Origin of the sequence: Niastella vici, assembly GCF_002077945.1 — a bacterium.
Classification (GTDB): Bacteria; Bacteroidota; Bacteroidia; order Chitinophagales; family Chitinophagaceae; genus Niastella; species Niastella vici.
Window position 1 is genome coordinate 1 of the sequence record NZ_LVYD01000085.1, and the last position, 43240, is coordinate 43240.

At 46.7% G+C, this 43240-nt stretch carries 38 protein-coding genes; 18 read left to right on the top strand and 20 right to left on the bottom strand.

Annotated elements, in window-relative coordinates:
• Window positions 1–119 precede the first annotated feature (119 nt).
• The 3 genes from A3860_RS33445 to A3860_RS33455 all read right to left on the bottom strand — a co-directional run bounded on the left by A3860_RS33445 (window position 120) and on the right by A3860_RS33455 (window position 3051).
• Window positions 120–758, bottom strand: coding sequence for a hypothetical protein (locus A3860_RS33445; protein ID WP_143774395.1), 639 nt, complete (start codon window positions 756–758; stop codon window positions 120–122).
• Window positions 759–1075: 317 nt separating this feature from the next.
• A complete protein-coding gene (gene groL, locus A3860_RS33450; RefSeq protein WP_081154880.1) occupies window positions 1076–2713 on the bottom strand; it encodes a chaperonin GroEL in 1638 nt (545 codons plus the stop codon).
• 47 nt (window positions 2714–2760) lie between these two features.
• A complete protein-coding gene (locus tag A3860_RS33455; RefSeq protein WP_081154881.1) occupies window positions 2761–3051 on the bottom strand; it encodes a co-chaperone GroES in 291 nt (96 codons plus the stop codon).
• A gap of 40 nt (window positions 3052–3091) precedes the next feature.
• Here A3860_RS33455 and A3860_RS41775 point away from each other — a divergent pair, with 40 nt between their 5' ends.
• From A3860_RS41775 to coaE, 5 genes are all read left to right on the top strand, one after another.
• Window positions 3092–3319, top strand: coding sequence for a hypothetical protein (locus A3860_RS41775; RefSeq protein WP_081154882.1), 228 nt, complete (start codon window positions 3092–3094; stop codon window positions 3317–3319).
• Window positions 3320–3396: 77 nt separating this feature from the next.
• On the top strand, window positions 3397–4377 hold the full coding sequence (gene nusB, locus A3860_RS33465; RefSeq protein ID WP_081154913.1) for a transcription antitermination factor NusB: 981 nt from the start codon (window positions 3397–3399) through the stop codon (window positions 4375–4377).
• A 39-nt stretch (window positions 4378–4416) separates the two neighbouring features.
• Window positions 4417–4860, top strand: coding sequence for a DUF1573 domain-containing protein (locus tag A3860_RS33470; protein WP_081154883.1), 444 nt, complete (start codon window positions 4417–4419; stop codon window positions 4858–4860).
• Window positions 4861–4907: 47 nt separating this feature from the next.
• On the top strand, window positions 4908–5249 hold the full coding sequence (yajC, locus tag A3860_RS33475; RefSeq protein ID WP_081154884.1) for a preprotein translocase subunit YajC: 342 nt from the start codon (window positions 4908–4910) through the stop codon (window positions 5247–5249).
• A gap of 176 nt (window positions 5250–5425) precedes the next feature.
• Window positions 5426–6019 (top strand): dephospho-CoA kinase, encoded by a 594-nt coding sequence (gene coaE / locus A3860_RS33480; protein WP_081154885.1) that lies wholly within the window; start codon window positions 5426–5428, stop codon window positions 6017–6019.
• 2 nt (window positions 6020–6021) lie between these two features.
• Here the strand turns inward: coaE and A3860_RS33485 are convergent, their stop codons facing one another.
• The 3 genes from A3860_RS33485 to A3860_RS33495 form a co-directional block, all read right to left on the bottom strand.
• Window positions 6022–6990, bottom strand: coding sequence for an MBL fold metallo-hydrolase (locus A3860_RS33485; RefSeq protein ID WP_081154886.1), 969 nt, complete (start codon window positions 6988–6990; stop codon window positions 6022–6024).
• Between the two features lie 194 nt (window positions 6991–7184).
• Window positions 7185–9221: a glycoside hydrolase family 127 protein gene (locus A3860_RS33490; protein WP_081154887.1), complete on the bottom strand. Its 2037-nt coding sequence runs from the start codon at window positions 9219–9221 to the stop codon at window positions 7185–7187.
• A gap of 246 nt (window positions 9222–9467) precedes the next feature.
• Window positions 9468–10658 carry a pyridoxal phosphate-dependent aminotransferase gene (locus tag A3860_RS33495; RefSeq protein WP_081154888.1) on the bottom strand — a complete coding sequence of 397 codons (1191 nt, stop codon included), beginning with the start codon at window positions 10656–10658 and terminating at the stop codon, window positions 9468–9470.
• 294 nt (window positions 10659–10952) lie between these two features.
• Between A3860_RS33495 and secDF the strand changes: the two genes are divergently transcribed.
• From secDF to A3860_RS33510, 3 genes are all read left to right on the top strand, one after another.
• Window positions 10953–14000 (top strand): protein translocase subunit SecDF, encoded by a 3048-nt coding sequence (gene secDF / locus A3860_RS33500; RefSeq protein WP_081154889.1) that lies wholly within the window; start codon window positions 10953–10955, stop codon window positions 13998–14000.
• A gap of 361 nt (window positions 14001–14361) precedes the next feature.
• Entirely contained in the window at window positions 14362–17805 is a 3444-nt protein-coding gene (locus A3860_RS33505; RefSeq protein WP_081154890.1) for a glycosyltransferase, read from the top strand.
• Between the two features lie 136 nt (window positions 17806–17941).
• Window positions 17942–18523 (top strand): DUF1003 domain-containing protein, encoded by a 582-nt coding sequence (locus A3860_RS33510; RefSeq protein ID WP_081154891.1) that lies wholly within the window; start codon window positions 17942–17944, stop codon window positions 18521–18523.
• Window positions 18524–18694: 171 nt separating this feature from the next.
• Here the strand turns inward: A3860_RS33510 and A3860_RS41355 are convergent, their stop codons facing one another.
• Window positions 18695–18859, bottom strand: coding sequence for a hypothetical protein (locus A3860_RS41355; protein ID WP_158085442.1), 165 nt, complete (start codon window positions 18857–18859; stop codon window positions 18695–18697).
• Between the two features lie 210 nt (window positions 18860–19069).
• Here A3860_RS41355 and A3860_RS33515 point away from each other — a divergent pair, with 210 nt between their 5' ends.
• The 3 genes from A3860_RS33515 to A3860_RS33525 all read left to right on the top strand — a co-directional run bounded on the left by A3860_RS33515 (window position 19070) and on the right by A3860_RS33525 (window position 22502).
• A complete protein-coding gene (locus A3860_RS33515; RefSeq protein ID WP_158085443.1) occupies window positions 19070–20344 on the top strand; it encodes a sensor histidine kinase in 1275 nt (424 codons plus the stop codon).
• A 2-nt stretch (window positions 20345–20346) separates the two neighbouring features.
• Complete coding sequence (locus A3860_RS33520; RefSeq protein WP_081154893.1) at window positions 20347–21048, top strand: response regulator transcription factor; 702 nt, start codon at window positions 20347–20349, stop codon at window positions 21046–21048.
• A gap of 134 nt (window positions 21049–21182) precedes the next feature.
• Window positions 21183–22502 (top strand): carbohydrate porin, encoded by a 1320-nt coding sequence (locus A3860_RS33525; protein ID WP_245843687.1) that lies wholly within the window; start codon window positions 21183–21185, stop codon window positions 22500–22502.
• Between the two features lie 6 nt (window positions 22503–22508).
• Here A3860_RS33525 and A3860_RS33530 read toward each other — a convergent pair whose 3' ends face one another.
• The 4 genes from A3860_RS33530 to A3860_RS33545 form a co-directional block, all read right to left on the bottom strand.
• Window positions 22509–22826, bottom strand: coding sequence for an MmcQ/YjbR family DNA-binding protein (locus A3860_RS33530; RefSeq protein ID WP_081154894.1), 318 nt, complete (start codon window positions 22824–22826; stop codon window positions 22509–22511).
• Between the two features lie 87 nt (window positions 22827–22913).
• Complete coding sequence (locus A3860_RS33535; protein WP_081154915.1) at window positions 22914–23207, bottom strand: hypothetical protein; 294 nt, start codon at window positions 23205–23207, stop codon at window positions 22914–22916.
• A gap of 157 nt (window positions 23208–23364) precedes the next feature.
• Window positions 23365–23709: a HesB/IscA family protein gene (locus A3860_RS33540; protein ID WP_081154895.1), complete on the bottom strand. Its 345-nt coding sequence runs from the start codon at window positions 23707–23709 to the stop codon at window positions 23365–23367.
• A gap of 24 nt (window positions 23710–23733) precedes the next feature.
• Window positions 23734–24006: a hypothetical protein gene (locus A3860_RS33545; protein ID WP_081154896.1), complete on the bottom strand. Its 273-nt coding sequence runs from the start codon at window positions 24004–24006 to the stop codon at window positions 23734–23736.
• 71 nt (window positions 24007–24077) lie between these two features.
• Here A3860_RS33545 and A3860_RS33550 point away from each other — a divergent pair, with 71 nt between their 5' ends.
• Both A3860_RS33550 and A3860_RS33555 read left to right on the top strand, forming a co-directional pair.
• Complete coding sequence (locus tag A3860_RS33550) at window positions 24078–24608, top strand: DUF7935 family protein (RefSeq protein WP_081154897.1); 531 nt, start codon at window positions 24078–24080, stop codon at window positions 24606–24608.
• A gap of 91 nt (window positions 24609–24699) precedes the next feature.
• Window positions 24700–26262 (top strand): acyl-CoA mutase large subunit family protein, encoded by a 1563-nt coding sequence (locus A3860_RS33555; protein ID WP_081154898.1) that lies wholly within the window; start codon window positions 24700–24702, stop codon window positions 26260–26262.
• 2 nt (window positions 26263–26264) lie between these two features.
• Here the strand turns inward: A3860_RS33555 and A3860_RS33560 are convergent, their stop codons facing one another.
• Complete coding sequence (locus A3860_RS33560) at window positions 26265–27437, bottom strand: hypothetical protein (RefSeq protein ID WP_081154899.1); 1173 nt, start codon at window positions 27435–27437, stop codon at window positions 26265–26267.
• A 176-nt stretch (window positions 27438–27613) separates the two neighbouring features.
• On the opposite strand from A3860_RS33560, the gene A3860_RS33565 reads away from it, so the two are divergent.
• The gene (locus tag A3860_RS33565; protein ID WP_081154900.1) at window positions 27614–28948 is read left to right on the top strand and encodes an amidohydrolase; all 1335 of its coding nucleotides are present in this window, start codon (window positions 27614–27616) and stop codon (window positions 28946–28948) included.
• Between the two features lie 180 nt (window positions 28949–29128).
• Here the strand turns inward: A3860_RS33565 and A3860_RS33570 are convergent, their stop codons facing one another.
• The 7 genes from A3860_RS33570 to ric all read right to left on the bottom strand — a co-directional run bounded on the left by A3860_RS33570 (window position 29129) and on the right by ric (window position 36651).
• Entirely contained in the window at window positions 29129–30811 is a 1683-nt protein-coding gene (locus A3860_RS33570) for a glutamine--tRNA ligase/YqeY domain fusion protein (protein ID WP_081154901.1), read from the bottom strand.
• A 340-nt stretch (window positions 30812–31151) separates the two neighbouring features.
• Complete coding sequence (locus A3860_RS33575) at window positions 31152–31562, bottom strand: hypothetical protein (protein ID WP_081154902.1); 411 nt, start codon at window positions 31560–31562, stop codon at window positions 31152–31154.
• Between the two features lie 274 nt (window positions 31563–31836).
• Complete coding sequence (locus tag A3860_RS33580; RefSeq protein ID WP_081154903.1) at window positions 31837–32553, bottom strand: LytR/AlgR family response regulator transcription factor; 717 nt, start codon at window positions 32551–32553, stop codon at window positions 31837–31839.
• Complete coding sequence (locus tag A3860_RS33585) at window positions 32550–33566, bottom strand: sensor histidine kinase (RefSeq protein WP_081154904.1); 1017 nt, start codon at window positions 33564–33566, stop codon at window positions 32550–32552. Before A3860_RS33585 ends, A3860_RS33580 begins: the two co-directional genes overlap by 4 nt.
• 264 nt (window positions 33567–33830) lie before the next feature.
• Window positions 33831–34511: a YggS family pyridoxal phosphate-dependent enzyme gene (locus tag A3860_RS33590; RefSeq protein ID WP_081154905.1), complete on the bottom strand. Its 681-nt coding sequence runs from the start codon at window positions 34509–34511 to the stop codon at window positions 33831–33833.
• 106 nt (window positions 34512–34617) lie between these two features.
• Window positions 34618–35772, bottom strand: coding sequence for an acyl-CoA dehydrogenase family protein (locus A3860_RS33595; RefSeq protein WP_081154906.1), 1155 nt, complete (start codon window positions 35770–35772; stop codon window positions 34618–34620).
• Window positions 35773–35937: 165 nt separating this feature from the next.
• Window positions 35938–36651, bottom strand: coding sequence for an iron-sulfur cluster repair di-iron protein (gene ric, locus A3860_RS33600; RefSeq protein ID WP_081154907.1), 714 nt, complete (start codon window positions 36649–36651; stop codon window positions 35938–35940).
• A gap of 255 nt (window positions 36652–36906) precedes the next feature.
• Here ric and A3860_RS33605 point away from each other — a divergent pair, with 255 nt between their 5' ends.
• A complete protein-coding gene (locus tag A3860_RS33605) occupies window positions 36907–38358 on the top strand; it encodes an arginine deiminase family protein (protein WP_081154908.1) in 1452 nt (483 codons plus the stop codon).
• Between the two features lie 18 nt (window positions 38359–38376).
• Window positions 38377–39309, top strand: coding sequence for a citrulline utilization hydrolase CtlX (gene ctlX / locus A3860_RS33610; RefSeq protein WP_081154909.1), 933 nt, complete (start codon window positions 38377–38379; stop codon window positions 39307–39309).
• Here the strand turns inward: ctlX and A3860_RS33615 are convergent.
• Window positions 39295–40179, bottom strand: a complete 885-nt coding sequence (locus A3860_RS33615) for an SDR family oxidoreductase (protein WP_081154910.1) — start codon at window positions 40177–40179, stop codon at window positions 39295–39297. The two genes, ctlX and A3860_RS33615, sit on opposite strands and share 15 nt — an antisense overlap.
• Before the next feature lie 472 nt (window positions 40180–40651).
• Between A3860_RS33615 and pfkA the strand changes: the two genes are divergently transcribed.
• The gene (pfkA, locus tag A3860_RS33620; RefSeq protein WP_081154911.1) at window positions 40652–41635 is read left to right on the top strand and encodes a 6-phosphofructokinase; all 984 of its coding nucleotides are present in this window, start codon (window positions 40652–40654) and stop codon (window positions 41633–41635) included.
• 65 nt (window positions 41636–41700) lie between these two features.
• Window positions 41701–43194 (top strand): pyruvate kinase, encoded by a 1494-nt coding sequence (gene pyk / locus A3860_RS33625; protein WP_081154912.1) that lies wholly within the window; start codon window positions 41701–41703, stop codon window positions 43192–43194.
• Window positions 43195–43240 lie beyond the last annotated feature (46 nt).

The following is a 43240-nucleotide window of genomic DNA, read 5'->3' on the forward strand; positions in this document are numbered from 1 at the left end:
TACTTTTTAAGTTGCGCTCAATGTAACCCCGGCAAATCAGGGAATAAGGGGGAACCTGTTCAATAAAGCATTCCTCACCGCGGGAGGAATGCTTTATTATTTCTTATTTTATTCAGCCTTTACTGCCCCGCCAGCAACTCATTATACTTCTTCACCACCTGCACAAAATCATCCGGGCTGTGCATTTTAAGCTGGTGAGCGGCGATGAACTCGGCAACCGGTTGCTTTTTATCGGAAAATTGCTCAGGCAGGGCAACCCGGTCGGCTGGTAACAGCGTGAGGGCGCCATTTTGATAGAGATAATAATATTCAACTTCTTCCATGCGGCGGCTGATGCGGCCATTCACCGTGACGATCTGTTTTTCTTCTATAATATTCCGGGCAGGGAGGCGAAGCAGGGAGGCTTTACCCTGCCACAACAGTTGAAAATACGTGCTTTCTGATGTTTTATCAGTTTGCGGAAAACCGCGGCGAAATAGCAGGGAGTCCTTGTTTTTGGGATACATTACAAATTCCTGCACCTTGCTTTCAGCGGCAAAGGCACTTCCGTTGAACTGCATCAGCAGCATGTTCTTCAAACAATCGAACTTCAGCTTGAACTGGTTCACGGTACGGCCACTGGTGAATCGCACCACCCCTTCGCACCAGTCTTTTAATAAATAAGGATTTCCGGATATGTCATTCAGGTCGTCTTCTTTGGCTATTTGACCAAGGGCGCACTGGCTCAGCAACAGCAAACACCAGGCTATATGTTTCATGATGGCAATTTTAGTTGTGTATAAGGTACGAATTTTTAGCTTCATTGTATGCTTATCAATTTCCTGATGCTGTTTAACTCTACAAAAAGGCGCCAATCTTCAAATCACCCACCATGCCTTGCTTTATATGCCGTTCCTGTTCGTGAACTCGAATGTTTGCCGCCAGCTTCCTTCAGAATTCGTGGTCACCCACGCTCATCCCATCTCTTTCCCCCAAGCGCAAAAAAAAAATCCCGTCCGGCATAACCGAACGGGATACTATTTTGAGGTAAGTGCCGAAAGCATTTTCATACCTCCTGCTTCTTACTTCATATTTCTTAATAATCCATGCCACCCATACCAGGAGCGCCACCGCCATGTACATGGGGTTCTTCTTTCTTCGGTTTGTCGGCAATTACACACTCAGTAGTGAGCACCATACCGGCAATTGAAGAAGCGTTTTCCAATGCAATACGGGTAACTTTTGTAGGATCAATTACACCGGCGCGCAGCAGGTTCTCATATTTCTCAGTGCGGGCATTGAAACCATAATCGTTCTCCCCTTCTTTTACTTTTTGTACCACGATGCTTCCTTCGATACCGCAGTTGGCAACGATCTGACGCAGCGGCTCTTCAACTGCACGTTTTACAATTGCAATACCGGTGTTCTCATCTTCGTTGATACCTTTCAGTTTATTTAAACCGGCAATTGCACGAATGTAAGCTACACCACCGCCAGGTACAATACCTTCTTCAACCGCAGCGCGGGTTGCATGCAGTGCATCATCAACGCGGTCTTTCTTCTCTTTCATTTCAACTTCTGTTGCAGCACCTACGTACAGTACAGCTACACCACCGCTTAATTTAGCCAGGCGTTCCTGTAATTTTTCTTTATCGTAGTCTGAAGTAGTTACTTCAACCTGAGCTTTGATCTGGTTTACGCGGGCTGTGATCTCATCTTTTTTACCTTTACCACCTACGATAGTAGTGTTGTCTTTATCGATAGTGATAGAAGCAGCCTGGCCTAAGTAAGTGAGGTCGGCGCCTTCCAGTTTGTAACCTTGTTCTTCGCTGATAACGATACCTTTGGTAAGGATAGCGATATCCTGCAGCATTTCTTTACGACGGTCGCCAAAGCCTGGTGCTTTTACAGCAGCCACCTTCAGGGTACCACGCAGTTTGTTCACTACGAGGGTAGCCAGTGCTTCGCCTTCCAGTTCTTCTGCAATGATCAGTAAAGGACGGCCGCTTTGTGCTACTTTCTCCAGAATGTGGAGGATATCTTTCATCGCGCTGATCTTTTTGTCATAGATCAGGATGTAAGGATTCTCCAGTTCAGCCTGCATTTTTTCGCTGTTGGTAACGAAATAAGCAGAAGTGTAACCGCGGTCGAACTGCATACCTTCAACCACTTCTACAGTAGTATCGGTACCTTTTGCTTCTTCTACAGTGATAACACCTTCTTTACCTACTTTAGAGAAAGCTTCGGCGATGAGTTTACCAATGTTTTCGTCGTTGTTGGCAGAGATAGAAGCTACCTGTTGGATCTTTTTGCTGTCGATACCTACAGTTTGTGATTGACCTGCCAGGTTTTCGATAACAGCTTCAACAGCTTTATCAATACCACGCTTTAAATCCATGGGGTTAGCACCAGCAGCTACGTTCTTTAAACCTTCGCTGATGATAGCCTGTGCCAGAACGGTAGCAGTTGTGGTTCCATCACCGGCAATATCAGCGGTTTTAGAAGCAACTTCTTTTACCATTTGTGCACCCATATTTTCAATGGGATCTTCCAGTTCAATTTCTTTTGCTACGGTAACACCATCTTTAGTTACTGAAGGAGCACCGAATTTTTTCTCCAGCACCACGTTGCGGCCTTTGGGACCTAAAGTCACTTTAACGGCATTGGCCAGTGTATCAACACCCTTTTTCATCTTGTTACGGGCATCAATATCGAAGAAAAGTTGTTTTGCCATATCTTGGTTAATTTGAATTTTTACGTATTAAATATAAAGTCGGAGGTTTAAACAATTGCCAGGATGTCGCTCTCACGCATGATCAGCAGGTCATCACCTTCAATCTGGATCTCGGTACCGGCATATTTGCCATATAAAACGATATCCCCAACCTTAACAGTAACCGGCTCATCTTTTTTACCAGGACCGGCAGCTACAACCGTACCACGTTGAGGCTTTTCTTTAGCAGTATCAGGAATAATGATACCACCGGCGGTTTTTTCTTCCGCTTTAGCTGGTCTAACAATTACCCTGTCATGCAGCGGGGTAACGTTTATCGCTTCTACTTTCTTAGCCATAGTGTATTAATTTTTGATTTTAGATGATGTAATAGAGGATATGAATTTTCCAACAAGTGTTGGTCATCCCTGCCAAAAAAGCCGGGCGGCAAAAGTAAACGAATTTTATACCAATCCTTCCCCACAGGTCATTTTTTCAGCGTTTTTGGCAAACTATGGCAGAAACTCAAACAACCGGGCAGCCCGATTGTTCACCCATGTGCCATTTTTGCAGCAACCGGCCCCTTTCTCTAAAATGCTATCGTTGAACAAGAAATGGAGAATATGATAAAGTTCATAAACACGATTTTGGGGGTACCCCGTAAATCATATAGCTTTGTGCCCTCAAAAACAAGTTCTTGCAAGATGATCAGTAGAAGAATTATTCGTGTGAAGGTTATGCAAACCATTTATTCTGTAGAAAGTCAGGTTGCAGAATCAGGCGGAGAAATGCCTTCCAAGCCTGTTGACACCGTGAAAATTTTACAGAAGCATTTTGATCAAACCCGGCAGCTTTTTATTTATTTGATCCATTTTCTCACTGAGGTGGCCCGCTATGCGGAAACAGACGCCCGCAACCGCGCCTCCAAACACCTGCCAACCAAAGAAGACCTGAACGTTAACATCAAGCTTGCCGGTAATGAATTGTTGTGGAAGATCCTTGATCATCCTTCCTACAAACAAGCCGTAAAAGACGATAAACCTGAACAATTGATAGATGCAGACCTGCTGCGTAAAATCTACCTTGAACTGGTTGAATCGGAAAAATACCAGCAATATATCTCTATACAGGGCCGTGATAAGAAAGAGGAGAAAGAGATGCTGGAGTTCATATTTGATACCCTGTTGTTACCAAACGAAACATTTACCAGTTATATAGAAGAGTATTTTTCGAATTGGGACGATGATGCCGATATGCTGGTAGTGCTGATGCAGAACTTCCTGAACAAACCTGCAGCTTACAACTTTCAGGAACTGCTGAGCAAGGAAAAATGGCAATTTGCCAAAAACCTGCTGCAAACCACACTTGAGAAAAAAGAACTGGCGCTTCAATATATAAAACCCAAACTCAAGAACTGGGACCCCGACCGTATTGCCGCCCTCGATATGATCCTGATGCGGATGGGCGTGTGTGAATTCCTGTTCTTTGAAACCATTCCGCCCAAGGTTACCATTAATGAATACATTGACCTGGCCAAAGAATACAGTACGCAGCAAAGCGGCCAGTTTGTAAATGGGATCCTGGATAATATTCATAAGGACCTGGTACGGGATAATCAAATGAATAAAGTAGCTTTTACCCCGAACGCGGCGCCGGCATCGCCATCAGCGAATAAACCTTCCTGATTGGCATCCATTAATTAGATTTGCAAAAATTTATCCTTGATGAAATACTTTTTGGCCCTGATCACTGCAGCCATTTTTGTTGGCTGTGATTATGCAGACAAAACGCCGGCTTCGGGTGTTACAGAACTGCCCAAAGAAGCGTTTGACAGCACCAAGTTCACGACGATTGAATGGATCGATTCAACCAAAGACTACGGTAAGATCACCTTAGGACAAAAACTGGATGTATCTTTCCGTTTCAAGAACACAGGCGATAAACCCCTGATCATCCGGAGCGTTCGGCCAGGTTGCGGTTGTACCGCCGCCGAACCGCCCAAAGAACCTATAGCGCCGGGCGCCGAAGGAGTCATAAAGGCTACCTTTAACAGCGAGGGCAAGGAAGGACATAACAGCAAGGATATTTTTATAGATGCCAATACCAAGGGCACCCAGAACCATAAGGTGCATTTTGATGTTGAAGTAGAGAAAGCCGCCAGTAAATAGGTAATTGGCAGTACGTCAAATTAACAAATTTTCAAATTTCAATAACAATGACAGATTTAGTTATTTTTCTGCAGGCCCAGGGTAACGGAGGAGTGTTGCAACTCGTCCTGTTAGTTGGTATGATCCTCGTATTCTGGTTATTCATGATCCGCCCGCAGGCCAAAAAGGCAAAACAGGCAAAATCATTCCAGGAAAATTTACAGGAAGGCGATAAAGTGGTTACCATTGCCGGTATCCATGGCAGAGTGAAAAAGATCAATGTAGATGGCACCTTCGACCTGGAAACCAGCCCCGGCAGCTATATGAAAGTGGAAAAAAGCGCCATCTCTATGGAGATGACAGCAAACGTGAATAAAGCCACTACTGCTGCTGCTACACCAGCAAAATAATTCCCACCCCTGCCCCCTAAAGGGGAGGATGGAAAATACCAGAGGCCCCTATCGGGGCCTCTTTTTTGTCCCGGAAAGAGTCGTCAATCGGCTTGCTTATAGCAAGCGCTAATGTATCATGGAATTTATTAACTCCCCCTTCAGGGGGTTGGGGGGTATTTTCCTAACTTGCTCATATGACTTTAAGAATTGGCCTAACCGGTGGTATTGGCAGTGGCAAAAGCACCGTTGCCAAAGTATTTGAAACCATGGGCATTCCCGTGTATTATGCCGACGATGCCGCCCGCCGCATCATGAATGAAGATGAGCAGGTACGGCAACAGATTGTAGCGTATTTTGGCCCTTCTGCTTACAAAAACAACCAGCTCGACCGTCAGTATATAGGCAGCCAGGTATTCAACAATAAAGAAAAACTGGAATTCATGAATTCCCTGGTGCACCCGGCCACCATCAAGGACGCCGAACAATGGATGCACAAACAAACCACTCCCTACGCCATCAAGGAAGCAGCCATCATCTTTGAAAGCGGCACCCAGGACCAATACGATTACATCATTGGCGTTTCGGCCCCTACTCCATTACGAATATTGCGCGCCATGAAACGCGACGGTTCCTCCCGCGACCAGGTACTGGCCCGCATGAACAAACAGATACAGGAAGTGATCAAAATGCGTTTATGCGATTTTGTTATTTATAATGATGAACAGCAGGCCATTATACCGCAGGTAATTAAAATACATAATGCTTTGGTGCTGGAAACACAGGAATGAAATCAGCTGATTAGCGCATTGCTCTTCCTGCCCCGGTACACCAACCACGCCGTCAACGCCAACACCGCTACCCCCGCGGCCACAGCTACGCCCGGCGTTAACCGGTTGATCTTCTGCGGCACATAGGTTACCCCGCCCTCGTCGGTTACCGCCGCTTCTTTAGTGTACCGGCCATGTACCGGCACCGCCAGCTCCCTGAAATTATCGGCCAGTTTGTGGAGCATTTTCCGCATTTCTTCCCCCTTCATCACCTGTCCATGCCCAGTAGCCACTGTTTCCGGTTCCAACGTAGCCAACTCCTGTACCGAGCGGGCAGCTGCCGGCCAGTCGTAGGTAAAGTACCGGGGTGGCCCGGTCAGGATCTTGCTTTGCGTCATCACCGACCAAACCGATTCCTGGCGGGTAGTTACAAAGGCATCGCCGGCCAGCAATACGCGGTCTCTTTTTCTGAACAAACTGATATGCCCCGGCGAATGACCCGGCGTATGAATGTACTTCCAATCAGGTAAGAATGGCAGACTGCCATCCTGTGGCAGCAATTGGATATGATCACTGATGTTGACCGGCCCCGTAGGAAATACCGGCGAAACCACCGATACCAGTCCACCCCCGGCCCAGGGATCGGCGGGCGGATAGGCCGAAAGCCCGGTGAGATAGGGCAATTCCATCAGGTGGGCAAATACCGGCACGTCCCATTCCCGCGCCAGCTCCATGGCCGATCCTACATGATCAAAATGCCCATGGGTTAAAATAATGGCAGCAGGTTTTGAATCGGGCCAAAAAAGATTATCGGCGAGTTCTTTGATCTTCGAAGCTGAGCGCTTAAGGCCGGCATCGACCAGCACCCATTTTTTTTCAACAGCATTATGAATGAAATACATGTTTACATACCCATCGCGCACGCCCCAGATGCCGGGCGCTACCGTAAACCAGTTTACATTCATCACTGATCGCATCGTTCCGCTTTTCATTGGTGACATTTTTATAATTGGAAGAAATAGTTATGGTACTACTTATTTCAATAAATAAAATCTGTGCCAGCGGAAGGCCGAAGTAAGAATTAAGATATAAGAAGTAAGAAAGGGTGAATCTTTCTGTAAGGAAGACTCACCCTTGTTATAAAGTTGTTACCGGTTCTTTCTCCCCCCTTCAGGGGGGTTGGGGGTTACTTGTTTTCTATCGGTTGTAAGGTTTGTTCGCCTATTATTTCAACATCTTTCACTTTTACCGGGAACCATACCATCATTTCCCCTTTGCCGCGGTTGGCCCAGGCATAATAGGGAATAGCGGTCAGTGTTTTTCGACTGGTTGATACCGTTTGCGCATTTTCATCAACTGTGATCACCGGCACTTCGCTTTGCAGCACTTCCACGCCATTCAGCAGATTGGGTTGGAACCGGGCCTGGAACGTTGCATTGGATGGAATGAGGATATTGGCGGCTTTGCCATTGTTATCGGCCCATTCGGCACAATAGATCAGTGGTCCGCGTTGCAGGGCCACCTTGCCCTGGTCGTCTTTTACCTTTTCATTGGCTACCACCCGGCGCACATCCATGGGCAGGTCAACCTTTAGCACATCACCTTTCTTCCAGGTGCGCTTTATTACAGCATAGCCTTTTTCAATAGTATACTCAACCGGTTGCCCGTTTATAGAGATGGCGACCTGGCTGGTCACATTATCACTAAAAGCATACAGGTTGGAAGGGATGGCTTCATTACGCGCCCAGCCCGGGATACGCACCAGCAGGCTGAAGGCATCTGTTTTCTGAGGCGTTACCGTAAAGCTCAGCGCCCCCTCCCAGGGATAATTATTCTGTTGTACTATTTGCACCGGCTTGCCATGCACCTGCATGGTGGCTTTGCCTGATACAAACAGATTAATATATACCGCATCGGCTTTCTGTGCATACACATAACCCGGAATTGATGGGATCAACCGGGTAAGGTTGGTGGGGCAGCAGGAGCAATCGAACCAGCCCGAACGCTCGGGTTCCATCGCATGGTGCGAAAAATGGTTGGTGATCTGCATGGCATTGGTATAGAAAAAGGATTTGCCATCGAGGCCGAGGCCGCTGATCAAACCGTTGTACAATTGCTTCTCCAGCACATCCATATATTTGGAATCGCCATGCAGCAGGAACATGCGATAATTCCAGTACACGCCCGCAATGGCGGCACAGGTTTCATTATAGGCGGTGCCATTGGGCAGCTCATAATTCTCCCCATAGCGTTCACCGGCCGGAATAGCGCCGAGCCCGCCCTGTACATAGATCTTTTTGCTTACCATATTCTGCCAAATACTATCAACAGCCTGTAACAACTTTTCATCGCCGGTAAGGGCCGCCACATCGGCTACGGCCGAATACAAATAGCCTGCCCGAACGGCATGGCCCACTGCTTCGCGCTGATCAACAACGGGAATCTGGTCCTGCCAGTAAGAACCGTTTTTCCAGGAGTCTTTACTTTTTACATCGTAGCCATTGTAATGGCCACGTTCTTCCACAAAGAATTTGGCTGTATTCAGGTATTCGGGTTTGCCGGTAATGCGGTACAGTTTTACGAGGCCCATTTCAACGATCTCATGACCGGGGGCTACATGCTTTTTACCGGGACCAAAAACTGAACATACCAGGTCGGCATTTTTCAGGGCTATATTCAACAGGTTCTTTTTACCGGTTGCATAATAATGGGCATAAGCCGCTTCGTATAAATGACCGCTGTTGTACAGCTCATGGCTAAGCTCGCGTTCTTTTACCCAACGTTCGGCGCCGGCCCAGGCATGGGGCTGCTGCGGATTGATGGTGCGGGCAGTGTACAGGTAGCCATCGGGCTCCTGTGCTTTGGCCACTATATCAATGAGGGAATCAATATAGGCTTCCAGCTTTTTATCGGGGAACAGGCTCAGCGAAAAGGAAGCGCCCTCAATGGTTTTGTAAATATCAGTATCATCGAAAGGAAAGGTGGTACAGAACTTTCCGGTATGGGCTGCGGCCATTTCAAAGTTCTTTACGCGGCCGGTGCTTTCGCAACGGGCAAAGGAAGCGGGGATGGTCACGGTGTGGTTCACCTTCATCCGGGGCAGCCAGAAATTATCGGTAAACTGAACGGCAGTAAAATTAACTGAATGAACGGGATAATCTTTTGGTTGGGCCAATACGGCATTGGCAGCAAGCATGGTAATAGCAAACAGGGATCTTTTCATTGGAAGCGCTCATTTTGTGCCCTTAAATATACGGTAAAAACTAATACCAACGCCGTATTTGTCGTATTGACACTAAATGTTATGGAAGCATACTATCGCGCATTGCCGAACAGCATTACCAAACGATGAACGTAATGCAGGCGCAACTGCAGTTAAATAGTAGCACCGGCGCCGGGTACCTAAAACAAAAACCCCGGCAACATACCTGTTACCGGGGTCATTATATACTTTTATAAGCTTGTATGCTTATTTCAGTTTCGCCAGTGCAGTTGAAATGCGCTTCCAGGCTTCTTCGATCTTCTCCATGCTGTTGGCAAAAGAGATACGGATGGCCGTGGGCTCACCAAAGGCACGGCCGGTAACGGTACTTACGTGCGCTTTGTTCAGCAGGTACATACACAGGTCATCGGCATCTTTAATAGTTTCCTCGCCATCGCTCTTGCCAAAGAAAGAACTAACGGTTGGGAATACATAGAACGCACCATCGGGCTCGGGGAAGGTAAGTCCGGGAATGGCGTTCATAAGCTCGATAACGCGTTTTTTACGACGCTCGAACTCTTTGGTCATTTCGAAAGAAGGCTTCAGGTCGGTAGTCAATGCTGTAATAGCAGCACGCTGCGTAATACTGTTGGTACCGCTGGTGAACTGTCCCTGTAATTTTTCACAGCCTTTGATCACATCAGGATGAGCGGCCAGGTAACCTAACCGGTAACCGGTCATGGCAAAACCTTTACTTAAACCGTTCAATACAATAACGCGGTCTTTCAGGTCTTCAAACTGTGCAATGCTTTCGTGTTTGCCAACGAAATTGATGTACTCATAAATTTCGTCGCTCAGAATATAGCAGTTCGGGAATTTGCGGAATACATTGGCCAGGCCTTCCAGCTCGGCTTTGCTGTACACGCTGCCGCTGGGGTTACAGGGCGATGAGAAAATGAACAGCCGCGTTTTATCGCTGATGGCAGCTTCGAGCTCGGCAGGCGTAAGCTTGTACTTGTTCTTTATAGAAGTAGGTACCAGTTTCACCACACCTTCGCCCAGTTTCACGATCTCTGAATAAGTTACCCAGTAAGGCGTAGGGATGATCACTTCTTCGCCTTTGCTCACCGTAGCAAAAACAGCATTGGCCAGGCTGTGCTTGGCGCCGGTTGAAACAATAATATTTTCAGGCTTATATGACAGGTTGTTATCACGCTTCAGCTTGGTACAAACCGCTTCACGCAATTCAGGATAACCCGCAACTGGTGTATAGTGGCTGTAGTTATCATCAATCGCCTTCTTGGCAGCTTCTTTAATATGCGTAGGCGTATCAAAATCGGGTTCGCCCAGGCTCAGGTCGATCACATCAATACCTTTGGCGCGCAATTCACGGCCCAACTTAGCCATCTTCAAAGTTTCCGGCTCGTTGAATAACTGTAAACGGGATGAAAGTTGCATACTAATTATTAGTTGATAGTTTTTTGTGCCGCAAAAGTAGTTAATTTGAAAATGCAGAATTTCTAAAATTTGATCCCAAACCGGTCGCCGGAGCGGGAAAACATATAGCCAGAAAAGTCAATTTGCCCTCAAATACGTCATTTTTCAATGTCGCCCGCCTGGTTTCTGACCCCAAAACCCCGTGAAACCCCCATAAAATCGGCATAAGGGGCGTAACTTGTAACGTGTAACCCTATTGTTTCTGACCGAAAACACTATCTTTGCCAACTCTAAAAAAATAAACGATACAATCCAATGAGAGCACTGGTTAGCATTTTTGCAGGTCTCTTGATTTTGATCTCTTTATACCAGCTTTCCTTTACCTGGTTCGTAAACCAGCATGAAAAAGAAATTGGTAAAAAAGCAGATGCTTATGTTAAGCGGACCTATCCTCTTACTCCTGCCCAGAAGTACCCCACCAACACCGAAGCCCGGGCCTATTACAAGGACACCGTGGACAATGCACGCGCCGCTTATAACGATAGCTTGCTGACTGCATCACATGACAAAAAAATTACCTGGTGGGGTCAAACCTATCAGAAAGCTAAAGAAAGCGAGCTGTTGCTGGGTCTTGACCTGCAAGGCGGTATCAACGTAACTATGGACATAGCCCTCGACGGTCTTATTAAAGGCCTGGCTAACAACCAAAAAGATCAGCAGTTACTGAGAGCCATCGCCAATGCGAAAACAAAGAAACTGACCAGTGATCAGAACTTTATCGATCTGTTTGCCGCCGCCTATCGCGAGCAGAACCCGGGCGCTAAACTGGCCCCCCTGTTCGTGAGTGCCAACAACAAACTGAGCGGAACCGCTTCTGACAACACGGTACTGAACTACCTTCGTGACCAGGCCACCGCCGCCATGAAACAAACCTTTCAGGTACTGCGCGAACGTATCGACAAATTCGGCGTTGCCCAACCCAACATCAACCTCGATGAAAACAAAGGTATCATCACGGTTGAACTGGCCGGCGCCAGCGATCCGGAAAGAGTTCGTAAATACCTGCAGGCAACAGCCCACCTGCAATTCTGGGAAGTATATACCCTGGAAGAGCTGTCAAACTCTGTGGTGAATGCTGCCAAAGCGCTCGACGACTATATGGCTGCCACCAAAACAGACTCAAACGGCGTGGCTGTAAAAGATACTTCGGCTTCCAGCAAAAATCTCCTGATCAGCAAGGTAAGGTTCCTGCAACCCTCAAGGGATGAGCAAACCGGTAAAGTAAATTACCCCTCTGCATTGGGTTATACCATGTTAGCCGATACCGCCACTGTAAATAGATACCTGAACATTCCAACTGTACGGAACAATTTCCCGGCCAACATCAAATTCCTTTGGGAAAAACAGGGCCGCGATGCTGAAGGTAAACTGCTTCCCGTGGTGAACCTGTATGCCATGAAAACACTTCCCGGTAAAGAGGGCGCTGAACTCGAAGGCGATGCTATTGAAGATGCCCGCCAGGAGTTTAACCAGGTTACCAATGAAGTGACCGTTGCCATGGAAATGAACCCCATCGGTTCTAAAAAATGGGCCCGTATGACGGAGCGGAATGTAGGCAAACCCATCGCCATTGTACTGGACGATATTGTTTACAGCGCTCCCAACGTAGTGCAAAAGATCGATGGCGGTCACTCACAAATTACCATGGGCCGTGGCTCTAAGAACCAGCAACTGGTTGTGGAAGAAGCCAATGACCTGGCCAACATCCTGAAAGCCGGTAAGCTCGAAGCGCCTGCCGTTATCGTTCAGGAGCAGGTGGTTGGTCCTACCCTCGGTGCACAAGCCGTAAACGGTGGTATTATGGCCTTCGGGATCTCCTTTATCGTAATATTCGGCCTGATGCTGGTTTATTATAATACCGCCGGTATTGTAGCCAACATCGCCCTCATATTAAACCTGTTGTTTACCATTGGGGTATTAAGCGCCCTGAATGCCACCTTAACAGCACCCGGTATTGCCGGTTTGGTGTTAACCATTGGTATGGCGGTAGACACCAACGTAATCATCTTTGAGCGCATCAAGGAAGAACTGTCGAAAGGTAATACCTACGCGCAGGCGGTTAAAGCCGGTTACCTGCGTTCTTTACCCCCGGTGCTCGATGCGCACATTACCACCCTGTTAACAGCGATCATCCTGTTCATTTATGGTTTAGGCCCCGTATTAGGTTTTGCTACCACCCAGATCCTCGGTATTCTGTTATCGTTGTTCTGCGGTATCCTGGTATCACGCCTTATTACTGATTTCTATACTAATAAGAACAGACACTTCATATACTTTACCGGTTTATCAAAACGCATTTTCAAACACGCCGCTTTCAAATTCATCCAGTACCGCAAAGTTGCCTACGGCATTTCGGCAGTAGTATTGTTGCTGGGTGTGGCTTCTTTCTTCCATGGTTTTAAATATGGAGTTGAATTCAGCGGTGGTAGAAGCTACGTAGTGAACTTTGGTAAATCAGTAAATGAACAAGAGATCGGACATGCATTGGAAAAAGTGTTTGGCGAAGCGCCCACCATCAAAACGTATGGCGGCCCCGATAAGCTGAACATTACCACCAACTACCGCGTAGCTGAAACCGGTATCACTGTTGATTCGGCCGTTCAAGGCACCTTATACAATGGTTTGAAAGCTTATTTACCCGCGGGTACCACGCCGCAGGATTTCAATAGCCGTTTGCTGGAAGGTAGTAATAAGGTGAACCCCACCATTTCAGATGACCTTAAGAAAGGCGCCCAATGGGCTACCTTCTGGTCAATGCTGATCATCGCCATCTATATCTTCATCCGTTTCCGCGACTGGAGATATTCAGTGGGAACCATTGTAGCCCTGCTGCACGACGTACTGGTAACCCTGGCAGTGTTCTCGTTCCTGAAAGACATTGTGCCCTTCCCGCTCGAAATTGACCAGCACTTTATTGCGGCCATTTTGACGGTGATCGGTTTCTCGATGAATGATACCGTGATCGTGTACGACCGTATACGTGAGTACAGCCATACCATGCATGGGGCCGATAAAACCACCATTCTTAATAAAGCCATCAACGACACCCTGAGCCGTACTGTTATGACGTCGCTCACCGTGTTCCTTACCATCCTGATCCTGTTCCTGGTAGGTGGCGAGGTAACCAAAGGTTTCGCCTTTGCCATGTTGATCGGTGTTATTACCGGTACTTACTCCTCTATCTTTGTGGCAGCGCCGATCCTGATCGACTTTGCCAAGGATAAACCGCTGGGTGAACCCGCTCCCGCTCAAAAGGCAGGAACCACCCCGGGCCAAAAACCGGCGTTAGCGAAGAAAGCCTAATAACTAAAAGATTGTTTATAAAAAGGCCCCCGTTACACCGGGGGCTTTTTGTTTGTTGGCAACAGAAGTAGGAAGTACGAGGTAAGAAGCTCGCGCATTTTGAGCGCTCCTAATAATTCGCTTGAGACCTGAAATACGGACTCATCCTACTTCTTACTTCCTACTTCATAAACCTAGCACCACAAAAGTTTCAATTATACTCCAGTGCTTCATTAACCACCCATTAACTTACAATCCGCTAAATAACCACCCATTAACCGCCCGCCATGTATCAGCGCACCAACTTTGCATTCATAGACCAGTTCGTCGATTTTGACGACCAATAAACCCTGAGCCAGGTCGAAGGGCTAAACCGACACATATGCAAATTTTCCAAACAAATTCATCCACCCGATGGAACCGTTTTAAATGGATCATCCTTTTTGCCTCGCTGGCAGTGATTGTGTCCATAACGGTAATGATCGTGGCGCTGCAACAGGTGTACACCCCCGCCCTGCCCCGCCTGAACAACCATACCGAGCCGCCCACCACAAAATGGCTGCCCGATAATCACCCACCTACCCCTTCGAGCAAACGGCTGGCGCCCGGTTTTCAAAAATATATTACGGCTAAAGAGAAGAAGATGGCCCGGCTGGCGCCTTTTACCCCAGCCTACCTTACACCCGGCCCATCGTACCTTAATCAGTCGTTCAACCGCTTTCCCTGCGGCATACGATCGGCTTTTTATGTGGCCTGGGACCCGCAATCATTTTTCTCGCTGCAACGGAATATTTCCAATTTAAACCTGGTAATACCCGAGTGGATGTTCATTGACCCCAAAGCCGATACCATTTATACCCAGGTCGATGACCGGGCCCTCGCCATTATGAAAAAAAGCGGCGTGCCCATTATGCCCATTCTCTCGAATAATTATAAAACCGAGTTCCTGGGCGAACCGGTTCGCCGCATTATGGCCGATCCCCGGAAAAAAGAACGGCTCATCACCGACGTCATCAATATTTTGCAAAAGAACCAGTTCATTGGCGTGAACGTCGACTTTGAAGAGGTGAATGAAAAGACCGACGAACCGTTAATTGCCTTTCAAAAAGAACTGTATACCCGGCTGCACGAAAAAGGGCTGCTGGTTACACAGGACATTGCTCCCTTTAACGAGGATTACAATTTTGAACAGCTGGCCAAATACAACGACTACCTTTTTTTAATGGCCTACGACCAGTATGCCGAGAACACCGGCCCCGGCCCCATTGCCCACCAGCAATGGATTGAAGCCGCCGTTGACAAAGTGACCCGCAAAATACCTTCGAACAAACTGGTGCTGTCGCTGGCCGCCTACGGGTACGACTGGCCGCAACATGGCCCTGCTACCACCATTACCTATCAGCAGGCACTTACCACGGCCAAGGAATCGGATGGCAATATTGATTTCGACAACGACTCGTATAACCTGCATTACAGCTATTTCGACGATGACGACCACCCACATGAAGTATACTTTATGGACGCCGCCACCACCTTCAACAGCCTGCGGTTTGCGACGGAGTACGGGCTGGCTGGAACCGCTTTGTGGCGCATGGGCAGTGAAGACAGCCGCATCTGGAAATTCTATAACCACGATATGCAAAAAGCGGCCCTCACCGGGTTCGATTTCAATAATTTCACCGCCGTACAATCGAGCAACGACGTGGATTATATAGGCGAAGGCGAAGTGCTCGATATCCTGAGCACCCCCGTCGATGGCCGCATACGGCCCGAGATCGACAGCACCGATATGCTCATCAGCGAAGAACATTATGACAGCCTGCCCAGTATGTTCGTGGTAAAGAAATACGGACAAACCACCCCTAAAAAACTGGTGCTCACCTTTGATGATGGCCCCGACCCTACCTGGACACCCAAGGTGCTGGATATTCTGCAAAAAGAACACGTACCGGCCGCCTTCTTTGTGGTAGGCATCAATGCCGAAAAGAATATCCCCATCATAAAACGCATTTACAAAGATGGGTATGAGTTGGGCAACCATACGTTCACCCATCCCAACATAGCCGAAATATCGCCCAAACGCGCACTGTTGGAAATAGAAAGCACCCGCCTGTTGCTGGAATGTATAACCGGCCATTCAACCATACTTTTCAGGGCCCCCTATAATGCCGATGCAGAACCCGAAAAAATGGAAGAACTGCTGCCGGTGGCCATTGCCCGCACCAAAAATTACCTCGACGTAGGGGAATCAATTGACCCGCTCGACTGGGAGCCGGGTATTTCGGCCGACAGCATTGTGGTGCGTACCATTAGGCGGAAACAGGAGTTAACTGCCGCCGGCCTGGGCGGTAACGTTATATTATTGCACGACGCCGGTGGCGATACCCGCAGCGCCACCATTGAAGCCCTGCCGCGCATCATTGAGTATTTTAAAAGCCACGGGTACCAGTTCACCACCGTAAGCGACCTGCTGGGAAAACAAAAGGCCGAACTGATGCCGGCTGTTCCCAAAGGAAAAGATTATTACCTGGTACAATTCAATTACCTGCTGGCCGAATCGGGTTACTGGGCCGGCAAGGTGTTGTTTGTTTTGTTCGTGGCCTTTATTGTGTTGTCGATGGCCCGACTGCTTTTTATGGCTTACCTGGCTATACGGCAACGCCGCCGCGAGAAAGCAACCATTTGGCCAACGCTTACTGAATACCCGCTGGTGTCGATCATTGTACCCGCTTATAACGAAGCGGTGAATGCGGTAAATTCGGTACAGAACCTGTTAAGGACCAACTGGCCCAATACTGAGATCATATTTGTAGATGATGGCAGTAAAGACGGTACGTATGAAAAAGTGCATAGCGCCTTTCAGCACCATCCCCAGGTAAAGGTATTTACCAAGCCAAACGGCGGAAAGGCCTCGGCGCTGAACTTCGGGATAAAGGAATCCAACGCAGAATTTGTAGTATGTATTGATGCCGATACCCATTTGCATCCCGATGCCATACCCAAAATGATAAGACATTTTCTGAACCCCGCTGCAGATGGGGGCCGGGGAAAGGCTATTGGCGCCGTTGCCGGCAACGTAAAAGTGGGCAACCTGGTGAACCTGCTTACCCGCTGGCAATCTATTGAATACATTACCAGCCAGAACTTCGACCGCGAGGCCTTTGCCTGGCTCAATGGTATAACCGTTGTACCCGGTGCGGTGGGCGCCTTCCGCAAAAAAGCCATTGAGGATGCCGGCGGCTTTACCACCGATACGCTGGCCGAAGACTGCGACCTGTCGGTTCGGATCCTTCGCCAGGGGTATATCATTGCCAATGAACACGAAGCACTGGCGTTCACCGAAGCGCCCGAATCGGTTACAATGTTCATTAAACAACGTTTTCGCTGGAGCTTTGGGGTAATGCAAACCTTCTGGAAGAACCGCGATGTGCTGTTCAATACACAATACAAAGCCCTGGGCTGGGCGGCATTCCCAAACATCCTGTTGTTCCAGTTCATTATTCCGGCCTTTGCACCGGTGGCCGATTTCTTTATGCTCATCGGCATTTTCACCGGCAATGCCGGTCATATTCTTCTTTATTATGGATTGTTCATGCTGGTTGATGCCGCCGTGTGTGTACTGGCCTTCCATTTTGAAAAGGAAAAGAAAACGCGCCTGTTATGGCTGCTGCCCCAGCGGCTCATTTACCGCTGGTTGATGTTGGCCGTACTGTTCAAAGCATTGCTGAAAGCCATTAAAGGCGAATTACAGGGCTGGGGTGTGCTAAAACGCACCGGAAGCCTGCAAACGGGTGGCAGTCCCTATCCGGTTGCCATGAGCAAATAAAGACACATAAGTGACAAAGCTCATACTATTAATTAACGCACTCCCTTAATTTTATAATATCCCTGAAAACTGGCGGGCCATCGCAGGAATGGCTCGCCTTTTTCATAATACTTAACGCTATCAATATTTTAATACCATGCACAAGTCAAAAGCCAAATACATCAATGAACTGATGGATACAGAAAACGATCACCTGAAGAAATTGAATGAGATCGTTGTACAATCATTGGAGCAGGAAAAATTATTGTTGCAAAGCCTCGCCGAACCAAAGAACGAACAGCTCACATTGGGCCAGCGGCTGGCCGACAGGGTAGCCCGTTTTGGCGGAAGCTGGAAATTCATTACCTGGTTTGTAGCCGTCTTATGTATATGGATTGTCATTAACCTGTTGCTCGTGGGCCGCAGCCGGTTCGACCCCTACCCTTTTATACTGCTCAACCTGTTGCTTTCCTGTTTGGCCGCCATACAGGCCCCGGTGATCATGATGAGCCAGAACCGCCAGGAAGAAAAAGACCGCAAACGCAATGAAAATGATTACGTGGTGAACCTGAAAGCGGAGATCGAGATCAGGACCCTGCACCAGAAAATTGACCTGTTGATACAGGAACAATTCAAAAAGCTGATTGAATCGCAGGCTGAACAAATAAAGCTGTTACAGACCATTATCAGGGAAGAAAAGAAGAAAACGAACGGGAATGGAGATAAACCGGTTATCTAACGGGCTAATAGGCTAATTGGCCAACGTGCCGGGTGAGCAACAGACTGCCCGGACTGCCCGCAATAGTGAACCTGCTCAAAACACTGTAGCTCACTCCATTTAGGGGGCTGGGGCAACAAAAAACGCCGCCCACCCGGAGCGACGTTTAAACCCTAAAGAAACCGACCTATTTTAATGTTTTTTATGGGTAGTGTGAGTAGTGTCAGTAGCCTTCTTTGGCGCTTTTACATGCGCAGGTTTTGGAGCAGTAGAATCCTTCTTTGGATGATGCTGTTGCGCCATTGTAAACAAGCCTAAAGTCATGAATAAACCAGACAGTAATAATACTTTTTTCATTTGGTCAATTTTTTTAAAAGGTTGTTTGGAAATGTTTTGACGGTGTGAAAGTATTCAAATGTGCTACCCGGGAGAAATTTTAAAGCCTGCTTAACTGGTGATTAACAATCATACAGTTGTCGTATCTTTCCTTAACGAGCCCTTAACCAGATTAGACAAAAAGTAACCATAATGGGTAGCAATTTTGCCTACAGGAGTTTATCAGATTTTATGCGATCATCAACGCTCAGATGGCTGGTTCTGGTAGCCAGCCTTTTAATAATGCTGATAATTGCAGTTCAGTTGTTCTGGCTGAACAAAGTGTATTCATTTGAGCAAAGGACCTTCCATACCAACGTTGTTAAAAGCATTCGCGGCCTGTATGAAGACATTGAACTCGTTGACACCCGCGCCATGGATCTGGCGGAACTGATCGAAAACCCCAGTACCGACTATTTCCTGTTCAGAATTGACAATGCCTACTCAGAAGACTCCATCGCTTCTTATGTGCGACATGAGTTAAATGATTTTGATGTACTTACCGATGCATACATTGCCTATTTCGCCCCCGGACATACCAAATATATAAATCCCACATATATCCCCACCGCGGCTTCGCGATATGAACGGGGAGAGATCAACCTGTCGCTTTACAAACGCAACTACAACTACGGATTGCTGTATTTCCCCCACCGGAACAAATATGTGTTGCAACAAATGAATTTCTGGTTCATCAGTAGCGCAGTATTGTTCATTGTGCTTGTTGGACTGGCAGTTATCCTGTTCTTTTTTTACCGCCAACGGTTCCTGGCCGAAGTGCAGAAAGATTTTGTGAACAACTTTACCCACGAATTCAAGACCCCCCTCGCCGTTATGAAAATATCGGCGGAAGTGCTGTTGCAGGACAAGATCACCACGCAACCCGAGCGTTTAAAAAAATACGCCACCATCGTTGAAAACCAAACCCAACACCTGCAGGAACAGGTAGAACGCTTATTGCAGATAGCGCGAAGCGATAGAAAGGACCTGCCCATACAAAAAAACCTGGTGCCGCTTAAAGACCTTATTGAGCAAGCCGTTACCAAAATGCAACCCCTCATCGATGAGAAAAATGCAGAAGTGGATATTCCTATCGATGAAGAACATAATATTGAACTGTATGCCGACCGGGCACACCTGGAACTGGCGATCGTTAACCTGCTGGAAAACGCCCTCAAATTCTCAATTAAGCCGCACATCATTGTTTCGGCTGGCCATGAAGATGGAAATATTTATATTTCAGTAAAAGACAACGGCATTGGCATTGAAAAAAAATACCAGAAGCGCCTGTTCAAGAAATTTTACCGCGTGCCCACTGGCGATGTGCACAATGTAAAAGGATTTGGACTGGGTTTGAATTTCGTAAAAAGGATCATAGATGCCCATCATGGTTCTATTAAAATAAACAGCCTGCCCGGTATCGGAACCGAGTTCAGGCTTATTCTTCCAGCAACAGTAAATAGCTGATCATGTTAACAAAAAAAGTTAAAGTACTATTGGCCGAAGACGATCTATCCTTAGGCTATGTGATCAAAGACAACCTGCAGGATGCAGGCTACGATGTGGTTCTTTGTCCCGATGGACAAACCGCTATTGAAAAGTTCGACAAAACACAATACGACATCTGTTTGCTCGACGTCATGATGCCGAATAAAGACGGGTTTACAGTTGCCCGCAAGATCCGCCAGCAGACAGATATGGTGCCCATTCTTTTTCTCACCGCCAAATCAATGGAGGAAGATAAAGTAAAAGGCTTCCTCACGGGCGCCGATGATTATATCACCAAACCCTTCAGTATGCAGGAGTTATTGCTGCGCATGGATGTATTCATTCGCCGCTCACGAAAACTGCATGCCGAAAGTGTACAGGAATACAGTATTGGGCAAATGAGATTCTCCTATACCGATCTTAAACTACATGCACCTGCTGAAACGTTTACCTTAACACAGAAGGAAGCTGACCTGTTGAAATTCCTGTGCGAACATGCCAACCATATTTTAAAACGCGATGAAGTACTGCTTAACGTGTGGGGCAAAGACGATTATTTCCTGGGCCGCAGTATGGACGTGTTCATGACCAAATTGCGTAAATACTTCAAGGCCGATCCTGAAATTATACTTGAAACCATTCACGGTGTGGGTTTCCGGTTCAATGCCGCGGTGAGCATGTAATGTTTACTCAATGAGCCTGGCCAGTAAATTGAATATAAGGTATTACATGCGTTAACCCCGTTTTAACGTACGTTAAACACTGCTTAACCAAAGCAGTAAGCAGTTTTGGGTTTTCGTACACAATGTAAATACCAATGATTCGATCAATCTTTAGTATTCTCTTACTGACAGTGATCTTTTGCAACACCCATGCACAAATTGCAGCCGATTCCATCGCGAGCCGCAACTGGAGCCTGCATGCACAGGCAACTTCCATATGGCAATACCACCCTTCTTTTAATGCACCCTATACCGGTACGCACAGTTTACTAAAAGACGAATCAGGAAAGGTTTCCTTTACCGCCACTGTATTTGCGGGAAGAAGATTATGGAAATATGCCACGCTTTATTTTAACCCGGAGGTAGCCGGCGGCAGCGGCCTTAGCTCAGCCATGGGCGTTGCCGGTTTTCCCAACGGCGAAACCTTTCGTATAGGAAGTCCCAAATTGAAGTTGTACCTGGCCCGGTTATACCTTGAACAAAAGTTTGCGCTGGGTGCAGGAAAAGAGGTAGAAACAGATGACCTTAACCAGGTGCAACAGCATGTACCGGCCCGGTATATCTCTGTTCGCGCCGGTAAATTCAGCATTGCCGATTTTTTTGATAATAACAGCTACAGCCATGATCCCCGCTCCCAGTTCATGAACTGGAGCCTCATGAGCAATGGCGCCTGGGATTACCCGGCCAATACCCGCGGTTATACCGTTGGCGCGGTGGTTGAATACCATACCCCAAATTGGGCTACCCGTATAGCCATGACGCAAATGCCAACCTATGCCAATGGGCCTGTACTGGATGACCACATCGGCAAAGCGTATGGACTTACCTGGGAAGGCGAGAAAAACATTACCATGAACAAACAACCAGGAACTATCAGGCTGCTGTTGTTCCACAGCCTGGCTGCCATGGGTAATTATAAAGAAGCCATTCAAAAAGATCCCTCAACACCCGACATAACACTGGTACGAAGCGTTCCCCGAACAAAGAACGGCATAGGCATTTCGATAGAACAGGCCATTTCAAAAAACGCCGGTATTTTTATCCGCAGCAGTTGGAACGATGGCCGCAATGAAACCTGGGCATTTACCGAAATAGATCAATCGGTATCGGCCGGAATGGTGTGGAAGGGCGAAGCCTGGTCGCGCAGGAACGATGCCCTGGGCACTGCCATCGTAGTGAACGGCATTTCGGGCCCGCATCGCGATTACCTGAAGGCTGGCGGCAGTGGGTTTATTATTGGGGATGGCGCCCTGAACTATGGGCACGAAGCGATTTTTGAAACCTATTATAAATTCAACATCCCGGCCATCTTTTTATCGATTAGTCCCGATTACCAGTTTGTACTAAACCCCGCCTATAACAAAGACCGCGGCCCGGTACATATTTTTGGAGTGCGGGCACATGTGGAATGGTAAGGAAGTTCATTTCTTTGAACCTACGCAGTTATAGGCAGTGGCAAGAAGATCTTTCAGCATCTCCTTTCTTATTTTTTTGAGGTCGACGAGCGTCCAGCCCTGTTTGCCCCATTTGTTATCAACAGGGTAAATAATGGTTTTATCAAAGGCGCAAAAAACCGACTGATCTATTTCAGACAGCTTTACACACACTATGTGGCTATCGGGAGCATGAGTGGCAAAGATCTTTTTCTTCACCCGGTAAGATGTTTTTTCAAAGTGTGGCTGCGCTTCCACCCCCGGAAAGGAAAGCGCCAGTTGTTTGAAGGTATCGATGTTGACCATTAACCGTAAATTTAAAAAAATAGCCAATAAAAAAGGCCCTGATGCCGGTTGAGCCGGAATCAGGGCCTTTAGCTGCCAATATCTTTTTTACCGTTGCAACGCTTCCAGCCCTTTCTTTAAATCATCTGCATTCATGACCGGACTGAATTCTACTTTAGCATTCAGGTGCAGAAAGAAAGGTTCAGCAATACCTGGGATATCTGAAGGATCTTTTAGATCAAATACCATCAGGCACGAACGGCAACCATCAATGGCAGTAAAATAAGCGCTTTCGGGCTTTATCTTGTCCATAGTGGCCTGCATGAGTTTTGGCAGGGAGCCGTCCATAATGGCTTTATTGGAAGCCGTAACGTCCATAGTGGCTTTTAATAATGTGCGCATGCTTACATCTTTAAATGGTAAATAATAATAATTGACCATTCCAGATGTACATCATAATTATCCCCGGTTGCTTTGGTAAAGCAGGTACTGAAAAAACAGGTATCCTGGTCGGTTGCGAAAAGGTGCTGTTGAAGAAAACAAATATAGATTTTTCTTTTTATACCGCGAACGAAGTTCCGCAGCCACAGGTTTTACTGGCATTGGGATTAATGAAAGTAAAGCCGCGGGCATTGAGGCCATTGGCCCAGTCAATCTGCATCCCCATGAGGTAAATGCCGTGCGATTTATTCATTATGAAGGTTTGTGAGTCAAATTCAAACACCTGGTCATCGGGTTGTTTATCGTCGAAACCCAATATGTATGAAAGGCCCGAACAACCGCCGCCTTTCACGCCCACCCGTAAAAATTTAGAAGCATCAAATTCGGGGGCGCTCATCAAACGCCTGATCTCAGCCAGGGCACCGGCAGTAAAGCTCACAGGAACGGCCATTGTCATTTCCATACTCAAATCATTTAAAGGACAAATTTACGATAAACCCGGGGTACCCGCAACGGATACCGGTGAAACCGCCAGCAATTGACAGGCTGGTGACAGAAAGTTGGTTGCCGGATACCAGTTGCCAGTTACCAGGCAGAACCCCGAAACCGGTACCTGGGAACCGGTTAAACCGCCAGCAATTGACAGGCTGGTGACAGAAAGTTGGTTACCGGGTACCAGTTGCCAGTTACCAGGCAGAACCCGGAAACCGGTACCTGGGAACCGGTAACTGTTTGTTTTTATACCAATTGTACGTCGCAATTCGTTTAAGCAACTTATTACGAAGAACTTAAAATATAGAACTGTATTTTTGCTCACCTAAAACCTATTGAATGATTACTACCACCCAAATGGTAATTTCTCTGGTAATTGCCTTTTCACTCGGCGGCTTTCTGGCTTATGCGCTTTGGAAACAACGCAAAGAAGCAAAACAGCTGCTCGATAAGCACGAAAAGGAAAAGTCCGCCGCACCCGCTACCCAACCCCTTCAATTACAGGCTTATGAACGCCTGATGTTGCTGGTTGACCGTATTGCCCTGCCCAACCTCATCAGCCGCACCAACCAGGCCGGACTGAGCGCCCGGGATATGCAGGCTTTGTTGACAATGCAAATAAGACAGGAATTTGAATATAATGTAACCCAGCAGATCTATGTATCGCACGAATCGTGGGAAGCGGTACGTAACCTGAAAGATCAGAATATATTGATCATTAACCAGATCTCCTCTTTTTTACCAGCCGAAGCCACCGGCCAGGACCTCAGCCGCAGCATTCTCGAAATGTTGATGCAATCGCCCAAAGCTTCCCTGCACAATGTGGTAGCCGATGTGCTGAGCTATGAAGCAAAAAAATTGATGACGTAAGAAGTAAGAGATAAGAAGTAAGAAGAACCCCATCTCTCACATTACTTCTGATTTCGAAACTCAAATCACTTCCTACTTCAAAAAACTTGTCATGCCAGAAAAGAAAGTATATACCGATAGCGCCATTGAAATAAAGGAAGTGTATAATGCTTCTGATCTTCCCCGGATTGATGAACCCGAAATACCCGGACAGTTCCCCTTCACCCGGGGTGTGCAGGAAGATATGTACCGCGGTAAATTATGGACCATGCGCCAGTACGCAGGGTTCAGTACTGCGGAAGAAAGTAATAAACGATACCATTATTTATTGTCGCAGGGCGTAATGGGGCTAAGCGTGGCTTTTGACCTTCCCACCCAAATCGGGTACGACAGCGATCATCCCCTGGCCGAAGGTGAAGTGGGTAAGGTAGGCGTGGCCATCGACAGCATTGAAGACATGCAAACCCTGTTCAAAGGAATAAAGCTCGAAGAGGTGTCAACCTCCATGACCATTAATGCTACCGCATATATACTGCTGTCGTTTTATGTAGCCCTGGCCAAACAACAGGGCGCCGATCTGAAAAAGATCTCCGGCACCATTCAAAACGATATTCTGAAAGAGTACGCGGCAAGGGGCACCTATATTTATCCCCCCAAGCCATCCATGCACATCATTACCGACATTTTTGAATGGTGCAGTAAGGAGCTTCCCAAGTGGAATACCATTTCCATTTCGGGTTACCATATTCGTGAAGCCGGCAGTACCGCCGTTCAGGAGATCGCTTTCACCCTGAGCAATGGTAAAGCTTATGTAAAGGCCGCACTGGAAAAAGGACTTGACATTAATGTATTCGGCCGGCGCCTATCATTCTTTTTTAACGCGCATAACAACCTGTTCGAAGAAATAGCCAAGTTCAGGGCTGCCCGCCGCATGTGGGCCAACATTATGAAGGAACTGGGCGCTACCGATCCCCGGGCCATGATGCTGCGTTTTCATACCCAAACCGGAGGCAGTACCTTAACCGCACAACAGCCGCAGAACAATATTGCCCGCGTTACGGTGCAAACCCTCGCAGCTGTTTTAGGGGGTACCCAATCACTGCATACCAATGGTTTTGATGAAGCCCTGAGCCTGCCTACCGAAGAAGCCGCCCGTATTGCCTTACGCACCCAGCAGATCGTGGCTTTTGAAAGCGGCGCCGCTGACACCGTTGATCCGCTGGCCGGCTCTTATTATGTAGAAGCACTCACCAGCGAAATAGAACAAAAAGCCTATGAGCTTATGGCTACCATCGATGCCATGGGCGGCAGCGTTTCGGCTATTGAAGAAGGTTTTATTCAGGATGCCATTGCCCGCAGTTCATACGAATACCAACGCAAGATCGAAAATGGAGAGAAGATCATTGTAGGCGTAAACAAATTTCAGTCAACAGAAAAAGATACCACACCGGTCTTCAGGATCGATGACTCTATTCGCCAGGTACAAAGTCAGAAACTGGCTCAACTGCGCAATGACCGCGACCCGGCCAAATGCGACCAGGTTTTACAGGGACTATCTGACAAGGCTTCTGCCGGTGAGAACATTATGCCCACCGTTATTGAGGCCGTTGAACAAAAATGCACCCTCGGGGAAATTGCTGATACATTGAGAGAGGTGTTTGGGGAGTATAAATAAACTCACCAAACAAACTTCCTACTACTCATCAGGCTGTTATTGCTCACTCGCAACACATAGGGTCCATGCGCCCGGGCATTTAACGGGAAGGAAATTACCTGCGACCCGGCATCCAGGTCAAGCGAACGCTGTTGCAGCACTACCCCATTCAGCGCAATCACCGAAACGGTGTACCTGCCCTTTTCAGGTATCTGCAACGAGGTTGCCAGCGATTGACCCGAAACAGTGGTATAATCGATCGACAGCTGACTGATGCTTTTGTTATTGACCTTCACCAGCCAGGAGAAGTAAGTCCAGCCGCTTGGCTCATCTATTTTAATGCGATAATATACCTTGTCATTACCAGGCGCCTGTTTGTCTTCATAATTGTATGAACCGGCCGACAGGGTCTCGTTTTCCGGGAAGCGGTTGATGGTTGTAAAATCAGTTCCGTTCACCGAACGCTCTACATGGAACACACTGCCTTCATGCACATTGGTAACCTGCCATTTCACCGAAACATTTTTATCGGTATGCAAAGCCTGTACACCGGTTATGCTAACGGGCAGCACTTCACCTATACCCTGAATATTGATGCTATCGACCACCAACCGGCTAAAGCCCCCGCTATTAATACTTACATTGTAACCATATAACCGGAAGGTAACCGTGGTATATTGATTCAAAAATGCACTACCCAGGGCAACCGAATAATTGCTGTAGTTATGCGATAAACTGTTGTTGGTAATATCTGAAGCATAGCCATCAATACTCGACCGCAGGCTCCAGGAAGTTGGGCCCGAACCTGCCGGCGAACCCGTATTGCTACGCCTGATGCGCAATAATACACTGGTGAGGTCTAACTGGTAACCGGTATTTGGACTAATACTGAACTCAAGATAAGTACCAGTATTGATGCTGCCACCTGGCCAGCCGTTCTCGCCATAATATTCTACGTTGCCATTAAATGATTTTGTTGGAATACCGGAATTATAATCGGCCGTTGAAAGCGTGTTATGTGCAGCAACACCAGCACCCGCTAAAGTATTGTTGAAAGTCCAGTAACCTAATGTTTGTGAAAAACAGGGGAAGGTGATCAACGCCTGCAGTAAAATACTGCAAACAAGTTTACCAATAGGCATATGCCATAACGGCCTGCCATGAGTAATGGCGGTTTTCAATACAGGGACGGGCATTGGGGCAGTTTTCGGGATTAAAACACTTAATAAACGATAAATATATTTGCTTATTACATATTTGGACATCAAGCATTTATAACAAAATAAGTGCTATATACAGTAGATTAAAAATCATATGTTTAGTACCCTTTCCAGCTCATTATTTTTTTCTACATTCAGAAAAATAATCCAGCATGCAGCTAAAACAGTCAACCCGGTGGGTTCTGCTACCAATTTTATTACTTTTCATAACATCAACCCTGCCCGCCCAACAAAACCGGCAAACGCTCATTGATCAAAAAGCCGCCGCCCTGCTACCCCAGGTCATTGAATGGCGTCGCTATTTGCACCAGCATCCCGAACTCTCGAACCGGGAATACAAGACCGCTGAATACGTTGCTGCACATTTGAAAAAACTGGGTCTCGAGGTACAGACCGGCATTGCCAAAACCGGTATTGTAGCCATTTTGAAGGGTGGCCAACCGGGCCCTGTAGTTGCCTTGAGGGCCGATATGGATGCCCTGCCGGTAAAGGAACGGGTAGCTATTCCGTTTAAATCAACAGTACGGGCCGAATATATGGGCGATACTGTACCTGTAATGCATGCCTGTGGCCATGATAGCCATGTGGCCATGCTGATGGGCGCTGCCGAGATCTTATCATCGATGAAAAAAGATCTGCCCGGTACCGTTAAATTCTTTTTTCAACCGGCCGAGGAAGGTCCGCCCGGAAATGAAGAAGGCGGCGCACCCCTGATGGTGAAAGAAGGTTGTATGGATAATCCAAAAGTAGATGCGGTGTTTGGCATGCACATTGAATCGGATATTGAAGCGGGCACCTTTGAATACAAATCAGGCGCCTTCATGGCTTCATCTGACTGGTTCACCATTAATATAAAAGGAAAACAAAGCCACGGTTCACAACCCTGGAAAGGTATTGACCCTATTGTTGTAGGCACCGAGATCGTGAATGCGCTGCAAACCATCGTTAGCCGCCAATCGGAGCTCACCAAAGCGCCGGTGGTTATTACGGTAGGCAAATTCCACAGCGGTGTGCGGCCCAATATCATTCCCGAAGAAGCGGTGCTGCAGGGCACTATTCGTGCGCTGGATACCAAAATGCAACAAGAAACACATGAACGCATTCGTAAAATAGCTACGACTATTGCGGAAGCCATGGGCGCCACGGCCCAGGTTACCATTGACACCAAAACGCTGGTCACCTATAATGACCCGGCTCTGGTAAAAATGATGGTTCCCAGTTTTGAGCGAACAGCCGGTAAGGAAAATGTAAAGGAACGAGAATGGGTAACCGGTTCAGAAGACTTTTCGTATTATGGCGAAAAAGCGCCTTCGTTCTTTATTTACTTTGGCGGTATGCCTAAGGGCGCCGACAAATCGAAAGCACCGCCGCACCATACACCCGATTTTTATATCGATGACAGCCGCCTCGATGTAGGTGTTAAGGCATTCTGCAACCTGGTGTTTGATTATGCGAAGGGGATTGCTGAAATAAGAGGTAAGAAGTAGGAAGTAAGAAATCAATGAATTTCATAAACGCCGCACCAACAAAAAAGACCCGTCAGTTCATTATACCTGACGGGTCTTTTATATTTAGGCTTTATGTGTTTCCTACTTCTTACTTCCTACTTCTGATACTTTCAATTAAACACTTCCACCCAAACTCAAATCCAATCTATTTCTTACCTTCTATCCTTTCTTTACTTCTTTCGCCCAGGTATCTTTCAGCGTCACGGTTCTGTTAAAGATCATTTTATCTTCCGACGTGTCTTTATCGAGACAGAAATAACCTTTGCGCAGGAACTGGCAACGGTCGTTGAAGCGCATGTTCTTCAATGCGGGTTCGGCAAAAGCCGTGCTGATCACCTGCAATGAATTGGGATTGATATAATCTTTGAAGTCGCCTTCTTCACTGGCGGGGTTTTCAACCCTGAACAACCGGTCGTACAGGCGAACTTCAATGCTAATAGCCTGTGCAACGCTTACCCAGTGCAGGGTGCCCTTTACATGAATACCAGAGGTATCGGCGCCGCTTTTACTTTCGGGCAAATAACTACAATGCAGCTCGGTTATTTTACCATTGCTGTCCTTCACTACTTCATCACATTTGATGATGTAAGCGCTTTTCAGGCGCACCATTTGTCCGGGCGCCAGGCGGAAGAATTTCTTGGGCGGGTTCTCCATAAAATCTTCGCGCTCTATGTATAGCTCGCGGCTGAACGGAATTTCGCGGTGCGCGGTATTGGGATCTTCGGGGTTGTCTTCACTCTTCACCATTTCAACCGCACCATCGGCCGGATAGTTGGTGAGCACCACTTTCACCGGGTCAAACACCACCATGCGGCGCAGGGCGATCTTGTTCAGGTGCTCGCGTACGCAGAATTCGAGCAGCGACACATCGATCATGTTCTCGCGTTTGGCAATACCAATTCGATCGCAGAACTCGCGAATACTTTCGGGGGTATAACCAGCGCGGCGCAGGCCCGAGATCGTGGGCATGCGGGGATCGTCCCAGCCGGTTACGAATTTATCATTCACCAGTTGCAGCAATTTTCTTTTGCTGGTAACGGTGTAGTTTATATTGCGGCGGGCAAACTCGTATTGATGCGAGGGATATATTTCCAGCTTTTCTATAAGCCAGTCGTACAACTCACGATGAGGCACAAACTCGAGGGTGCAAATAGAATGCGTAATATGTTCAATTGAATCGCTTTGACCGTGCGCCATATCGTACATGGGGTAAATGCACCATTTATCGCCTGTACGGTGGTGATGGGCATGTTTGATGCGATATAATACCGGGTCGCGCATCAGCATATTTGCATTCGACATATCGATCTTTGCACGCAGGGTACGGGTGCCATCGGCAAACTCCCCATTTTTCATGCGGGCAAACAGGTCCAGATTTTCTTCAATGGAGCGGGTGCGAAAGGGACTGTCCTTCCCAGGTTCGGTAGGCGTGCCTTTCATGGCAGCGATTTGCTCAGAGGTAGAATCATCAACATATGCCAGTCCTTTCTTTATAAGGGTAATGGCGAACTCATACATCTGGTCGAAGTAGTCAGAGGCGTACAGTTCATTCTTCCATTCAAAACCCAGCCAGCGAATATCGTCCTTGATACTCTCCACATATTCCGTTTCTTCTGTTACCGGATTGGTATCATCAAAACGGAGGTTGGTATACCCGGGATATTTTTTGGTAAGCCCGAAATTCAAACAAATACTCGAAGCATGACCAATATGCAGGTAACCATTGGGCTCGGGAGGAAAACGGGTAGCTATTGTTTTGTACCTGCCCGATTTCAGATCCTCTTCAATGATCTCTTCTAAAAAGTTCAGACTTTTCTCTTCCGGTGTGGTGATCTCTGCCATAACTCAATAAATTGATGGCAAATTTACGTAATTCTGGCATCTAAGTCCCGGAACAAGTTGCTGTTATCGCAGGGATTAGGAATTATTTTTTGGGAGCGGGCTGCGGTAGTTCTGCCCGGCGTCCCTTGCGCCACTTGCCGATTTCATCGGCATCCCGACGACTTCAGTCAGGACTTCAGCGTTCCCGGCGCTATTGGGCAAAAGAAAAATCAGGCCCCCCTTCCGGCGAGTTTCATTCCGAAAAAACCGGAATGAAACTGTAAGGGCAGGTATGACAATACAAATTCGTGTTCAACTAAAAGATCTAATGAATAGCCATACTGCGCAAAAGCGTCAGCTACTACATTCTTTTTACCAGGATCTGTTGAACCAGTCTTGATTCGGTCGACAGCTCAAATCTGTGGTCAGTTTTGTCTTTGCTGTCGCGGATGATGATCACCAGTTTACCATTTTCAACCGGAGCTCTGAACACTTTGTTGAAGTGCTGACCGTTAAAAGTGGCGCGGTACAGGTTGTCGCCATTTACATCATTCACCAGAATGTCGAAACGGCCACCATCGGCATTCTCAAAATTTACTTTAAAATAAACCTGGCCTTCTTCCATTTTCAGGCATGAAACAGAAGCGTCTCCATCTTCATACGTTGAATCAGAAACTTTGGCTGTTGCAGAAGTAAGGGTTACAAGAACCACCAGCAACATGATAGCTGTTTTCTTTCCTAAAGAAAAAGCATTGAGCATGATTGTTTTCATATTTGTTTTGTTTTTTTAGATAAAAAAAATAATAATATGAAAGCAAATCGTTTATATAATCGGGGCAAGCTGTTGATTAACAAGAGAAGGCAAGCAGCGTAAATGGGAAGGAGTTAAAAGATCGATTTAATCTTGTTATGCAAATTTATACAAAAAACGGGAAAAGGTAACCCTTAAGTATACATTATACAGAAAATAATATTCACGTAACATGATGTGACCATCGTTGCAAACAGGCGTTAGTAAAGGATTTCAGCCAATTGGGGCTTAATCATCAACGTCTTAGCAACCGGTTTTGTATCAATTGCTGCAAAACCGCTTCGCGTTCGGTGCGGCTTATGGGAATTTTATAGGTGCCAATAGTGATCTCATTGCCTTCAATGCTTTCTACCCTGGCCGCCGCCACTATGTACGACTTATGTGTTCGTATAAACCGCCCCGTTGGTAATTGGGTTTCTATGCTGTGAAATGTGATATAGGTAATATATTTCCTGCCATTAGTGTAAACCGCCACGTAATTTTGCAGGGCTTCTATGAACAGAATATCATCATACAGCACCTTTATGAGCTTATTATCGCTTTTAATAAAGAAGTAACCGGGTGCTGAAGCAGGCGGCGCCGGTTGCGTAATAGCCTCCTGCATGGTACGCGCTTTTGTTACCGCCTTCCAGAAACGCTCAAACGAAAATGGTTTCAGCAGGTAATCGATCGCATTCCATTCAAACCCTTCTACCGCATATTGTGGATAAGCCGTTGTAAAAATGACCATGGGCGGGTGCTGCAGGGTCTTCAGGAATTCCATCCCCGTCATTTTGGGCATTTGAATATCGAGGAACAGCAGGTCGATCTTCTCCTGCATCAGCAGGTCGGCCGCCTTTAACGGGTTATCGAACTCCCCGGCCAGTTGCAGAAAGGAGGCATCCTGTATGTATTCCTTCAAACCCTTCCGGGCTATGGGTTCATCATCTATTATAATGCACCGGAGTGTCATGATAATTGCAGGTTGAGTTCAATTTTAAATGTGTCGCTATTGTTCCAGATCTGTAAAGTATGCCTGCCGGGATACAATAGTTCAAGCCGGCGTTTTACATTCGACAAACCAATGCCGCCTGTTGGTTCGGTGCTTTGCTGCTGCTCCTTCGAGTTCTCAACAGTGAACAACAGCATACCATTATGGCGTTGCAGTGCTACCCTTATAAAATTGCGGGCATTGGTATGATGCGAAATATGTTTGAAGGCATTTTCAACAAAGGGGATCAACAGCAGGGGCGTTATCCGGAAACCTTCTAGCTGCTCCCCTACTTCAATACCCACTTCATATTGATTATCTTTCCGCAGCTCCTGTAACCGGATATAATCCTGCAGGTAATGCACTTCTTTTTCTATTTCAATGGCAGGGCTGTTACAATCATACAACTGGTACCGCAACAAACCGGCCATCTGCAACAGCGTGGTGCGCGCTTCGGCATTCTGTTTATCGATCAAAAAATAAACGGTGTTTAACGAATTGAACAAAAAATGCGGGTTGAGCTGCGACTTTAAAAAATTCAATTCCGTTTCTGCTTTTTCTTTGGCCATTTCGCCGAGGCGCCGTTGCGCCCGCGCATGATCGGTCAACAATTTAATAGCCGCCCCCGTGCTTACCAGTAAAAAATGCGGGATCACATTATCGTATACCCGTACTTTAAACCGGTCCCAGATGTCGAAGGACGTTTGCATCAGCGCCGCTTCTACATACATTTTTGAAATACTGAATGTAAATACCAGGGCAATAAACAACCCGGTAAACAGCCAGTATCTTTTTTTATACAATAAGCGGGGAATAAGCACATAATTTGTGAGGTATACCATCAGGGCCAGGTCGGCCACTTTTATAAAAGTGATATACCATCCTTTGCCGGCGGGATAATCCTGGTACCTGAAAAAATGCCAGCCGAAGAAAAGCAAGGCCCAGCCCAGCAAATGATGCAGATAATAACGCTGTATAACCCTTTCCGCTTTCATACATCAAATTAAATATACAAAATCGGGGCGACGTAACGGTTTACACTTATTGTGCCTTTTGCTTGACGAAATGCCTGTTTACAGACCGGAAAGGGGTATAAAAGAAAAAAGAGCTGTAGACACAGCCCTTTACCATTAATCAATAACCTATGAAAAACACTATTTAATTATGTAAGTCAAAGATATACAGTAGAATGCCTGGGTCATAATCAATTCGATGTTTGAATATAAAACCCCGATGAATTAGCTGGAATAACCGATAAGCTATTGCTGGCGGCTCCCGAATAACAGGCTGCCAACACGTACAAGTGTACTGCCTTCTTCAATAGCTATTTGATAGTCACTGCTCATTCCCATCGATAATGTGTTGAACCCGGTGTTCCAGGGAAGACTGGCGCAATGATCGAACAGTAATTTGAGGTATTTAAACTCTTTGCGTACCTGCTCTTTATCTTCTGTGAAAGAAGCCATGCCCATTAACCCGCTTACCTCCACGTTTTTGAGCTCGTTTAATAGTTTATACTTATGAATGGCATCCATGGCCTCCATTAATTCAAGCTCATTAAAACCGAATTTGGTTTCTTCCTGGGCAACATGGATCTGTAACAGGCAATGGATAACCCGGTCGAATTTGCGGGCCTGTTTATCTATTTCGAGTAATAATTTATAGCTGTCGACCCCATGGATCAAATGCACATAGGGAGCAATGTATTTTACTTTATTCGATTGCAGGTGGCCTATAAAATGCCAGCGGATATCATTGGGCAGCACCAGCTGTTTTTCGGCCAGTTCCTGCACATAATTCTCGCCAAAATCGCGTTGTCCCAGCTCATATAGCTCCTGGATCTCCGCAACCGGTTTTGTTTTTGATACTGCCACCAGCGTAACCTGTTTCGATTGTAATTCGCCGTTGATCTCCTGATAAGCTTTTGTATTAACCGCCATCAATAGTTCTGTTTAGTCAATGATACAAACAATACCTTATGAGGGGCAAAGGTAAGCCGTTAAGCGGAATTGATCATTCCGCTTTCGTGAATCAAATGACTGGCGATTACTTCAATATCGACCTGCTGATAACAATGCGTTGTACTTCGCTGGTGCCTTCATAGATTTGGGTGATCTTGGCATCGCGCATGAGGCGTTCTACGTGGTATTCTTTTACATAGCCATACCCGCCATGTACCTGCACCGCTTCAACGGTGACCCACATGGCAGTTTCGCTTGAAAATACTTTGGCCATCGATGAACTTAATGTATAATCGAGGTGCTGGTCTTTTTCCCAGGCAGCTTTTAAACACAATAAACGGGCGCATTCAATGCGGGTAGCCATATCGGCCAGCTTGAACTGAATGGCCTGGTGGTGCATGATCTCCTTACCAAAAGCCTTTCTTTCCTTTGAATATTTGAGGGCCAGTTCATAAGCGCCGCTCGCAATGCCCAGGGCCTGCGAAGCAATACCAATACGGCCGCCGGCCAGCGTTTTCATGGCAAAGGTGAACCCGAACCCATCGCCGCCAATGCGGTTCTCTTTGGGCACTTTTACATCGGTGAAAGTAATACTATGGGTATCGCTGCCGCGAATGCCCAGTTTGTTTTCCTTGGCGCCTACAGCAACGCCGGGCCAGTTCTTTTCAACAATAAAAACATTGATACCCTTGCTTCCTTTTGCAACATCCGACTGCGCCATCACCAGGTAAATAGAAGCGGAAGAACCATTGGTGATCCAGTTCTTGGTACCATTCAGTAAATAATGATCGCCTTTATCTTCTGCTGTTGTATGCTGGGAAGTGGCATCGCTGCCGGCCTCGGGTTCACTTAACAGGAAAGCGCCAATGTGCAACTCGCCATTTTTGCGGCCCTGGGCAAGGTCAACCAGGTATTTTTGTTTCTGTTCTTCTGAACCAAATTTTTCGAGGCCCCAGCAAACCAGGCTGTTGTTTACACTCATGCTCACGCTTACACTGGCATCCACCTTACTGATCTCTTCCATGGCCAGCACATAGCTGATGGTATCCATACCGGCGCCACCATAATCGGGACTCACCATCATACCCATAAAACCCAACTCGGCCAGCTTCAGGACCTGCTCGCGGGGAAATTTCTGGTGTTCATCACGTTCTATTACCCCGGGCAGGCATTCGTTCTGGGCAAAATCGCGGGCGGCCTTTTGTATCATTAAGTGTTCTTCAGTAAGTTGGAATTGCATATCACGAATTTAATAATTGGCCGCAAAAATAACAGAATTCATTACATAAACTAACATTCGTTCGTGTTAATTTTATGCGGGCGGCCAATAAAAAAGGCAAACCATCCACTCCCGATGGCATTCGGAAGCGAACAGCTTACCTTTTACGGGCGTTTTCTTACGATCTTACCCCATCATTTGCACAATCCGGGGGAACAGTACATTATTTTCCAGGTGTATATGTTGGTGCAGGTCGGCCTCAAATGCCTTTAATTCAGCCATACTGATGCGAAAAGTAGTGCAGGCATCGGCCGGCGGCGTGTAATCATTCGTCCATTCCCTTATTTCCGCCATCAGGGTGCCGGCCTCATCATGTTCCGTTTCCATCATATGAATGGGCCCACTGACATACCCGCTGTTGAGGGCCGCCCAGTTGCCATTTTCCTGAATGGCCCTGTCTACTTCTTTTATGCGGGGAAAAAGCACCATTTCTTCTTTTTGCATATGCACGTCCATTTCCTCTTTCAGCGTGGCAAACAGCTGAAATACATGTGGCATATTGGGAAAACGTTCGCCATGTTTCAGGGCAACCCGTTCCAGGTGTTGATAGATCACCGGCATAGCATGTTTAACATATACATGATGTTTCAAAACTATATAATCTACCAGTTGGCTAAGGGTGAAAGCATTTACTAAAGGGTGCGCGCCATTGCCTGTATCAAGTGCCTGCTCCAGTTCTTCAATCACCGGATCAACAGGAATGTTTTTTTCATCACATGCCTGCTGCAGGGTCCTTTTTCCTTTACAGCAAAAATCAAGTTGATACTTTTCAAAAACGGCCGCCGCCTCATGTCTGTCAGCTACAATTGCAGCCAGGGTATGTTGTTTATATTCAAGCATGATAAATATTTTTGTAAAATTCCATCACGATGAAGGGATTGTTTATGACTTCGATCATAGCGCATAAAAAATATTGTAATAATGCAGTAAACCCCGTTTGTATCAGATTTAATCAAAAAATACTCCGGCTTCGTTTTCTTTCCTTCAACATTCAATAAAGGCCATTCAATAATCATTATTTGCCCTTACACGTCCCTAAAACCGGATTCGCTATATTTGAACCCTTCATGATTATTAGAAAAACTTGAAATATCTATGTCCCGTAAAGAAAAAAAAGTAGTTCAGGTAACATCTGAAGTTGGCCGGTTGCGACGATTGCTTGTGCACAGTCCCGATAGTGGTTTGGGAAAGGTAGTACCTTCCAAAGCGCAGGACTGGTTGTTTGAAGACATTGTGCACCTGGAGACCATGCGCAAAAAAGAATATGATTATTACACCAAAGTATTATTGTACTTTCTTGACCCGCAAAAAATACGCGGCCGTTTGCATCAGATCGATGCGCCTGAGAACAGCCGCGATTTTTATAAACCCGAAAAACCCGAATTCTATAAATCAGATAAGGTAGTAGAGCTGGAATGGCTGCTTGCCGACATTTTCGAAGACCAGGAAATAAAACTGAAGCTCGTAGCATCGGTATGCGCGGTGGAAGGTTGTTCTTATGCCACACAAAATGAATTGTTGGAGCTGTCGCCGGTTAAATTATCAAAAGCCATTATCAGCGGCACCGTCGACGATGACCGGCTGCTCTTCCCTCCTATTCCCAACTTTATTTTCACCCGTGATATTGGTATTGTCATCAATGACTATGTGCTGTTGAACAAACCGGCCAAAACGGCCCGGTTGCGCGAAGCCCTGCTGGCCAAATACATTTTCTTCAATCACCCCCTGTTTGAAGCATACCGCGAGAATATTATCGAAATACCCGATACCGCCCACCATTTTCTGCTGCCCCGCGATGGCGATGAAAAGAAGGTGACCCTCGAAGGCGGTGATGTAATGGTAGTACATAAAGACCACTTACTGATCGGCATAAGCGAACGCACCACTATGGAAGCGGCCCGCCAGGTTGTGAATATGCTGTTTGCCCGGAATATCGTTAAAAAGATAACGGTGGTGAAAATACCCCGGCGCCGCGATTATATGCATATTGATACCATCTTCACACAGGTAAAAAGGAATATATGGGTAATGCTGGGCGCCTTCAGTAAAAAAGTGATGAAGCATGAAGGGGCCGACCCCATTGAACGCATTCTGGAAGGCAATAAAAAAGAAGACAAGATCAAGATCATTCAGTTCCGGAAAAAAGATCCGGAGAATCCCGTATATTTTGATAACCTCGAAGAACTGTTGACAGATATCAGCGAGAACGACCTTGCATGCAAAGAGAAAGTAAAATTCATTTACTCAGGTAATAACAAGTTCCCCTTCGATACCCGCGAACAATGGACCGATAGCTGCAATTTGCTGGCGCTGAAAGAAGGCGTGGTGCTGGGATATGACCGTAACGATAAAACCGTGGAGGCATTCCGCGAAGCCGGTTTTAATATTATACATGTTAAAGACCTGCTCGACCAGTTTGAAAAGGAAGAGGTAATGCCCGATGACCTGGAGGATACGCTTATTCTGATACCATCAGCCGAACTATCCCGTGCACGCGGCGGTTTCCATTGTATGAGCATGCCCCTGTTGCGTGAGGATATTGATTAAAGTATTTCAATTGCAACTATGCAAACAACATCACATATATTGATGATAAGGCCGGTGAATTTTGGTTTTAATGCCCAAACGGCCGTGAACAATGCCTTTCAGGTAGCTGGCGCCGATGCAGCCGCCCAGGAAAAGGCGCAAACTGAGTTTGATAATTTTGTATCGCTGCTTCGTACAAATGGGGTCGATGTAAAAGTGATCAACGATACACCGGAGCCGCATACCCCCGATTCCATCTTTCCCAACAACTGGATCTCGTTTCATGAACCGGATACCATTTGTTTATATCCCATGTTTGCAGAGAACCGGCGGCACGAACGCAAGCCCCCTGTTATTCAACAATTACAAAAAACATTTACCATAACCAGTACATTCGATTTTACCGGTTATGAGAACGATCAGCAGTTCCTGGAAGGCACCGGCAGTATGGTGCTCGACCGGGAAAATAAATTGGCCTATGCCTGTTTATCGCCCCGTACGCATCAGTCGGTGCTCGATGATTTTTGTAAGAAGATGGGGTACCGGCCCATACTTTTCACGGCAGTGGATGGAGCGGGCAAGGCCATTTACCATACCAATGTAATGATGTGTGTGGCCGACAGGTATGTGGTCGTTTGCCTGGCATCATTGCCCAACCATGCCGAATACCAGATGGTGCAGGAATATATTGGTAAAACCGGCAAGGAACTCATCAACATCAGTTTTGAACAAATGAATCATTTTGCCGGTAATATGCTGCAGGTGCAGAACCAGGTAGGAGAAAAATTACTGGTGATGTCGAGCCAGGCATATGGATCGTTACAACCAGAACAAATAAAAAAGCTGGAAAGTTATAACCGTATACTGCATGCGCCCCTTACTACCATTGAAACCAATGGCGGCGGCAGTGCACGTTGTATGATGGCGGAGGTGTTCCTGAAACCAACCAGCTCCTTATCACAGCAGGTTTAACCCTTCATCAAAAGGGATGGGTTCAAAACCCAGTTCTTTCCTGGCCTTCTCAATAATAAAACCCGTCTTCAATGGCCGGCGGCCGGGTTGTTTAAAGGTAGAAGCATCAACCTTTACGATCTTTGATGCATCGAGCTGGAATTTGGCGGCCGTTTTAAGCGCGATATCATAAGGTGTTAACCAATCCTTACCCGAAATGTGATAAATACCCGTAGCTTTCTTTTCAATGATCAGCGCTATGCCTTTTGCCAGGTCTTCAACATAAGTGGGTGTACGTACCTGATCGCTCACTACCTGAATGGTTTTACCCTGTTGCAGGCTTTCTTTTACCCAGCTAACGATATTGCTGCGGGTGCCTTTTAATAAATTCCCATACACCAGGCAGGTGCGTACGATCGCAAACGGTATGGTACTGGTTTGCACCATACTCTCGCCCTGCAATTTTGAAAAACCATACAGGCTTATGGGCTTTGTTTCATCTTCTTCCGCATAATTGCCCTGCTCCCCATCAAACACAAAATCGGTAGAAATAAATATGAAGTGACTGCTAAAAGTTTCAGCGTCAGTTAAGATCTGCGAGGTACCCTGCACATTGATGCGTTCGCATTGCTGCGGGCGCAACTCACAATCATCTATCTGGGTCATGGCAGCGGCATGTATCACTACATCGGGCCGTTCCTGGCTCATAACAGCAAATGTTTCCAGTGCATTGGCGATATCCATTTCACGATAAGCGTAGTTACCCGATGGTTGAAACGGTAGCCGTGATTCGCCCCGGCTGGTGGCTATTACCTGATAATTTCTGTCGAGTAATATTTTTGTTAAATGCTGACCTAACAACCCGTTCGCTCCCGTAATTAATACTTTCATCTAAAGATTTTTTTATTGTTTTTAGCCAGGGTGGAACTTATCAGTATGAAACCACATTGCTTTTATATCATACTGAAGTTACATTCTGGCCGTTTCATATCTTTTTATATTATTTCGTTTACTTTCATTCGGTTCAGTAACTCGCTAACTCAATGAAGCTGCTTAATTTATTAAGCCATCCGTTCTATTAAGATTTACTATCTTGAACCACTTTTACACCGTTAACCAGTCGCTAAATCAACTAAACCCTATCCCTTAATAAAACCGCAATAATGGTTAAAAAAAATAGTGTTTCGCAAAAAAAATATCAATTTATAAAACAATTTCCCTGTTTTTTTGAGCCAGCGTGTACTTAATACGTGTATCAAAACAAAACCTTATTTTTGGGCCGCCTTTCCAAAAAATGGTAGACAGCCTTTATCGATTTCCTTTTCAGATTCGAAGATTTATATAAATAAAACAGATTTTTTTCATGGCAAAAAAGGTTTCTAAGATCGGTGTACTTACCTCAGGAGGTGATTCTCCGGGTATGAACGCCGCCATACGGGCCGTTGTGAGAACCGGGAATTATTATGGATTGGAAGTGTTTGGCATCATGCGCGGCTATAGCGGAATTATTGAAAATGATATTATACCCATGCATTCACGCAGTGTGGCCAATATTATTCAACGGGGTGGTACCATCCTGAAAACTGCCCGCTGCAAGGAATTCTTTCAACCCGAAGGCCGTCAGAAAGCATATCAAAACCTGAAAAAACTGGGTATCGATGGCCTGGTGATCATTGGTGGCGATGGTTCTTTCAGAGGTGCTGATATCTTCAGCCGCGAATTCGACATCCCCTGTATCGGTTTACCCGGTACCATTGATAAAGATATTGCCGGAACCGACTTCACCATTGGTTTCGATACTGCCGTAAACACCGCTGTGGAAGCGATCGATAAAATACGCGATACAGCCGACGCACACGACCGTTTGTTCATTATTGAAGTAATGGGCCGCGATGCCGGTTATATTGCCCTGCACAGTGGTATTGCCACCGGTGCTGAACATATTTTAATACCTGAACGCAAAACAGATATTGAAGAACTGGTAGCTTCACTCCAGGAAAAAGAGCGCCGCAAAAAACTGGTGAATATGGTGGTAGTGGCCGAGGGCGATGAGTTTGGCGGCGCCAATGAGGTAGCCAAAGTGGTGAAAGAACGCCTGCCGCTCACCGATACCCGGGTTTGCATTCTGGGGCATATTCAACGCGGTGGTTCCCCAACCTGTCTCGACCGTCTTATTGCCAGCCGTATGGGCTATGCCGCGGTAGAATCCCTGCTCGAAGGCCGGCATAATGTAATGGTGGGCATTCTGAACAACCGCATGCATTATACCCTGCTTGAGAGAGCGGTGAAATCAAAACAAAAGATCAGCGATGAATGGATCAAGATCGTGAAGATCCTGGCCAGCTGACAAACCAGATACTATTCCGGAAACTATCGAATAAACCTGAATTTTAGAAACAAGAAATTAATACAATGGCAAGAGATATTACCAAGTACCTGCACAATGAAATGGATAAGGAAGCAGGCATTCAACATAGTACACATAGAACCAAAATTGTAGCTACCGTAGGACCTGCCTGTGACACGTATGAAAAACTGCTTGAGCTGGTAAAAGCCGGGGTTAATATTTTCCGCCTCAATTTCTCGCACGGCACACACGAAAATAAGGCCCAGATCATTGAGCATATCCGTGCCATTAATACAAAAGAACCGTACAATATTTCCATACTGGCCGACCTGCAAGGTCCCAAATTACGCGTGGGTGAAATAGAGAACGGCGCCCTGTTAATTGAACCCGGCGACATCCTCACCTTTACCTCCAAGGAAAAAGTGGTTGGAACCAAAGAAAAGATCTATGTAAGCTACCCCAACCTGCACGAAGATGTTGAAGTTGGCAACAAGATCATGATCGACGATGGTAAACTGGAAGTGGTGGTGGTTGATATCACCAAGACCGGCGATGTGAAAGTGCGCGTTACCTATGGAGGTTTGCTGTTACCGAAAAAAGGCGTAAACCTGCCCGATACCAAGATATCTCTGCCCGCCTTAACCGAAAAAGACCTGGTTGACCTGGAATTTATCATTGGTCAAAAGGTTGATTGGGTGGCGCTTTCCTTCGTTCGTAAAGCTGAGGATATTATTGACCTGAAGAGAAGATTGACCGAAGCCAAAAGCAAATCAAAAGTTATTGCCAAAATAGAAATGCCTTCGGCCCTGGTCGACCTGCGCAACATCATCCTTGAATCGGATGGCGTAATGGTGGCCCGTGGCGACCTGGGGGTTGAGCTGCCGGTTGAAAAAGTGCCGATGGCCCAACGCGATATCATCCGTAAATGTATCCACCGCGCCAAACCGGTGATCGTGGCTACCCAGATGATGGAAAGCATGATCGACCGCGTAAAACCCAACCGCAGTGAGATCACCGACGTGGCCAATGCCGTGTTGGAAGGCGCCGATGCCGTAATGCTGAGCGGTGAAACCGCCACCGGTAAACACCCGTCCCTGGTGGTTGAAACCATGCGCAAGATCATTCTGGAAGTGGAACGCACCGAATACCGCTACAACCGCGAAGAAGACCTGAAGCCGCTGCCGCATTCGCCTTCGTTCCTGAGCGATGCCATTTGCTACAACGGCTGTAAACTGGCTAAAGATACCAAGGCCGATGCGCTGATCGGGATGACGCAAAGTGGTTATACCGCGTTCGTACTCAGCAGTTACCGTCCTTATTCGCCTTTATATATCTTCACCAAGGAAAAAACCCTGGTGAACCAGTTGAGCTTAAGTTGGGGCGTACGCGCCTTCTATTATGATGAGGAAGAAAGCCTTGATGATATCATGTTCGACCAGATCAGGATCCTGAAAGAAAGAGGTTTTCTTAAAACAGGCGATGTGGTCGTGAACACAGGTAGCACCCCCGTTCACCTGCACATTCCCACCAACGTACTGAAGGTCACGAAAGTTGATTAATATCGACTACTAATAGATTATCGAGTAGGAAGTGAGAGATTAATCC

What these genes read in the sequence shown, in the direction of transcription:
- A3860_RS33445 (WP_143774395.1), bottom strand. Translation starts at nt 758, where the DNA reads ATGAAACATATAGCCTGGTGTTTGCTGTTGCTGAGCCAGTGCGCCCTT.
- groL (WP_081154880.1), bottom strand. Translation starts at nt 2,713, where the DNA reads ATGGCAAAACAACTTTTCTTCGATATTGATGCCCGTAACAAGATGAAA.
- A3860_RS33455 (WP_081154881.1), bottom strand. Translation starts at nt 3,051, where the DNA reads ATGGCTAAGAAAGTAGAAGCGATAAACGTTACCCCGCTGCATGACAGG.
- A3860_RS41775 (WP_081154882.1), top strand. Translation starts at nt 3,092, where the DNA reads ATGAATTTTCCAACAAGTGTTGGTCATCCCTGCCAAAAAAGCCGGGCG.
- nusB (WP_081154913.1), top strand. Translation starts at nt 3,397, where the DNA reads ATGATCAGTAGAAGAATTATTCGTGTGAAGGTTATGCAAACCATTTAT.
- A3860_RS33470 (WP_081154883.1), top strand. Translation starts at nt 4,417, where the DNA reads ATGAAATACTTTTTGGCCCTGATCACTGCAGCCATTTTTGTTGGCTGT.
- yajC (WP_081154884.1), top strand. Translation starts at nt 4,908, where the DNA reads ATGACAGATTTAGTTATTTTTCTGCAGGCCCAGGGTAACGGAGGAGTG.
- coaE (WP_081154885.1), top strand. Translation starts at nt 5,426, where the DNA reads ATGACTTTAAGAATTGGCCTAACCGGTGGTATTGGCAGTGGCAAAAGC.
- A3860_RS33485 (WP_081154886.1), bottom strand. Translation starts at nt 6,990, where the DNA reads ATGAAAAGCGGAACGATGCGATCAGTGATGAATGTAAACTGGTTTACG.
- A3860_RS33490 (WP_081154887.1), bottom strand. Translation starts at nt 9,221, where the DNA reads ATGAAAAGATCCCTGTTTGCTATTACCATGCTTGCTGCCAATGCCGTA.
- A3860_RS33495 (WP_081154888.1), bottom strand. Translation starts at nt 10,658, where the DNA reads ATGCAACTTTCATCCCGTTTACAGTTATTCAACGAGCCGGAAACTTTG.
- secDF (WP_081154889.1), top strand. Translation starts at nt 10,953, where the DNA reads ATGAGAGCACTGGTTAGCATTTTTGCAGGTCTCTTGATTTTGATCTCT.
- A3860_RS33505 (WP_081154890.1), top strand. Translation starts at nt 14,362, where the DNA reads ATGCAAATTTTCCAAACAAATTCATCCACCCGATGGAACCGTTTTAAA.
- A3860_RS33510 (WP_081154891.1), top strand. Translation starts at nt 17,942, where the DNA reads ATGCACAAGTCAAAAGCCAAATACATCAATGAACTGATGGATACAGAA.
- A3860_RS41355 (WP_158085442.1), bottom strand. Translation starts at nt 18,859, where the DNA reads ATGAAAAAAGTATTATTACTGTCTGGTTTATTCATGACTTTAGGCTTG.
- A3860_RS33515 (WP_158085443.1), top strand. Translation starts at nt 19,070, where the DNA reads ATGCGATCATCAACGCTCAGATGGCTGGTTCTGGTAGCCAGCCTTTTA.
- A3860_RS33520 (WP_081154893.1), top strand. Translation starts at nt 20,347, where the DNA reads ATGTTAACAAAAAAAGTTAAAGTACTATTGGCCGAAGACGATCTATCC.
- A3860_RS33525 (WP_245843687.1), top strand. Translation starts at nt 21,183, where the DNA reads ATGATTCGATCAATCTTTAGTATTCTCTTACTGACAGTGATCTTTTGC.
- A3860_RS33530 (WP_081154894.1), bottom strand. Translation starts at nt 22,826, where the DNA reads ATGGTCAACATCGATACCTTCAAACAACTGGCGCTTTCCTTTCCGGGG.
- A3860_RS33535 (WP_081154915.1), bottom strand. Translation starts at nt 23,207, where the DNA reads ATGCGCACATTATTAAAAGCCACTATGGACGTTACGGCTTCCAATAAA.
- A3860_RS33540 (WP_081154895.1), bottom strand. Translation starts at nt 23,709, where the DNA reads ATGGAAATGACAATGGCCGTTCCTGTGAGCTTTACTGCCGGTGCCCTG.
- A3860_RS33550 (WP_081154897.1), top strand. Translation starts at nt 24,078, where the DNA reads ATGATTACTACCACCCAAATGGTAATTTCTCTGGTAATTGCCTTTTCA.
- A3860_RS33555 (WP_081154898.1), top strand. Translation starts at nt 24,700, where the DNA reads ATGCCAGAAAAGAAAGTATATACCGATAGCGCCATTGAAATAAAGGAA.
- A3860_RS33560 (WP_081154899.1), bottom strand. Translation starts at nt 27,437, where the DNA reads ATGCCCGTCCCTGTATTGAAAACCGCCATTACTCATGGCAGGCCGTTA.
- A3860_RS33565 (WP_081154900.1), top strand. Translation starts at nt 27,614, where the DNA reads ATGCAGCTAAAACAGTCAACCCGGTGGGTTCTGCTACCAATTTTATTA.
- A3860_RS33570 (WP_081154901.1), bottom strand. Translation starts at nt 30,811, where the DNA reads ATGGCAGAGATCACCACACCGGAAGAGAAAAGTCTGAACTTTTTAGAA.
- A3860_RS33575 (WP_081154902.1), bottom strand. Translation starts at nt 31,562, where the DNA reads ATGAAAACAATCATGCTCAATGCTTTTTCTTTAGGAAAGAAAACAGCT.
- A3860_RS33580 (WP_081154903.1), bottom strand. Translation starts at nt 32,553, where the DNA reads ATGACACTCCGGTGCATTATAATAGATGATGAACCCATAGCCCGGAAG.
- A3860_RS33585 (WP_081154904.1), bottom strand. Translation starts at nt 33,566, where the DNA reads ATGAAAGCGGAAAGGGTTATACAGCGTTATTATCTGCATCATTTGCTG.
- A3860_RS33590 (WP_081154905.1), bottom strand. Translation starts at nt 34,511, where the DNA reads ATGGCGGTTAATACAAAAGCTTATCAGGAGATCAACGGCGAATTACAA.
- A3860_RS33595 (WP_081154906.1), bottom strand. Translation starts at nt 35,772, where the DNA reads ATGCAATTCCAACTTACTGAAGAACACTTAATGATACAAAAGGCCGCC.
- ric (WP_081154907.1), bottom strand. Translation starts at nt 36,651, where the DNA reads ATGCTTGAATATAAACAACATACCCTGGCTGCAATTGTAGCTGACAGA.
- A3860_RS33605 (WP_081154908.1), top strand. Translation starts at nt 36,907, where the DNA reads ATGTCCCGTAAAGAAAAAAAAGTAGTTCAGGTAACATCTGAAGTTGGC.
- ctlX (WP_081154909.1), top strand. Translation starts at nt 38,377, where the DNA reads ATGCAAACAACATCACATATATTGATGATAAGGCCGGTGAATTTTGGT.
- A3860_RS33615 (WP_081154910.1), bottom strand. Translation starts at nt 40,179, where the DNA reads ATGAAAGTATTAATTACGGGAGCGAACGGGTTGTTAGGTCAGCATTTA.
- pfkA (WP_081154911.1), top strand. Translation starts at nt 40,652, where the DNA reads ATGGCAAAAAAGGTTTCTAAGATCGGTGTACTTACCTCAGGAGGTGAT.
- pyk (WP_081154912.1), top strand. Translation starts at nt 41,701, where the DNA reads ATGGCAAGAGATATTACCAAGTACCTGCACAATGAAATGGATAAGGAA.